General features: G+C 72.0%; 30 protein-coding genes and 2 pseudogenes (1 of these 32 cut by a window edge). 16 read left to right on the top strand and 16 right to left on the bottom strand.

Annotated elements, in window-relative coordinates:
- The 5 genes and pseudogenes from ACZ4Z2_RS16165 to ACZ4Z2_RS16145 form a co-directional block, all read left to right on the top strand.
- Positions 1-663: pseudogene (locus ACZ4Z2_RS16165) on the top strand (alpha-1,4-glucan--maltose-1-phosphate maltosyltransferase); the annotation flags it as partial.
- A complete protein-coding gene (treS, locus tag ACZ4Z2_RS16160; protein WP_468076380.1) occupies positions 660-2,378 on the top strand; it encodes a maltose alpha-D-glucosyltransferase in 1,719 nt (572 codons plus the stop codon). The pseudogene ACZ4Z2_RS16165 and the gene treS, both read left to right, overlap by 4 nt.
- Positions 2,379-2,407: 29 nt before the next feature.
- Complete coding sequence (locus ACZ4Z2_RS16155; protein ID WP_468076378.1) at positions 2,408-3,790, top strand: maltokinase N-terminal cap-like domain-containing protein; 1,383 nt, start codon at positions 2,408-2,410, stop codon at positions 3,788-3,790.
- 4 nt (positions 3,791-3,794) lie between these two features.
- Positions 3,795-6,032 carry a 1,4-alpha-glucan branching enzyme gene (gene glgB, locus ACZ4Z2_RS16150; RefSeq protein WP_468076376.1) on the top strand — a complete coding sequence of 746 codons (2,238 nt, stop codon included), beginning with the start codon at positions 3,795-3,797 and terminating at the stop codon, positions 6,030-6,032.
- Positions 6,033-6,088: 56 nt separating this feature from the next.
- Positions 6,089-6,487 carry a MarR family winged helix-turn-helix transcriptional regulator gene (locus tag ACZ4Z2_RS16145; RefSeq protein WP_468076374.1) on the top strand — a complete coding sequence of 133 codons (399 nt, stop codon included), beginning with the start codon at positions 6,089-6,091 and terminating at the stop codon, positions 6,485-6,487.
- A gap of 107 nt (positions 6,488-6,594) precedes the next feature.
- Here the strand turns inward: ACZ4Z2_RS16145 and ACZ4Z2_RS16140 are convergent, their stop codons facing one another.
- From ACZ4Z2_RS16140 to ACZ4Z2_RS16125, 4 genes are all read right to left on the bottom strand, one after another.
- Positions 6,595-7,014 (bottom strand): SseB family protein, encoded by a 420-nt coding sequence (locus ACZ4Z2_RS16140; protein WP_468076372.1) that lies wholly within the window; start codon positions 7,012-7,014, stop codon positions 6,595-6,597.
- Positions 7,015-7,256: 242 nt separating this feature from the next.
- Positions 7,257-7,862 (bottom strand): cysteine hydrolase family protein, encoded by a 606-nt coding sequence (locus tag ACZ4Z2_RS16135; RefSeq protein WP_468076370.1) that lies wholly within the window; start codon positions 7,860-7,862, stop codon positions 7,257-7,259.
- Positions 7,859-9,325 (bottom strand): purine-cytosine permease family protein, encoded by a 1,467-nt coding sequence (locus ACZ4Z2_RS16130; RefSeq protein WP_468076368.1) that lies wholly within the window; start codon positions 9,323-9,325, stop codon positions 7,859-7,861. The genes ACZ4Z2_RS16135 and ACZ4Z2_RS16130 overlap by 4 nt, the downstream gene beginning before the upstream one ends.
- Before the next feature lie 127 nt (positions 9,326-9,452).
- On the bottom strand, positions 9,453-10,061 hold the full coding sequence (locus tag ACZ4Z2_RS16125; RefSeq protein ID WP_468076366.1) for a TetR/AcrR family transcriptional regulator: 609 nt from the start codon (positions 10,059-10,061) through the stop codon (positions 9,453-9,455).
- A gap of 87 nt (positions 10,062-10,148) precedes the next feature.
- On the opposite strand from ACZ4Z2_RS16125, the gene ACZ4Z2_RS16120 reads away from it, so the two are divergent.
- From ACZ4Z2_RS16120 to ACZ4Z2_RS16085, 8 genes are all read left to right on the top strand, one after another.
- Positions 10,149-10,931, top strand: coding sequence for an SDR family NAD(P)-dependent oxidoreductase (locus tag ACZ4Z2_RS16120; protein ID WP_468076364.1), 783 nt, complete (start codon positions 10,149-10,151; stop codon positions 10,929-10,931).
- 128 nt (positions 10,932-11,059) lie between these two features.
- Complete coding sequence (locus ACZ4Z2_RS16115) at positions 11,060-11,374, top strand: hypothetical protein (RefSeq protein WP_468076362.1); 315 nt, start codon at positions 11,060-11,062, stop codon at positions 11,372-11,374.
- Between the two features lie 50 nt (positions 11,375-11,424).
- Positions 11,425-12,936 (top strand): S8 family serine peptidase, encoded by a 1,512-nt coding sequence (locus tag ACZ4Z2_RS16110; protein WP_468076360.1) that lies wholly within the window; start codon positions 11,425-11,427, stop codon positions 12,934-12,936.
- Between the two features lie 29 nt (positions 12,937-12,965).
- Positions 12,966-14,579 carry a hypothetical protein gene (locus tag ACZ4Z2_RS16105; RefSeq protein WP_468076358.1) on the top strand — a complete coding sequence of 538 codons (1,614 nt, stop codon included), beginning with the start codon at positions 12,966-12,968 and terminating at the stop codon, positions 14,577-14,579.
- Entirely contained in the window at positions 14,576-15,724 is a 1,149-nt protein-coding gene (locus tag ACZ4Z2_RS16100; RefSeq protein ID WP_468076356.1) for a hypothetical protein, read from the top strand. Before ACZ4Z2_RS16105 ends, ACZ4Z2_RS16100 begins: the two co-directional genes overlap by 4 nt.
- 47 nt (positions 15,725-15,771) lie before the next feature.
- On the top strand, positions 15,772-17,970 hold the full coding sequence (locus ACZ4Z2_RS16095; RefSeq protein WP_468076354.1) for an endonuclease: 2,199 nt from the start codon (positions 15,772-15,774) through the stop codon (positions 17,968-17,970).
- A gap of 88 nt (positions 17,971-18,058) precedes the next feature.
- Positions 18,059-19,504, top strand: a complete 1,446-nt coding sequence (locus ACZ4Z2_RS16090; RefSeq protein ID WP_468076352.1) for a glyceraldehyde-3-phosphate dehydrogenase — start codon at positions 18,059-18,061, stop codon at positions 19,502-19,504.
- Positions 19,505-19,593: 89 nt separating this feature from the next.
- A complete protein-coding gene (locus ACZ4Z2_RS16085; protein WP_468076350.1) occupies positions 19,594-20,751 on the top strand; it encodes an FUSC family protein in 1,158 nt (385 codons plus the stop codon).
- Between the two features lie 16 nt (positions 20,752-20,767).
- Here the strand turns inward: ACZ4Z2_RS16085 and ACZ4Z2_RS16080 are convergent, their stop codons facing one another.
- The 10 genes and pseudogenes from ACZ4Z2_RS16080 to ACZ4Z2_RS16035 all read right to left on the bottom strand — a co-directional run bounded on the left by ACZ4Z2_RS16080 (position 20,768) and on the right by ACZ4Z2_RS16035 (position 32,844).
- On the bottom strand, positions 20,768-21,997 hold the full coding sequence (locus ACZ4Z2_RS16080) for a PP2C family protein-serine/threonine phosphatase (RefSeq protein ID WP_468076348.1): 1,230 nt from the start codon (positions 21,995-21,997) through the stop codon (positions 20,768-20,770).
- A gap of 157 nt (positions 21,998-22,154) precedes the next feature.
- On the bottom strand, positions 22,155-22,982 hold the full coding sequence (locus tag ACZ4Z2_RS16075; protein WP_468076346.1) for an endo alpha-1,4 polygalactosaminidase: 828 nt from the start codon (positions 22,980-22,982) through the stop codon (positions 22,155-22,157).
- Entirely contained in the window at positions 22,979-23,644 is a 666-nt protein-coding gene (locus tag ACZ4Z2_RS16070; protein WP_468076344.1) for a spherulation-specific family 4 protein, read from the bottom strand. The genes ACZ4Z2_RS16075 and ACZ4Z2_RS16070 overlap by 4 nt, the downstream gene beginning before the upstream one ends.
- A gap of 506 nt (positions 23,645-24,150) precedes the next feature.
- Positions 24,151-24,954 (bottom strand): annotated as a pseudogene (locus ACZ4Z2_RS16065) (NAD-dependent epimerase/dehydratase family protein); the annotation flags it as partial.
- A gap of 7 nt (positions 24,955-24,961) precedes the next feature.
- Positions 24,962-25,675 (bottom strand): nucleotidyltransferase family protein, encoded by a 714-nt coding sequence (locus ACZ4Z2_RS16060; protein WP_468076342.1) that lies wholly within the window; start codon positions 25,673-25,675, stop codon positions 24,962-24,964.
- Positions 25,676-25,687: 12 nt separating this feature from the next.
- Entirely contained in the window at positions 25,688-26,689 is a 1,002-nt protein-coding gene (locus tag ACZ4Z2_RS16055; protein ID WP_468076340.1) for a GDP-mannose 4,6-dehydratase, read from the bottom strand.
- A gap of 64 nt (positions 26,690-26,753) precedes the next feature.
- A complete protein-coding gene (locus ACZ4Z2_RS16050; protein WP_468076338.1) occupies positions 26,754-28,172 on the bottom strand; it encodes a hypothetical protein in 1,419 nt (472 codons plus the stop codon).
- The gene (gene pelF / locus ACZ4Z2_RS16045) at positions 28,169-29,671 is read right to left on the bottom strand and encodes a GT4 family glycosyltransferase PelF (RefSeq protein WP_468076336.1); all 1,503 of its coding nucleotides are present in this window, start codon (positions 29,669-29,671) and stop codon (positions 28,169-28,171) included. Before pelF ends, ACZ4Z2_RS16050 begins: the two co-directional genes overlap by 4 nt.
- An 87-nt stretch (positions 29,672-29,758) precedes the next feature.
- Complete coding sequence (locus ACZ4Z2_RS16040; protein ID WP_468076334.1) at positions 29,759-31,903, bottom strand: hypothetical protein; 2,145 nt, start codon at positions 31,901-31,903, stop codon at positions 29,759-29,761.
- A gap of 416 nt (positions 31,904-32,319) precedes the next feature.
- On the bottom strand, positions 32,320-32,844 hold the full coding sequence (locus ACZ4Z2_RS16035; RefSeq protein WP_468076332.1) for a hypothetical protein: 525 nt from the start codon (positions 32,842-32,844) through the stop codon (positions 32,320-32,322).
- A 446-nt stretch (positions 32,845-33,290) separates the two neighbouring features.
- Between ACZ4Z2_RS16035 and ACZ4Z2_RS16030 the strand changes: the two genes are divergently transcribed.
- Together ACZ4Z2_RS16030 and ACZ4Z2_RS16025 are read left to right on the top strand one after the other, a co-directional pair.
- Positions 33,291-36,119 (top strand): M4 family metallopeptidase, encoded by a 2,829-nt coding sequence (locus ACZ4Z2_RS16030; protein WP_468076331.1) that lies wholly within the window; start codon positions 33,291-33,293, stop codon positions 36,117-36,119.
- A 101-nt stretch (positions 36,120-36,220) separates the two neighbouring features.
- Positions 36,221-37,105, top strand: a complete 885-nt coding sequence (locus tag ACZ4Z2_RS16025; RefSeq protein ID WP_468076329.1) for an SDR family oxidoreductase — start codon at positions 36,221-36,223, stop codon at positions 37,103-37,105.
- A 401-nt stretch (positions 37,106-37,506) separates the two neighbouring features.
- Here ACZ4Z2_RS16025 and ACZ4Z2_RS16020 read toward each other — a convergent pair whose 3' ends face one another.
- Together ACZ4Z2_RS16020 and ACZ4Z2_RS16015 are read right to left on the bottom strand one after the other, a co-directional pair.
- Positions 37,507-37,668 (bottom strand): hypothetical protein, encoded by a 162-nt coding sequence (locus ACZ4Z2_RS16020; protein ID WP_468076327.1) that lies wholly within the window; start codon positions 37,666-37,668, stop codon positions 37,507-37,509.
- Positions 37,669-37,764: 96 nt separating this feature from the next.
- Positions 37,765-39,159 carry an AbfB domain-containing protein gene (locus ACZ4Z2_RS16015; protein WP_468076325.1) on the bottom strand — a complete coding sequence of 465 codons (1,395 nt, stop codon included), beginning with the start codon at positions 39,157-39,159 and terminating at the stop codon, positions 37,765-37,767.
- Between the two features lie 524 nt (positions 39,160-39,683).
- On the opposite strand from ACZ4Z2_RS16015, the gene ACZ4Z2_RS16010 reads away from it, so the two are divergent.
- Positions 39,684-41,178, top strand: the 5' portion of a protein-coding gene (locus ACZ4Z2_RS16010) for a family 43 glycosylhydrolase (protein WP_468076323.1). Its footprint extends 47 nt past the window's final position; 1,495 of the gene's 1,542 nt are visible here — the first part of the coding sequence; its start codon is at positions 39,684-39,686; its stop codon lies off the right edge, out of view.

Below are 41,178 nucleotides of genomic sequence, written 5' to 3'. Positions count from 1 at the left end.
ACCGAGCTGGCCGGGGACGCCGCGAGCTACATGCGGCCCAACTTCTTCGTCAACACCCCCGACATCCTGCACGCCTTCCTCCAGCACGGCGGCCGCCCCGCCTTCGAACTCCGCGCCGTCCTCGCCGCGACCCTCTCCCCCACCTGGGGCGTCTACTCCGGCTACGAACTGTGCGAGAACACCCCCCTCAAACCCGGCAGCGAGGAGTACCTCGACTCCGAGAAGTACCAACTCCGCCCCCGCGACTGGGAAGCAGCCGAACGCGAAGGACGCACGATCGCGCCCCTCATCACCGCGCTGAACGACATCCGCCGGCGTCATCGGGCACTGCACGGCCTCAGGAACCTGCGCTTCCACCACACCGACAACGACGCGGTGATGGCGTACAGCAAGCGCACGGGCGCGGACACGGTCCTGGTGGTCGTGAACCTCGACCCCCACCGCACGCAAGCCGCCTGGGTCTCGCTCGACATGGCGGAACTCGGCCTGGGTCCGGACGAGAACGCGCCGATGCGCGACGAGCTGACGGGTGAGACCTACCGATGGGGAAGGACGAACTACGTGTGTCTGGAGCCGGGCCGGGCGCCCGCACACATCCTCCACGTCGGGGTCCCCGCCGACGGCACGTCCTCGGCTCGCAAGGGAGGGCCCGGTACCCGATGACGATGAACAAGCCCATCCCGGACACCTTCGAGGACACGCCGCAGAGGGACCGGGACCCGGAGTGGTTCAAACGCGCCGTCTTCTACGAGGTCCTCGTCCGTTCCTTCCAGGACAGCAACGGCGACGGCATCGGCGACCTCAAGGGCCTGACCGCGAAACTCGACTACCTGCAGTGGCTGGGCATCGACTGCATCTGGCTCCCGCCCTTCTTCAAGTCGCCCCTGCGCGACGGCGGCTACGACGTCTCGGACTACACCGCCGTCCTGCCCGAGTTCGGCGACCTCGCCGACTTCGTGGAATTCGTCGACGCCGCCCACCAGCGCGGCATGCGCGTCATCATCGACTTCGTCATGAACCACACCAGCGACCAGCACCCGTGGTTCCAGGAGTCCCGCAAGGACCCCGACGGCCCCTACGGCGACTACTACGTCTGGGCCGACGACGACAAGCAGTACCAGGACGCCCGCATCATCTTCGTCGACACCGAAGTCTCCAACTGGACCTTCGACCCCGTCCGCAAGCAGTACTTCTGGCACCGCTTCTTCGCCCACCAACCGGACCTCAACTACGAGAACCCGGCCGTGCAGGAGGAGATGCTGGCCTCCCTGCGGTTCTGGCTGGACCTCGGGATCGACGGTTTCCGGCTCGACGCGGTGCCCTACCTCTACCAGGAGGAAGGCACCAACTGCGAGAACCTTCCCGCCACCCACGCCTTCCTCAAGCGGGTCCGCAGGGAGATCGACGCGCTGTACCCGGACACGGTCATCCTCGCGGAGGCGAACCAGTGGCCGGAGGACGTGGTCGACTACTTCGGCGACTACACCAGCGGCGGCGACGAATGCCACATGGCGTTCCACTTCCCCGTCATGCCACGGATCTTCATGGCGGTCCGCAGGGAATCGCGCTACCCGGTCTCGGAGATCCTCGCCAAGACCCCCGCGATCCCGTCCAACTGCCAGTGGGGCATCTTCCTGCGCAACCACGACGAGCTGACCCTCGAAATGGTCACCGACGAAGAGCGCGACTACATGTACGCGGAATACGCGAAGGACCCGCGTATGCGCGCCAACATCGGCATCCGCCGCCGCCTCGCCCCGCTGCTGGACAACGACCGCAACCAGATCGAACTGTTCACCGCCCTGCTGCTGTCCCTGCCGGGCTCGCCGATCCTCTACTACGGCGACGAGATCGGCATGGGCGACAACATCTGGCTCGGCGACCGCGACGGTGTCCGCACCCCGATGCAGTGGACCCCGGACCGCAACGCGGGCTTCTCCACGTGCGACCCGGGGAAGCTCTATCTGCCGACGATCATGGATCCGGTCTACGGCTACCAGGTCGCCAACGTCGAGGCGTCGATGTCCTCGCCCTCGTCGCTGCTCCACTGGACCCGCCGCATGATCGAGATCCGCAAGCAGAACCCGGCCTTCGGGCTGGGGTCGTACACGGAGCTCCACTCGTCCAATCCGGCGGTCCTCGCCTATCTGCGTGAGTACAAGGACGATCTCGTGCTGTGCGTGAACAACTTCTCGCGGTTCGCGCAGCCCACCGAACTCGACCTGAGCGCCTACGAAGGACGCCACCCCGTCGAACTCATCGGCCAGGTCCGTTTCCCCGCCATCGGTGAACTCCCTTATCTCCTCACCCTCGCGGGCCACGGCTTCTACTGGTTCCGGCTCTCCCGAGTCCTCTCCCGCGCTGCCCGAGGGCGTTGAGGCGCGGGCCGGTGAAAGGACGCGTCACCATGCCGAAGACCGCATTGCTCCGGCCGAGCAGCGACAGGGGCGCCGCCGACCTGATGACCTCGCTCGCGGGGCTGCTGCGTGAGTGGCTGCCCCGGCAGCGCTGGTTCGCCGGCAAGGACCGGCCGGTCACGGACCTCGCACTGCTGTCGATGACGGAGCTGTATCCGGGCTGTCTGCATCTCCTGGTGCACACGGGGCACGCCAGTCACAGCAGTCATGGTGGCGTGCCGGCGCCCGGCGGCACTCCCCCGGCGGGCGACTGCTATCAGCTGCTGCTCGGGGTGCGGGACCATCCGGCGCCGCGGCTGGGCCGGGCCCTCATCGGACAGGCGCAGGAGGGCCCCCTCGCGGGGCTCACGGTCTATGACGCGCTGTACGACCCCCGGTCGGCGCAGTTGCTGCTGGAGCGGCTGCGGAACCCCGGCGCGGCCGGCCCGCTGCGCTTCGAGGCCGACCCGTCGGCGCACGTACCGGCCGGGCTGGCGCCGCGGCTGCTGGACGCGGAGCAGTCCAACTCCTCGCTGGTGTACGGCGACGCGTTCATCCTGAAGGTGTTCCGGCGCATCCAGCCGGGGGTCAACCCCGATCTGGAGGTACCCGGCGCGCTGGCGGGGCAGGGCTGCGGCCGGGTGCCGGCTCCGGTGGCGTGGTTCCGGACGACGAACCCGTTCGCGGCGACCCTCGGTGTGCTCCAGCCGTTCCTGCCCGACGCGTCCGACGGCTGGACGCTGGCGCTCGGCGCGCTCGCCTCCGGGCACGACTTCACGGCGCAGGCGCGTGAGCTGGGACGGGCCACGGCGGACGTGCACCTCGCGCTGGCCTCGGCCTTCCCCGCCGGGGAGCACGACGAGAACGCGCGGACGGCGGCGGCGATGACCGAGCGGCTCGACGCGGCGGCGCGCTGTGTCCCGGCGCTGCGGCCGTACGTACCGGGGTTGCGGACCGCGTTCCGGGCGCTGCTCACCTGCGACGCGGGGCCGCCCGCGCAGCGCATCCACGGTGATCTGCACCTGGGGCAGGTGCTGCGGGCCGGCCGGGAGTGGTTCGTCATCGACTTCGAGGGCGAGCCGTCCCGTCCGCTCGCCGAGCGGTGCGGCACCCAGTCCCCGGTGCGGGACATCGCCGGGATGCTGCGCTCCTTCGACTACGCCGCCCGGCAGCGGCGGCCCTGGCGGCCTGAGTGGGCGCGCCGCTGCCGCGAGGCGTACTGCGCGGGCTACGCCGCCCGCGCCGGCTGGGACCCGCGCAAGAAGCACGGTCTGCTGCGCGCCTATGAGACCGACCGGGCCGTGTACGAGGTTCTGTACGAGGCACGGCACCGACCCGACTGGCTCCCCGTACCGATGGCGGCGATCGAGCGTCTCGCCGTAAGAGGAGGCTGAAGCAGTGGCCCTGCGCGACAACACTCCCCCCGAGTCGGCCGGTCCGCCGTCGCACCCGCCGGGCACCTTCGCGGGTGCTCCTCCCCTGTCCCCCGAGGACCGCGGCCGGCTGCTGGCCGGCGCGCATCACGACCCGCACTCCCTGCTGGGCGCGCATCCGGTGCCCGGCGGGGTCGTGATCCGGGCGCTGCGGCCGTACGCCCACGCGGTGCGGGTCGTCATCGACGGGGTGCGCACCTATCTCTCCTCGGAGGGCGACGGCCTGTTCGCGGGGGTGGTGCCGCTCGGCACGATCCCCGACTACACGCTGCTGGTGTCGTACGAGGACGCGGACCTGGAGGTCCACGACCCGTACCGTTTCCTTCCGGCGCTCGGCGATCTGGATCTGCATCTGATCCGGGAGGGCCGGCACGAGCAGTTGTGGAAGGCGCTGGGCGCGGAGCCCATGGTCCACCAGGGCGTGGCAGGCACCCGTTTCACGGTGTGGGCGCCGAACGCGCGAGGGGTGCGGGTCGCCGGGGACTTCGGCTGCTGGGACGGTACGGCGTTCCCCATGCGCTCACTGGGGTCGTCCGGGGTGTGGGAGCTGTTCCTGCCGGGCGTCGGTGAGGGCGCCCGGTACAAGTTCGAGATCACCTCCCGGCACGGGCACCGCTTCCTCAAGGCGGACCCGATGGCGCGCCAGGCGGAGGTGCCGCCCGCGACGGCGTCGGTGGTGACGGTCTCGCACCACGAGTGGGGCGACGCGGAATGGATGGCGCGGCGCGGGGACACCCCGGTGCACGAGGCGCCGTTCTCCGTGTACGAGGTCCATCTGCCGTCGTGGAAGCCGGGGTTGACGTATCGTCAGCTGGCCGAGGAGCTTCCGGCGTACGTGAAGGACCTCGGTTTCACGCATGTGGAGTTCATGCCGGTCGCCCAGCATCCGTTCAGCGGGTCCTGGGGCTACCAGGTCACCGGGTTCTACGCGCCCACGGCCCGCCTCGGCGGACCGGACGACCTCAAGTACCTGATCGACTCCCTGCACCGGGCGGGGATCGGCGTGATCATGGACTGGGTTCCGGCGCACTTCCCCAAGGACGACTGGGCGCTGGCCCGCTTCGACGGGGAGCCGTTGTACGAGTCCGGGGACTGGCGGCGGGCGGAGCATCCGGACTGGGGGACGTACGAGTTCGACCTCGGGCGCACGGAGGTCCGCAACTTCCTCGTCGCGAACGCGGTGTACTGGTGCGAGGAGTTCCACGTCGACGGGCTGCGGGTCGACGCCGTCGCGTCGATGCTCTACCTCGACTACTCGCGGGACTCCGGCCAGTGGTCGCCCAATGTGTTCGGCGGGCGTGAGGACCTGGACGCGGTGGCGTTCCTCCAGGAGATGAACGCGACCGTGTACCGGCGGGCGCCGGGCGTGGTGACCATCGCGGAGGAGTCCACGGCGTGGGACGGCGTGACCCGGCCCACCGACAGCGGGGGTCTGGGCTTCGGGCTGAAGTGGAACATGGGCTGGATGCACGACTCCCTCGGCTACATGGCGAAGGAGCCGGTGCACCGCAAGTACCACCACAACGAGATGACGTTCTCGATGGTGTACGCGTACAGCGAGAACTACGTCCTGCCGATCTCCCACGACGAGGTCGTGCACGGCAAGCAGGCGCTGGTGTCGAAGATGCCGGGCGACTGGTGGCAGCAGCGCGCCAACCACCGCGCGTACCTGGGCTTCATGTGGGCCCACCCCGGCAAGCAACTGCTGTTCATGGGGCAGGAGTTCGCGCAGGGCGGCGAATGGTACGAGCCGAACGGCCCGGACTGGTGGCTCCTCGACCCGGCGTACGGCGCCGAGGCCGACCACCGGGGCGTGCGGGACCTGGTCCGCGATCTGAACACGGTCTACCGGGGCACCCCGGCGCTCTGGCAGCGCGACAGCGATCCGGCGGGCTTCCAGTGGGTGAAGGGCGACGCCGCCGAGGACAACGTCTTCGCGTTCCTGCGGCTCGCGGCGGACGGCACCCCGCTGCTGTCCGTCTCCAACCTCAGCCCCGTCGTCCGCCACGACTACTGTCTGGGGGCGCCCGGCGACATCCCCGTCTGGCAGGAGGTCCTCAACACCGACGCCGCGGTCTACGGAGGCGGTGACGTCGTCAACGCCGACCCGGTGAAGGCCGAGCCCGCCCCCTACGACGGCCGTCCGGCCACCCTCCGGCTGACCCTGCCGCCGCTGGCGACGGTCTGGCTCAAGCCCGTGTGAATTCGGGCGTGAACTGCGCGGACGGGCATCCCCGCACCCTCTGTTACCGTGCACATATGGCAGCGAACACGGCCGATGCCCGGCTCGAGGAACGGTGGCGGGACATCCTCGCGGTGCACGCCCGCACGATGTGCGAGATCGACCGCGCGCTGCATCCGCACGGCCTCGGGGCCAGCGATTTCGAGGTGCTCGACATCCTCGCGTCCGAGCTCGGCACCGCGGACGCGGACGATCACTGCCGGGTGCAGAACATCGCGGGGAAGGTCCACCTCAGCCAGAGCGCCCTGTCCCGGCTGATCGCGCGGCTGGAGAAGGACGGCCTGGTCACCCGCTCGGTCTGCACCGAGGACCGGCGCGGGGTGCGGGTCGCCCTCACCGACAAGGGACGCTCGCTGCACTCCGAGGTGCTGCCCCTGCAGCGGGACGTCCTGGCGAGGACGCTGCGGAGCGACTGACGCCGGCCGCGCGGCGGCGCCCGCTCCCCCGGGAAGGGGGCGCCCGCTCCCCCGGAAGGGGGTGAGGCCCGTACGCCCCTCATGCCCCCTCCCTGGCGGGTCGGGGGTCAGAACTCGTGCCCCCCGAGCAGGGTGCCCACGTCGTGGGCGTCGAGGGTCAGGCCGTACGGTGAGCCGGCGTCGATGGTCAGGAACAGGTCGCTGTCGGGCCACTGGGAGGCGAGGGCCCCGAGCGGCACGAGACGGTAGCGGGAGACGAACGGCAGCAGCTCGGCCATCGCCGGTTCCGAGGTGAACACCGGCACGACCTGTTCGCCTCCTGGCTGCTCCAGGACGGGCAGCGCCACGGCCGTGGGGTCGTTCAGCGTCGCGTCGTCGGCGTCGTCCGGCACGGGGACCAGGACGTCGCTTCCGGCCAGAGTGTCCAGCGCGGCCGTGTCGCCGTTGTCGAGGGCGAGGGCGGTCAGCGCCTGCTGAGCCGGTGTGGCCTCCTGGCGCGCGGGGTGGTTGTTGGCGGGTATGTCCATTGGAAGATCCCTGAAGGTGGGGACGGGCCGCCCGGGACAAGATCCGTTCCGGGCACGACGTCCCTCGCGTACCCGATCCGCGGACGCCCATTCCTGTGCCCCCCGCCGGCCCGCGCGGCGGACGGGGCCGGGCCCGGGCGTCGTGGGTGAGCGCGGGGCGGGGATCCGCACGCCCCCGGCGAGGCCGACCTCGACCCGTGCGCGACCGTCCTCCCCGTCGGACTCGACGGGCAGCCGGACCTCTACCGGGGCGCGGGGCGCGGTTGAGCGAGGACCTCGTCGACGGTCACCACCCGCACGAGGGGCCGGTAGAGGCCGAGCAGGTGCAGGGCCTTGGCGTGGGAGTCGTCGTCGGCGCCCGCGCAGGCGTCCGCCACCACCAGCACCTCGACCCCGGCGTCGGCGGCGGCGAGGGCGGTGGACAGCACACAGCAGTCGGTGCTGACCCCGGCCAGGACCAGCCGCCCGTCCGCGCCGAGACGGGCGGCGAGGTCGGGGCCCCATTTGCCGAAGGTGGGGGCGTCCAGGAGCGGGCGGGTACCGCCGGGGAGGCCCTCCGCGAACTCGTCGACCAGGTGCCAGAGCGGGGCGCCGGCCGGGCGCAGGGCGAACGTCCACCGGTCGTAGTAGGCGCGCCAGGCTCCCTCGGGGCGCTCGGGCGCGATGAAGCGGGTGAACACCACGCGGTCGCCGAACGCCGGGAGCAGCCGCCGCACCCCGGCCGCGGCCTCGTCGAAGCGGGGCGTGGCCCAAGGGCTGTCCGGCTCGGCGAACACGCGCTGCATGTCGATGACGGCGAGCAGACCGGGCGGGGCGTCCGGGGCACCGTGGGACGGGTCCGCGGTCATGCGCGCCCCTCCTGCGCCCGCACTCGGCGTCCGGACAGCAGCAGCGTGCCGAGGAAGCCGGTCGCCAGGGCGACGAGGACGCCCAGGTTGGCGAAGGCCCAGTCGCCGGTCCTGCCGCCGAGGCCGAGGGGGCCGAGCAGGTAGCCCTGCCAGTCCAGCCAGCCCGCCGCCGTGTTGGTGACCAGGCCCCAGCCGAGGGCCGTGGCGGCGAGGGTGAGCAGGAGGGGGCCCGGCGGGATGTCGCCGTAGCGGCCGTCCGGGCGGAACAGGTCCTCCTCGGCGTAGTCGCGGCGCCGCAGCAGCAGGTCGGCCAGCATCACCCCGCACCAGGCGGCGATGGGCACGCCGAGCGTGGTGAGGAAGCCGATGAACGGGCCGAGGAAGTCGTCGGCGAAGAAGACGATGTAGACGGCGCCCGCGATCATCAGGACGCCGTCGACGAGCGCGGCCAGCGGGCGCGGCACGCGCAGGCCCGCCGCGAGCAGGGCGAGGCCGGAGGAGTAGATGTCGAGGACCGCGCCGCCGACCAGGCCGAGCACGGCGACGGCGGCGAACGGGATGAGGAACCAGGTGGGCAGGAGCGTGGTGAGCGCGCCGATGGGGTCGAGGGCGATCGCCTCGCCGAGTTCGGCGGAGGAGCCGGCGAGGAGCAGGCCGAAGACCAGCAGGAGGAGCGGGGCGAGGGAGGCGCCGAAGGTGGTCCAGCCGACGACACCCCGGCCGGAGGCGGTGCGCGGCAGGTAACGGGAGTAGTCGGCCGCCGCGTTGACCCAGCCGAGGCCGAAGCCGGTCATCATGAAGACGAGGGCGCCGATGAACTCCTGGGCGGAGCCGCCGGGTACGGCGCTGACGGTGGACCAGTGGATGTGGTCGGCCACCAGGGCCACGTAGACGACGGTCAGCGCTCCGGTGACGACCGTGATCACGGTCTGGAGGCGCATGATGAGGTCGAAGCCCATCACGCCGACGACCACGACGAGCGCGGCGACCAGGATAAGAGCCACCATTTTGGTCTCGTCGCCCCCGCCGGTGCCGAACCTGCGGAAGACGGTCGCGGTGGCCATGGTGGCGAGGGCGCACAGGACGGTCTCCCAGCCGACGGTGAGCAGCCAGGACACGGCCGCGGGAAGCCGGTTGCCGCGCACCCCGTAGGCGGCCCGGCTGAGCACCATCGTGGGGGCCGAGCCGCGCTTGCCCGCGACCGCGACGAACCCGCACAGCAGGAACGAGAAGACGATGCCGAGGATCCCGGCGGCCAGGGCCTGTCCGAAGGAGATGCCGAAGCCGAGAGCGAAGGCGCCGTAACTCATGCCGAGGACGGAGACGTTGGCGCCGAACCACGGCCAGAAGAGGGTGCGGGGGGTGCCCTTGCGGTCGGCGTCGCCGATCACGTCGAGGCCGTGGGTCTCCACCTGGAGCGGGCGGACCGAGGGGGTGCCGTCGGAGGGCGGGGCGTCCGTCATCGTCGACCTGCCTGTCTGATCGCGCTGCTCACGTCCAGGGGACCGTAGGTGGGGCGGTCGGACGCGTCAAGGAGGCACCCGCACGGGACGGCGCCTCCCCCGGGTGCCGGCCCGTGGCGCGGGCGGGTCAGCGCGCGGCGCCGTCCGGCAGCACCGCTTCGGCGAAGGCCCGGGCCGCGCGGGCGGGGCCGTCGACGCCCAGGGCCTGCACGGACGCGTAGGCGCCCTCCAGGATCAGGGTGAGCTGGTCGGCGAGCAGGGCCGGGTCGGGGACGGGTGCGGTGCGGGCCAACTCCTCGGTGAGGTCGCCCATGCGGGCCCGTACCCACGCCTTCAGCTCGACCGCCCGGCGGTGGCCGGCGGAAGCCGGGTCGGGCAGTTCGGACAGCGCCATCAGGAAGGGGCAGCCCCGGCAGCGGTCGGGCGCGGTCTGGGCGCGGAGTGCGTCGAACAGGGCCAGGACGCGCTCCCTCGCTCCGCGGCCGTCGGCCCTGGTGGCGGCCGTGAACCACTCCCGGTAGCCGTCGGCCGCGCGCTCGACGTACGCGGCGATCAGATCGTCCTTGGAGGCGAACAGCCGGTAGAGCGTGGTCGGTGCGACCCCCGCCTCGGCGGCGATCCTGTCCACGCCGACGGCACGGATGCCGTTCCAGTAGAAGAGTTCGTGCGCCACGTCCAGCAGGTGTTCGCGGGTCTGCGCCGCGGTGCGTCTCGGGGCCGTCCTTGCTTTCGCCACGGGGGCAGTCTACGGTGCCAGCACTTGATAGGGAACGATCCCTAACATCTACTGTCGCGCCGTGAACTCGGCTGAGAGGGTGGGGACATGACGAGGTCCAAGGGTCTCGCGGGCAGGACCGCGGTGGTGACGGGCGCCTCGCGCGGCATCGGCCGCTCGATCGCGGAGCGCCTGGCCGCCGAGGGGGCGCTGGTCGCCGTGCACTACGGCAGCGACGAGGCGGCGGCGCGCGCGACCGTGGCGACGATCGAGGAGGCGGGCGGCCAGGCGTTCGCCGTCCGCGCGCTGCTGGGCGCGGACGGGGACGTGGAGTCCCTCTTCGCGGGATTACGGGCGGGGTGGGGCGACCGGCCGCTGGACATCCTGGTGAACAACGCGGCCTTCATCGACTACGACGCCACCATCGACAAGGCCACCCCGGAGGCGTACGAGCGGCTCTTCGCGGTCAATGTGCGGGCCCCCCTGTTCATCACCCAGCGGGCGCTGCCGCTCATGCGCGACGGGGGCCGGATCGTCAACGTCTCCTCCGGCGTCACCTGGTTCGCCACGCCCGAGATCGTGTACGCCATGTCCAAGGGCGCGCTCAACGTCTTCACCCGGTCGCTCGCCAACTCGCAGGGCTCCAGGGGCATCACGGTCAACACGGTCTCGCCGGGCATCACCGACACGGACATGAACATGAACTGGCTGCGCGACAGCGCGGACGCGCAGCGGTCCGTCGCCGCGATGACGGCGCTCGGCCGCCACGGCCGGCCGGCCGATGTCGCCGACGCGGTGGTGTTCTTCGCCTCGGACGACGCGCGCTGGATCACCGGGCAGACCCTGGAGGTCAACGGCGGGCTGCTGCTGGGGCCGCCGGGCGAACGCTGAGGGCCCGCTCCCGGCCGCCGGGGCCCTGTCACCCTCACGACGACTGACGAAAGACCCCTTTTGCGCATGTTTGCCGCAGCTGTCAGCATCGAAAGAGGGGACAGCCCACACAAGAGACCGGAGACACCGTGGCAGCGGATCAGGGCGACGGCTCCGGAGGGCGATTCGTCGAGGCCCTCGTGCGACTGCGCGCCGGCGCTCCGGCGGGCGCACTGGCCGAGTGGGCCGGGGAGCACGGGCTCGATGTGACGCCCATGGCCGCGGGCGCCCTTCTCACGGGCCCCGCCGACCGGTTCACCGAGGCCTTCGGCGAACCTCCGGGCGAACGCGCGGAGCCCCGGCCCCTCCCGGTGCCGAAGGCGCTCGGGGACACGGCGCGGTCCGTCACCGTGCTGCCGCTGCCCGCCCTCGGCACCGACGCGGACACCCCCTTCCCGGACTGAGCGACGACCGTCCCGGTCGCCCTCCCCCACGGCGACCCCTGGAGGACACGATGACGCTCCCCATGACACCCCAGTACGGGCAGCCCGCGCCGGAGCACGTGTACGGCTATGTGTCGGCCCGGTCGAGGGGCGGGGTGCCGATGACCCGGGCATCGCGGTGGGACGCGGCCGAACCCTTCCGGACGGACCCGGAGAGCCAGGAACGCGCCGAGGCGTACCTCCTCGCGGCCGGGCTGACCATCACCGCCGAGAGTCGCCTGGGCTTCGCCGTGAGCGGGCCGCCCGCCGCGTACGAGGAACTGACGGGCGGCCGGGTCGAGACGTACGAGGACCTGCACCAGGTCGAGATGGACCACATCCGGTACGTGACGCAGCTGGACATCGTGGGCGAGCGGCAGCCCGCGGCGCACGGGGTGGGCGATGTGCCGGGCACCGACGCGATCGAGGCGGTGGCGCTGGAGTCGCCTCGGACGCCGGCGCGTCTGGTGCCGTCGGCGCAGCCGCCCAACGTCGACCGGTTCCACCTCCGGCTGCCGGGCGACGTCGCCATGCTGCTGGGCGCCACCCGGGCCCACGCCCGGGGCCAGGTGGGGCTGGGGGTGCAGGTCGCGATGGTGGACACCGGGCAGTTCCCGCACACCTATTTCGCGGCGCACGGCTACCGGATCGCCCCGACGGTCGCGGTCCTGCCGGGCACCAACCCCGCGCAGGATCCCGTCGGGCACGGCACCGGGGAGTCGGCGAACGTCTTCGCCGTGGCGCCCGGGGCGGAGCTGCGGCCCTACCGGGCGAGCGACAACTCGGGGAATCTGACGGGCGCGTTCACGGCGTTCATCCGCGCGAAGGCCGACTGTGTGGCCGCGCGGGCCGCGGGCACTCCGCAGGTGCTCACCAACTCCTGGGGCGGGTCGCGGACGTTCCCTCCCGTGGGTCCGCCCACGGAGACCGACAATGTGTTCGCCCTGGAGATCCGCGACGGGATCGAGCAGGACGTCACGGTCGTGTTCTCCGCGATGAACGGGCAGTTCGCGATGGAGCCGCAGGTGCCGGGCGTGCTCTCGGTCGGCGGGGTGTTCGTGGGGCCGGAACTGGAGCTGCGGGCCTCCGACTACGCGAGCGGGTACGCCAGCCCCTGGTTCGAGGGTGTCGTGGTGCCCGTGGTGTCCGGCCTGGTCGGGATGAGGCCGCGGGCGCAGTACCTGATGCTGCCGGTGCCGCCCGGCTGCGCGCTCGATGTGTCGGAGAGCCGCGTCCAGGGCGACGGGCGGCGGCCCGAGCGGGGCGACGACACAGGGCCGAACGACGGGTGGGCGCTGTTCTCCGGTACGTCGGCGGCGGCGCCGCAGGTCGCGGGAGCGGCGGCGGTACTGCTCGGGGCGCGCCCGGAGCTGACGCCGGCCCAGGTCGTCGAGGCGCTCGCCGAGACGGCGGTCGACGTCACCATCGGCTCGAACCATCCCCGCTTCAACCGTCCGGCGCAGATCGGGCCCGACGAGGCCACCGGCGCGGGCCTGGTGAATGTCGACGCGGCCCTGTCCTTCGCGCTCGACCGGTTTCCCTGACGGCCCGCAACGCGAAGCGCGGAGGAGCCATGTCGCTGTGGGAACGCACCCCTGAGCGCCGTCGGGCGACCGCCTGGCCGCAGGCGGGGACGGCGGCCGGGGCGGCGGCGGTCACGGCGGCCGGCGAGGGCGGCGGGCTGCGGCCGGGGACGCTGCACCGCGGGGTGAGCGGGGTCGACCGTGGGCCGGTGCCCATGTCCGCCGAGCAGTTCGACGGGTTGAAGGACCCGATGGCGAGGGTGTTCTTCCGGCGGGGCCGCTGGCCGATGACGCTGGAGGAGGTGCTCGACGGGCTCACCGAGGCGGGGGAACTCCCGGCGCAGTCCGTGTACCTGATCGGTGAGGCCGGGCAGATGCCGCCGCACGAGGCGCCGGGGCTGCGCCGCGACTTCCGTTTCGCGATCACCCGCGCGGTCCCGGGCAGGGACGCCGACCTGCTGGTCAGCAGCGATCCCGGCTCGGTCTTCCTGCAGGTCGCCGCCTGGGACCCCGGGGCCGGGGTCTTCAACTACTACATGCGGATCTCGCCCGCCTGGGTGTGGACCGGTGACTCGTGGTCGGCGCTGGCTCCGGAGTCACGGGGCAAGGGCTGCTTCGACAGCCATGTCAACGGCAGCGTCGTGATGAAGGAGCTGAAGCAGCCCTGGAGCAACTGGCAGTCCATGTCGGCGACGATCCAGCTCGCCCCCGACGACCCGCTGCGCGCCAACCCCCTGTACCGCCAGGTCATCGGCGCCGAACGCCTGGAACTGACGGTCAAGGGCCTCGTCTCGCGGTGGACCGCCGCCCGTCTGTCGGCGGTCGTCGCCGACGGCCTGGTGACCCACCCCGACCGGCTGCTGCGGCAGTTGTTCACCAGCACCACGGTCAACCTGGCCAGTACGTCCACGCAGAGCGCGACCGTCGCCGCCTCGGGCCAGGACCTGACCCTGCCCCTGGGCTTCTGGCTGAACGCCGACGCCCTGCTGAACGACCTCGGTCTGCCGGTGGGCCTACGGAGCGCGCCGTCCGCGCCGGCCGCCCTCTACGCGGAGAGCCTCGCCGCGTTCGGCTTCCGGATGGAGGAGCGCGTCAGCGGGTTCACACGGCCTGGGGACACGTTCTTCGCCTTCGTGGTCCCCGAGGCCGCGTACGAGGACAACGACGTGGTGCGGCAGGCGGTGGAGCGGGGTCTCGTGCCGGCCAGGTTCGCGGCGTGCGCGCTGATGGTCGACTTCACCGAGCCGGTCTTCAGCCCGGTCCGCGCCCACCTGATGCGCTACGTGCCGACCACCCCGGTGCCGGTGGCGACGTGGTGCGAGGACATCGCCGCGGCCGTGGTCGCCGCCGCGCGCGCCCTGCCCGCCGACAGCCCGGAGGCGGAGTTCGCGCGCAACTGGGCCATCCCCGAGGGGGAGTGGCGCGAGGTGTTCGCCCGGCGGGTGGACGCGTATCTGGAGCAGGTCGCGGCGCGGATCCGTACGGCGTCGGGTTTCGACGACTGTGTGCGGCTCGCGGAGTCGCGTCGCCGCACGTTCAAGGAGATGCGGCTCAACGAGTTCGCGCTCACCCTGCCGACGACCGACATCCCCGCCGACGCCCCCCGGCCGCGCATGCACGAGGACGGCACCGTCGGTATCTCGACCAGCGGAGGTTCTCCATGACCAGCATCAGCGCGTACGGGCCTCCCGGCCGGCTCACCGACCTCGACGACGCGGGCAGCCAGGCGTGGCACGTCTTCATCAGCGACAGCGTCGACCAGGCGATCGCCGGCCCGGACCCCGCCGAGGTGCTCCACAACAGTCCCCGGCCGCAGTTCTACAACCTCACCAGGACGGACACCTCCGACGACGCGGTCCGGGCGGCCGTCACCTGGACGGCGTTCCCGAACCGGCTGAGGTCCGCGATCTCCGACCGGCAGCGCTGGCAGCGCGCCGACGCCAGCCGTGACGTGCAGGACGAGTACTGCGAGTGGAGCGTGTCCCGCGACGACTCGGGGAGGATCACCCGCGTCACGTTCACCTGTGAGGGCCCCGAGTACTGGGACGTGCTCGCGCGGACCGACCCCGCCAGGGTGCTCGACCTCTACCGCGCACACATCGACCCGGCCGTACGCAGGAGCGATCTCTTCGGCCCGGACGGCCGGTACGTGCGGCGCAACAAGTGGAACGACTCCACGACCCAGGGCGCGATGCACCTCATCCAGCCGTCCAACACCCTCGGCGCCGAGATCGAGTTGGCGGCCGCCGCGACCATCCGGCGGGTCGTCGGCGGCCGGGAACTCACCGGCGCGCAGGAACTCATCGCCTGCGCCAAGTACGGCGTGCCGGACCGCAACAGCGATCCGCACATCGGTGAGGTGGTCAACTCGGTGGCCCGGCAGAAGGCGGACATCACGCTCTCCGACCCCGTCGGCATCTACTTGGACGACCTGGCCACCGACGGCTGGAGCACCCCCGACGGCTCCGACCCGAAGAGCTTCTGGAGGTTCGAGCGCGGCGACACGGACGTCCCCGTGCGGGCCGTCTACGAGGTGCCCGGCGACCGGGGCTTCACCGTGGGCGACATCACCATCGGCGGTCGGCCCATCGAGTTCGGCGCCCAGATCACCGACTTCGTCACCGTGAGGCTCACGGCCACCGCCTGCCGTTTCGGGCTGAGCACGGCCCGGCCGCAGACCGCCTGCGTGGAGCTCGCAGCGGGCGACGACGTCGCACCGGATGCCTTCTCCCCCGGCGCGTTCTCGGCGCAGGGCTATCTCGGCACCCGCCCCGACCAGGCGTCGCGCAGCACACGGCTCGTGGCGTAGCGGGACCCACACCCACCCATCCCACCGCCAGACCCGGGAGGCGGATCATGACGACGGCGGAACTCTTCTCCCCCACCGAACCCGACTACCTGTCCCAGCTGACGAGAGCCGCCGCACGCTACGCGGACCGCACCGAGCGACGGGAGCGGAACCAGGAGGTGCTGCGCACCCGCGGTGTGCTGCACGCCGACGAACCGGAGCGGGTCGAGAAGCGGCTGGCGCGGCTCGGCGCGGACTGGTCGCTGGCGACCGCGATCGAGCGGGAGCCCTCGGACCCGGTCGCGGCGGCCGGGAGCACGCTGCGGCTGCCGCCGGAGAGCTTCGGCAGCGACGTGCTGGGGCTGGAGCGGCTGATCGGGCGCAACAACCTCACCCCGGTGGCGTTCCTGGAGGAGGGGGCGCTCGTCTCCCGCTCGGTCGGCAGGGTCACCATCAGCGGTCCCGGCGGCGGTCACGGCACCGGCTTCCTGGTGTCGCCGTCCCTGCTGCTCACCAACAACCATGTGCTGCGCAGCCAGGAGGAGGCCCGGCGAAGTGTGGTCGCGTTCTCGCTCCAGGCCGGGATCGACGGCCGGCCGCTGACACCGGCGGTGTTCCAGCTGGAGCCGCACCGGTTCTTCGTCACCGACCGGGAGCTGGACTTCAGCCTGGTCGCGGTGGCCGACCGCGGGGCGAAGGGCGAGGCCCTGTCCTCGTTCGGCCGGCTGACGCTCAGTGAGGCGCAGGGCACGATCGTCGTCGGGGAGTTCGTCAACATCATCCAGCACCCCCGGGGCGAGCCCAAGCAGTTGGCGCTGCGCGAGAACCAGATCGTGGACATCCTCGACCGGTTCACGCACTACGAGAGCGACACCCGTGAGGGGTCGTCGGGCTCGCCGGTCTTCAACGACCAGTGGGAGGTCGTCGCGCTGCACCACTCGGCCGTTCCGAAGACCGACACCGAGGGACGTCCGCTGAGCGTCGACGGGGTGCCGTGGACGCCGGACATGGGCGACGACCGGCTGGCGTGGAAGGCCAACGAGGGGGTGCGGATCAGCCGGATCCTGCGCGCCCTGCGCGAGATCACGCTGACCGGGGCGGCCGCCCGGCTCCGCGACGAGGTGTTCGCCCCGGGGACCGCCGCGGCCGGGCCCGCCCCGGCACCGGCCGAGAGCACCCCGCCGCCGGCCGAGGCCGCTCCGTCGGGGAACGGTGCGGCGGCACGGCCCGCACCCGACGGGGCGCGGGCGTTCGTCGCCGACGGCGCCGCCCATCTGACGATCCCGCTGCGGATCAGCGTCGGTCTCGACCCGTCGGCGTTCCCGGTGGCGAGCGTGACCGCCCCGCCGCCCGGTCCCGTTCCCCCGGCACCGCCCCCGGCGGGGCGGCCCGACACCGCTTCCGCCGCGGAGCGGGACGTCGACGCCGCCCTCGTCAACCACCGGCTCGCCCGTGAGCGGCCGTACTACGACCGGCCCGCCGACACCGCCGCGCGCGAGACCTACTACGCGGGCGTCGCCACCGACGACGGGGACGCGCTGCGGCGCGCGCTCACCGAACTGCTGACCCGGACCCACAGCCCGCGGCCCCGGTACAAGCCGATGCGGCTCGTCTACCCGTGGGTGGACCTGCACCGGGACGGCCGGCTGCACGGCATCTACTCCGGGAACGACTTCTCCGCCGAGGAGTTCATCCGCGCGGACGCGGCCGTCGAGGCGGCCCGCACGGCCCGTGTCCAGGAGCTGTTCCTGCACGAGGGGACGGCGGGGCCGGCCGAGTTCGAGGCGGAGTTCGACGCGCTGGAGGCGTCGATGCCGTTCAACTGCGAACACGTGGTGCCGCAGTCGTGGTTCCTGAAGAAGGAGCCGATGCGGGGCGACCTGCACCATCTGTTCGCCTGCGAGGTGGGCTGCAACAGCTTCCGCGGCAACTTCCCCTACTTCGACTTCCCCCACTTCGACGAGGCGGTCCGGGACGCCTGCGGACTGCGCGAGAACGTCGGGTTCGAGCCGGCTGAGGGCAAGGGCACGGTCGCCCGGGCCACCCTGTACTTCCTGCTGCGCTATCCGAAGCAGGTCGGCGACACCGCGCGCGAGTTCCCCGAGGACCGGCTGCCCATGCTGCTGGCGTGGCACGCGGGCGAGCCGGTGACCGAGTACGAGCTGCACCGCAACGCCGCCGTAGCGGAGCTCCAGGGCAATCGGAATCCGCTGGTAGACCACCCGGAGTGGGCCGAGAGGATCGACTTTTCGGGGGTCTGGCCCTGATGTGTCGGGGCTTGTGACCACCCCGGTGGCGGGACGGGCCGGGCGGCGGTTTAGCATATGAGCGCCGCCTAGCTCGAAAGATAAATCTGTGACTGTCAACGAGGACTCGTTCACTGTTTGGAAGCACCGCGAGGAGATCGCGGAGTCGATGATCCCGATCATCGGGAAGCTGCACCGCGAGCGGGACGTCACGGTCCTGCTGCACAGCCGCTCCTTGGTGAACAAGTCGGTGGTCAGCATCCTGAAGACCCACCGGTTCGCCCGCCAGATCGCCGGTGTGGAGCTCTCTGTCACCGACACCCTGCCGTTCCTGCAGGCGCTCACCACCCTCGACCTCGGTCCCTCCCAGATCGACATCGGCCTGCTCGCCGAGGCCCACCGGGCCGACGACCGGGGGCTGTCGATCGAGGAGTTCACCGCCGAGGCCGTCGCCGGTGCCACCGGTGCCAACAAGATCGAGGGCGCGGAGGGGCGCGACGTCGTCCTCTACGGCTTCGGCCGCATCGGCCGCCTCGTCGCCCGGCTGCTGATCGAGAAGGCCGGGTCCGGCAACGGTCTGCGGCTGCGCGCCATCGTGGTGCGCGGTGGTGGTGAGCAGGACATCGTGAAGCGGGCCTCGCTGCTGCGCCGGGACTCCATCCACGGCCAGTTCCAGGGCACGATCACCGTCGACGAGGCGAACAGCACGATCGTCGCCAACGGCAACACCATCAAGGTGATCTACGCGAACGACCCGTCCGAGGTGGACTACACCGAGTACGGCATCAAGAACGCCATCCTCATCGACAACACCGGCAAGTGGCGCGACCGCGAGGGTCTGTCGCAGCACCTGCGCCCCGGCATCGACAAGGTCGTGCTGACCGCGCCGGGCAAGGGCGACGTCCCGAACATCGTGCACGGCGTCAACCACGACACGATCAAGCCGGACGAGCAGATCCTGTCCTGCGCGTCGTGCACCACCAACGCGATTGTGCCGCCACTGAAGGCGATGGACGACGAGTTCGGTGTGCTGCGCGGTCACGTGGAGACCGTCCACTCGTTCACCAACGACCAGAACCTGCTGGACAACTACCACAAGGCCGACCGGCGGGGCCGCTCCGCGCCGCTGAACATGGTCATCACCGAGACGGGTGCCGCCTCCGCCGTCGCCAAGGCGCTGCCCGATCTGAAGGCTCCGATCACCGGCAGCTCGATCCGCGTCCCCGTGCCGGACGTCTCCATCGCGATCCTCAGCCTGCGCCTGGGCCGGGAGACCGACCGCGAGGAGGTCCTCGAATACCTGCGGGGCGTCTCGCTGACCTCGCCGCTGAAGCGCCAGATCGACTTCACCAGCGCGCCCGACTCGGTCTCCAGCGACTTCATCGGCTCCCGTCACGCCTCGATCGTCGACGCGGGCGCCACCAAGGTCGACGGCGACAACGCGATCCTCTACCTCTGGTACGACAACGAGTTCGGCTACTCCTGCCAGGTCATCCGGGTCGTCCAGCACGTCTCGGGCGTGGAGTACCCGACGTACCCGTCCCCGGCGGTCTGACCGTCCGGGCAGGACTTCCGCCGGCCGCGTCGGCCGATCGCAGGGGACGACCGTGCATCCGTCGTCCCCTGCGTGGCACTTGCACTGCCATGGAGTGGACGAGGCAAGGAACGGGAGCGGTGCGGCGGCACGGCGCGGCCGCCGTGCGGGCGGTACGGCGCGCATGGTCGGGTCCGGGCCGCGAGCGGGACCTGATGGCGCAGGCCGGGAAGGCGGCGCTGGCCGCGTGTGTGGCGTGGGCGGTGGCGGGCTGGTGGCTGCGGGCGCCGATGGCGTTCGTCGCGCCCTGGTTCGCGATCGTGCTGGTGGAGTCGACGGTGTACCGGTCGGTCGCCCACGGTCTGCAACAGCTGGCCGCCTTCGCGGTGGGCACGGTCACGGCGACGGCCGGTGCCCTGCTGCTGGACGGCACCATGGTGGCGATGGTCCTGGTCCTGCCGGCGGTGCTCCTGCTGGCGCAGTGGCAGCGCCTGGGCGCCCAGGGCATCTACGCCGCGACCGGCGCCCTGTTCGTCCTCACCGGTGGTGTGGTCACCCTCGTCTCCGCGGGCGCGCGGATCGCGGAGGCCGTGTTCGGCGCGCTGGTCGGCATCGCGGTCAACGCGCTGATCCGTCCCCCGGTGTATCTGCGGGACACCCGCGCCGCCCTCTCCGAGGCCGCCCGGGAGGCGCAGGCCATCCTGGAGGCGGTGGCCGACGGGCTGGCCGACGGCACCTGGGACCCGCACGCCGCCGGGAAGTGGCACGAGCGCGCCCTGCGCCTGTCCCGCCTCGTCGACCAGGCCAGGTCGGCGATCGGCTGGAGCCGGGAGAGCATGCGGGTCAACCCACGCGGCCGCCGCACCCGCGCCCTCGCGCCGCCCGGCCAGGTCTACGACGACGCCCTCACGGTGCTCGACCACGTCGCCGTGCACACCGCGGGCGTGACCCGGACCGTGCTGGAGACCGCCGGCCACGACACCCGGCCGGCCCGGCCCGGACCGTCGATCACCGGGCCGTACGCGGACTTCCTGCGGCAGACAGCCCGCGCCGTCGGTCTGTACAGCCGGGCCCGGTTCGCGGCGCCCGGCGCCGGCCGCGACACCGAGAAAGCGCTGCGGGAGGCCGTGGAGGAGCTGACCCGCACCCTCGACGACCTGCACCACCGGCTGCCCGACGCCGTACGCGACGACCCGGACGCCCTCAGTACCCACGGCACCCTGCTGGCGCAGGCCCGCCGACTGGCCGATCAGCTCGTCCAGGGGTGAACCGGGCGCCGACGGGTCACAGGCTGATGATCACGAGGGCGGTGTCGTCGGTGGCGCCGCTCAGGGGCAGCAGGTCGCGCAGGAGGGCGTCGGCGAGGTCCTCGGCACCGGCCCGGCGGTGGCGGGTGAGGGCGTCGGCGAGGCGGGCGAGACCGGCGTCGATGTCCTCGCCCCGGCGTTCGATCAGCCCGTCCGTGTAGAGGACGAGGGTGTCGCCCTCGGTGAAGCCGACGGTGGCCTGCGGGCGGGCGACATGGTCGGGGCGGGCGCCGAGCGGCGGGTCGGTGGCCCGGTCGAGGAAGGTGACCGTGCCGTCCGCGCACAGCAGAGCCGGCGGCAGATGGCCCGCGCTGCTGTACATGATGGTGTGGTCGCTCCAGTCGATGCAGGTCTGGACGACGGTGGTGTTCTCGGCGCCCTCGACGGAGTCGGCGTACAGGCCGAGGGCGTCCAGCGCCTCGGCGGGGCCGTCCGCGACGAGGGACGCGGCGCTCAGCGCGCTGCGCAGCTGGCCCATGGCGCCGGCCGCGGACAGTCCGTGCCCGACGACGTCGCCCACGGCGACACCGATGCGGTCCTCGCCGGGCATGTCGACGAGGTCGTACCAGTCGCCGCACACGTTCAGCGCCCCGGTGGCCGGCCGGTAGCGCACCGCGGCACGGTGGTGGCGGACCGGGCCGGGCGCGGGCAGCATCGCCCTCTGCAGGGCGAGGGCGACCTCGCGTTCCCGGGCGTGTGCCCGGCGGAGGCGTTCGTTGACCTCCTGCAGGTCACGGGCGCGGGTGTACAGCTCGGCCTCCAGGACCTGGTCCCGGTTGCCCAGCGGTCGGGAGCGGGCCCGGATCAGCTCGGTGACCTCCTCCACCTTGTGGATCAGCATCACGACGGTGCCGTCGGGGCCGAGCAGGGGCGCGTTCACCGGGCTCCAGTAGCGCTCCTCCCACTCCCCGGGATGCTCCGCCGACTCCACGTCGTAGCGTTGCAGCGCCATCGCGTCCCGTTCGCCGGTCTCCACCACGCGGGCCAGGGACGCGGCCAGATTGCGCATGCCGGTGGCGCTCGGGTCTGCCGGGTTCTCGGGGAACACGTCGAAGAGGTACCGGCCGACGACCTGCTCGCGGGTGCGGCCGGACTGCCGCAGGAACTCCTCGTTCGCGTCCGCGTAGACCAGGTCGGGTGTCAGCAGTGCCACCATGCCGGGCAGCGCCTGGAACACCGCCGCGTAGTCGGTATCCGTCTCCGCCATGGTGCGCCGCCTCAGCGTGGGTCACGGTCGTGCGATCTCCACCATAGGATCCCCCGGCCCGAACGGCGCGCCTCTTGTCACGACGAAAACGGCAGGTCACGCGCCGTGTCCGGAGGGGGGCGCGCAGCGACCGGGCGGCGCGCTCGGCCGCGGGCCCTCAGCACGGCCGCCGCCACTCGTCCAGCTCCGGTCGTTTCACCATCGAGGACAGCCGCAGCCGCCGGGACTCCGCGCAGAACTCGCTCCTCGGTTCGGTGTACTCGACGTGGAACACGGCCTTCCCGGCGGCGATGAACGGTGCGAGGTCGGCGCACTCGTCGTACTGGGCGCACTCCTCGTTGACCGCGAAGTCGAAGTGGGCGAGGAGCTGGGGGATCTGCGGGAGGTCGTTCTTCAGGCCCACGGACAGGCCGCGCTCGTGGGCGATGTCGGCGATCATGCGGTTGTAGGCGAGCTGGTGGCGGGCGGTGAGGGGGAAGCCGGTGTCGTTGCCGTAGCCCTCGACCAGGTCGGGTTCGACGGCGTCGAAGCCCTTGTCGCGGCACATGTCGAAGCGCCGTTCCATGAGCGGCCTGAGGACGTCCAGCTGTCGGATGTCCAGCCAGCGTTCCCCGGCCCAGCCGTTCCGCTTGCCGAGCAGCGAACGCGGGAAGTCGTCCTTGTCGGGGCGGAAGTCCTCCCAGGCGCCGACATTGACGTAGCAGATGACCCTGCGGCCGTCGCGGTGCAGCCGGGCCACGTCGGCCGCGGAGTTCTCGAAGCCGTCGATGTCGTAGACCGGTACGTCCGCCGAGGGGTCGACCTTCCCGTCGAGCTGCCACTGCCAGGCCAACCCCGGCCGGGGCCGCCACCGTTCCCCGGCCGGTCCGGCGGTCTCCGTGCCACGCCCGTCGGCCGGACGGTCCGGGGTGCCGGTGCAGCCGGCGAGCGCCGACGCCAGCAGGGTGGCCAGGAGGGTCGCCCACACCGGAGCCGCCCGCCTCATCGCTCGGTGCTCCCGGTCAGCGCGGGCGTCAACCCCGCCCACGGGTTGGGGGGTTCGCCGGTGACGGGGCCGCAGACGCCCGCGCCCCGCTCGTGCGCGGTGCGTACGGCGAGCGGCACGAGTGCCTCGGGCACGCCGTAGACGAGGTGGCACAGGCGTTCGGGTGGTTGGCGGGCGGTCCACGCCGGGCGGCTGAACGACGACACGTACGTCGACCAGTGGCCCTCGAAGGTGACGGTCAGGTCGGCGAGGCGGGCGTAGCCCGGCGCCGGGTGGACGCCGGGGTTGAGGACGACGGTCTCCGTGCCGAGCCGGCGCAGGGCGCGGACCAGCCGGCGGCAGGCGGGCAGGCCGTCCGGGGTGGCCGTCACCTGGTCGAGGAAGCAGCCGTCGGCCGCGTACCACTCCCGGTGACGGCGTACGTCGTCGGCGATCTCGGCGCGGTCGCGGACGCCGTAGTCGGTGTCGACGTAGCCGAGGAGCCGGGCCCCGGCCCCGCGCAGCGCGGCGGCGGCCGCGCCGAAGGCGGGGTCGGGCCGGTCGCCCGGTCCGTTCGCCGGGTTGAGGACGACCGCGTAGGTACGGGCCGCGGCCGTGATCAGCCGGTGCCAGGCCCCCGGGTCCTCGGCGGGGTGGACGTAGAGGGGCACGAGCAGGCTCACCGGTGGCCTTCCCAGAGCGCGGTCAGGGCGTCGTCGAGGGAGTACTCCGGCCGCCAGCCGAGCGCCTCCCCGGCGGCCCCGATGTCGGAACACTGCCACGAGACGTCCGCCGACCGAACAGACCCGACCCCGGGCTCCGCCCCGACGCCGCCGCCCGCTCCCGCCGATCCACCCCGACCGCCCCGACCGACCCGACCGGCGTGACCGGCGTGACCGGCGTGACCGGCGTGACCAGCGTGACCAGCGTGACCAGCGTGACCAGCGTGACCAGCGTGACCAGCATGGCCGGCGTCACCAGCACGGCCGCGTGCGTACGCCGGACCGGCGAGGTCGGCCGAGTGGCCCGAGTCCCGGGCGCCCGCGGAACCGGCCGAACCGGACGCTGCCGCCGGACGCGCCTGGTCCGCCGAGCCCGCCGGGCCGAGGTGACCCGCCCGGCCGCCCGCCCCTGCCCCCGGTGCCGCATCCCCCGGGCGAGGAGCCCCGTCCGTGCCCCGTGGATCGGGTGCGCCGACGGGTTCGGACACCCACGTCGTGACCGCCGGGCGCCACGGGCCGGTCGCGTTCTCCTCGATGCGGCCGCGGAATCCCGCCTTGTCGGCCAGGAGGCTCACCAGGTCGCGGACGAGGACGGCCCGGCCGCCGCCGATGTTGAGGACGGGCGGCAGGGGGCCTGGGGCCGTGGCCGCGAGGGCCGCGGCCCGGGCGACGTCGCGGACGTCGACGAAGTCGCGGTACGCGGAGAGGTCGCCCAGGCGGAGCACCCCGTCCGGGTCGGTCGTGCGCAGCAGGCGGGCGATACGGCCGGGCAGGCCGCTCTCCGGTGCCCCCGGCCCCACCGGGTTGCCGACGCGCAGGACCACGGCGTCCAGGCCGGAGCCGGTGACCGCGACCGTGCCGGCCAGCTTGGTCGCGCCGTAGGGGGCGGCCGGGCAGGTGGGCGCCGACTCGGTCGCCCGGGTGCCGGGCACGCCGGGCCCGTACTCGGCGGCCGAGCCCAGGTGCACGAGGCGGGCGCCGGGCGCCGCCTCGCGCAGGGCGGCGCACAGCACCGCCGGGCCGCGGGCGTTGACCTCCGCGAGGGCCACGGCGTCGCCGCCGGTGGCGCCCGCGCAGTTGACCACGGTGTCCGGCGCGACGGACGCAAGGGCCTTCGCCAGCTGTTCGGGTCGGACGGTGGCGAGGTCCACGGGGAACTCGGCGGCCGGCGAGCGCCCGCCACCGAGGACCCGCGCGCCGGGCAGGGTGCGCAGCCGTGCGACGACGTGGCCGCCCAGATAGCCGGTGGAACCGAGGACGAGAATGCGCATGCGGTGCTCAGGCTCCCTTGAGCAGAAGCGATTTGCGGGTGGTGAACTCGGCGTTGGCCCGGTCGTAGTCGTCGGGGCGGCCGATGTCCAGCCAGTAGCCGTCGAAGTCGTAGGCGTGCGGCTGGTTGCGGGCCCTGATCAGGTCGAGGACCAGTTCGTCGAAGCCGAGGGGCAGTCCGGGTGTGTAGCCCTCCAGGGTCGAGCGGGACACCCCGTAGACGCCCATGGAGACCCGGTAGTCCATGCTCGGCTTCTCGGTGAACGCCACGACCTTGCTGTCGTCGGTGGTGAGCACCCCGAAGTCGATGTGGACCTTGCGGGCGTACGTGGCGATGGTGAGCGGCGCGCCGGACGCGCGGTGCCGGCGCAGGACGTCGGCGTAGTCGAGGTCCGTGAGGACGTCGCCGTTCATGACCAGGAACTTTTCGGGGAGCCGGTCGCGCAGGTTGAGCAGCGGGCCCATGGTGCCCAGGGGGCTCTCCTCGGTGGCGTAGTCGACGGTCAGGTCCCACTGGGAGCCGTCACCGACGTAGGCGCGGATGATCTCGCCCAGGTGGCCGATGGCGATGGTGCAGTGGGTGAATCCGGCGGTGGAGAGCTGGCGCAGCACTATCTCCAGGATCGCGTGCTGGTCGCCGATGGGGACCAGCGGCTTCGGCAGCGCGGTCGTGTAGGGCCGCAGCCGTACGCCCTTGCCTCCCGCCAGGATCACTGCGTGCATGGTGCTCCTCCTTCAGATGTTGTAGATGCCGGTCTTGTAGCGGGCGAGGTTGGCCGGGTCGCGGAAGAACTCCACGGTCCGGGCGAGTCCTTCCTCCAGGGAGTGGGCAGGCTGCCAGCCGGTGGCGGCGGTGAGCCTGCTCGCGTCGGCGACGAGCCGCATGACCTCGGAGTTGGCGGGCCGGATCCGGGCCTCGTCCGCGCGGACGTCGAGGTCGGTGTCCATCACCTTGCCGATGAGGGCGACGAGGTCGCCGACGGATATCTCCCCGCCGGTGCCGGCGTTGAAGGTGCGGCCCACGACCTGGTCGGCGGGCGCGGTGCCGACGGCGAGGAAAGCCCGGGCGGTGTCCTTGACGAAGGTGAAGTCGCGGGTGGGGCGCAGATCGCCGAGGGTGATGGTGCGCTCCCCCGCCGCGACCTGGCCGATGACGGTGGGGATCACGGCGCGCATCGACTGGCGGGGGCCGAACGTGTTGAACGGCCGCAGGGTCACCACGGGGGTGTCGAAGCTCGCGTGGTAGCTGTCGGCCAGCCGGTCGCCGCCGGCCTTGGAGGCGGCGTACGGGGACTGGGTGTGGATGGGGTGGTCCTCGGTGATCGGCACGGTCCGCGCGGTGCCGTACGTCTCGCTGGTGGAGGTGTGCACCAGGCGGGGCGTGCCGAGGGCGCGGACGGCCTCCAGGACGTTGAGGGTGCCGGTGACGTTGGTGTCCACGTAGCTGTGCGGGGCCTGGTACGAGTACGGGATCGCGATGAGCGCGGCCAGGTGGTAGGCGGTGTCGGCGCCGTCGAGGAGGCCGCGCACGGAGCCGGGGTCGCGGACGTCGCCGAGGACGATCTCCACGTGGTCGAGGACGTCGGGGTGGAGGGTCTCCAACCAGCCGTAGGAGGAGAACGAGTTGTACTGGGCCATGGCGCGCACGCGGTGTCCGGAGGCGACGAGCGCCTCGGTGAGGTGGGAGCCGATGAAGCCCTCGGCCCCGGTGACGGCGGCGAGCGGTGCGGAGGTCAACGGTGGTGTCCTTCCGGTAGGTCGGATGTGGGGGCTGTGGCGGGGTCATGGGTGAGCGCGGGGCTCAGGCGTGCGGCGCGGGCCGGCCGAGCACGCGCAGCGCGCACGCCGACAGACACAGCGCGGCGGCGGCGCAGCTCAGCGGCAGCGCCGGGTCACCGGGGGGCAGGCGCAGCAGAGTGATCGTTCCTGCGGTGCCGGCCGCGGCGAGGCAGATCAGGGCCGGGGGCCAGGCCGCGCCGAACGCCTGGAGCAGCAGCGCGGTCCACAGCACGGCGGCGAGGAGCAGCAGCGGCGCCGGATCGGCGCCGGTGAGCAGGGCCGCGGGCAGCAGCGGCAGCAGGTAGGCGAGCAGGCAGAGGGCGAGGACGCCGGCCGAGCGGAGCAGGAAACCGGCGGGGGTCGCGACGGCCCTCAGGGCGGCGACGGACAGGCCCCGGTAGCGGTACAGCAGCCATTCCGCCGGTCCCATGCTGACGGTGAGGACGATCATCGCGTACGGCTCCTCGCGTCCCTCCAGCAGGACGAGGACACCGGCGGCCAGTCCGAACAGGCCGTAGGGCAGGGACGCCAGGAGGCGCGGCCGGGTGGCGCCGGGGACGGCGTCGACGGCGAGCGCGGTCCACAGCACCCGGCCGGTGACGGCGAGGGTGGCGGTCAGGGCGAGCGCGGGCAGCCCGGCCCGGAGCAGGGGGCCGGGCTCCCACCAGGGCAGGACGGCGGCGCCGGCGATCAGCGGGCTGAGCGCGGCGAGCAGCAGCCGTTCGCGGGCCAGCACGAGCAGGACGCCGGCCGCCGCGAGGTACGCGGACTGCGCGGCGGCCACCAGGGTCACCGGCCCGCCCCCGGCGGGCAGCGCGGCGGCGGCCGTGGCGACGACCGCTCCGAGGGGCGCGCCGGTCAGGAGGGTACGGCCCGCTTCGTGCCGTCCGGTCGCCATCCGCAGATGGGCGCGGTGACCGAGGGCCTGGCCCCAGGCCCAGGAGACGAGTCCGGCGACGATCAGGGCGGGGGCGTGTCCGCCGGCTTTCCACAGGGGCGCGGTGAGCAGGTAGGCGAGCCCGGGCAGGGCGAAGAGCACGCCGCGCAGCAGGCAGCGCAGGGTGTCGGGGCGCCACACGTCGGGCTGCGCCGGGGGTTCGGGGAACGTCCGCGGCACCCGTTCGTAGAGCGCTGCGGCCAGTGAGAAGAGGTTGGGGTGGCCGTAGCGCTCTTTGATCACGGTGGCGGACAGTCCCTCGGCCTCCAGGAACGCGGCCACTTCGTACGGGTGGACGGCGGGGCCTATGCGGTCGGCGAGTGCGGCGGCGAGTTCGCTGACCGCCGCCTCGTCGGGTCCCTGCCGGGGCAGCCGGATGGTGAGGGTGGTGTCGTCGCCGAGGGCCCAGCTGGGGCGGCGGCGCGGGCGGCGCCGGTCGGCGAGGCGGATGGTGAGCGTCTCGTGTTCGACGCCGCCGGGTTCGAGTGACATCGGGCCGCTCATCCGGCCACCGTGCTGATCGCGGTCAGCTCCTCCGGCGGGACCGGTGCCGTCGCCCGGCGCAGGGCGGGCAGTTCGAGGTAGATGGAGCGGAAGGTGTCGATGGTCTGGCGGAGGGTGAACTGTTCGATGACCCGCAGCCGTGCCGCCTCGCCCATGGCCGCGCGCCGTGCGGGGTCGCCGAGCAGTTCCAGCGCCGCTTCGGCCATCGCGGCCGGGTCGCGGGGCGGTACCACGAGCCCGGTGTCGCCGACGGCCTCGCGGACGCCGCCGACATCGGTGGAGACGGTGGCACGGCCGCACGACATGGCCTCGATCAGGGTGAAGGGGAAGCCCTCGCTGATGCTGGAGAGCATCACGACGTTGCCGGCCGCGTAGGCGTCCTTGATGTCGTCGACGCGGCCCTCGAAGGTGACGGCGTCGGCGTGTCCGAGTTCGGCGGCGAGGGCCTCGCAGCGTTCCCGGTACGCCTCCCCGCCCTTGGGGGTGCCGCCGAACAGCCGCAGTCGGGCCTCGGGGAGCCGGGCCCGGACGAGGGCGAAGGCCCGGATGAGGGTCTCCAGGTCCTTGATCGGGTCGACGCGGCCCGCCCAGCTGAGGGTGAGGGTCTCCGGCTCGGGTCCGGCGGGCGGGAACGCTGCGGGGTCGACGCCGTTGTAGACGGTGCGGATGGACTCGGGGTCGGCGCCGCCCTGTTCCTCCCAGAGCCGGTTGTAGCGGTTGCCGGGGGTGATCAGGGCGGCCCTGCGGTAGGTCTCCTCCGCGAGGAGCCGGAAGAAGCCGAGGACGACCGCCTTCACCGGCCAGCGGTAGGGGGCGGTGCGATAGCCGAGATAGCGTTCGCGCAGGTAGACGCCGTGCTCGGTGAGGAGCAGGGGGACGCCGTGCCGGTCCAGCGCGGCGAGGCCGGGCAGGACGGCGACGCCGCCGCTGACCGCGTGGGCGACCCCCGTCTCGGGCGGGGGCACGGCCAGCGGGCGCAGGGCGTGCTCCAGCAGGGAGGTCGCGGTGAGCGCGTCGTGCAGGGTGGGCCGGGACTCGTGCACGGCGAGGCCGGGGCGGTTCCACACCGAGGTCAGCAGGGTGATCGCCCGGTCCGAGCGCAGGAACGGGCTGAGCGCGCCGTCGGCGGCGGCCCTGGCCATCGCGTACAGGGCGGGGGCGAAGCCCGGCTCGGCGCGGGGGTCGAGCAGGGCGGTGAGGAACTGTTCGTAGGCGGTGGCGAGCCGGTTGCGGGCGCGGCCCCGGGGCGGGTCGCCCGCCGGCGGGGCGCCCCACATGGGGACGGACAGCACGCGGGAGACCTGCGCGGGGAGGTCCCAGACGAGTGGTTCGCGCCCGGTGCCGGTGACGGCGATGACGTCGAAGTCGAGATCGGGCATGCCCTGGACGAGCTGGTCGCACCAGACGCTGACGCCGCCGTGACTATGGGGATAGGTGCCTTCGGTGAGCAGGGTGACGCGCGTTGCGTCAGGGTTTCGCGTTCCGTACGGAACGGGCATCGTTGTGCTCCACGGCCGAGGTGTGGGGTGGTTCGTGCCGCTCCCGGCCGCCGGGCGGGCGGCCGGGACCGTCGGGCGGTGTGCGCCTCAGTCGTCCTCGGTGGACGTGTCCGCGCCGTACGGGACTCTCTCGCTGACACCCGCGGGGACCCGGGTGTCCGGTGCCGGCTTCGTGGCCTTGCCGGGTTCGGCCGGGGAGACGGTCGGCGCGTCGGCGGAGGACGGCAGGGTGAGGGTGAGGGGTGCGGCCGTGGCGGTGGTCCAGCCGGAGGCCGCGCCCGCGTACGCCGTGCCGAAGGCGGCGGTGCCATGGGTGGTTCCGGTGGGGAGGGTGGCGGTGACGGCCGTTCCGTCGGGCGCGTCGACGGTGACGGTGGCGCCGACGCGGTAGGCGGTGACGTCGCCGGCCTGGAGGGCGGCCTGCCAGGCGGCCCTGCGCTCGAGTTCGGCGCCGATGTCCTTCATCCGCAGGTTGACCACGGGGGTGTTGTCGGCGAAGAGGGCCGCGTAGCCGTCGAGGACGCCGTTGAGGACGGGGTAGGCGATGCGGTCCTCGGCGAGGTTCGACTGGTGGATGAAGTGGGGCCTCGGGTCGTTGGCGAGGACGTGGCCGAGGGCGATGCGCTTCTCCAGCGGCACGATGACCTGTGTGTAGCCGGTGGCCGTGTCCAGGGGTGCCGTGAGGCAGGTGGTGGTGGCCGGGTTGTCCTCGCAGATGCCGCTGCCGCCCTGGGCGCGGCTGGTGTAGATCCAGTTGTACTCGTCGACCTGTTCGACGGCGCGGCCCGCGTTGTAGAAGACGTTCATGGGGTGGCGGGGCACGGTGGTGGCGGGGCCGACCTGGCGCTGGGCGGGCTCACGGGAGTTGTCGGAGCCGAGCCAGGCGATGTCGTTGTCGTCGACGGCGAGCGCGAGGTTGGGGTTGTCCTGGGGCTGCTGCGGCAGGACCTTCATGCCGGAGTGCTCGCCGGTGACCAACTCGCCGTTCTCCAGGGGCAGTCCGTGGACCTGGCCCCAGACGCGGTTGGTGGCGATCTCGTCGGAGATCTCGTTGCGGCTGACCCAGCGGGTGGAGCCGTCGGCGTTGGTCGCGCATCTCCAGGGCACGACGGAGGTGTCCTGGACGCAACCGAGGAAGGGGTGCGAGTAGGTGTGGTTGATCCAGCGGAACTTGTTCCGCTGGGCGATCAGCCGGTCGGCGAGGGCGTCGGCGCCGTTGTGGTCCTCGCGGTGGTCGACGCTGCCGGCGCCGTTGTAGGCGAAGTCGAGGGTGAAGTTCTTCTGGTTCTGCCAGGTGACGGCGTGGTCGACATCGCCCGGGGTCATGCGGATGGGGTCGGGCTGGGCGTTGGGGTCGGTGCAGTCGACGTCGCCGGGGGTGCAGTTGAGCTGGGTGTTCCAGCGGTCGTCGGCGGCGAACACGTCGTCGATGTGCACGGCGAAGTAGTTGCGGGAGGCGCCGAGGTGCACGCCGCCGGTCATCCACTCCACGATGCCGCGGGCCAGCAGCCGGAACTGCTGCTGGTACTGGTTGTAGACGAATGTGACGACGAGTTCGCGGCGTCCGTCGTGCCGGTACTCGCCGACGAGGGTGCCCCGCGTGGACTGTCCGGGGATGGCGGCGTCCACGTACGGGGTGAAGTCGGCTCCCGCCACCGGTCTCGACAGGTAGGCGTAGCTCTCGCCGATCGCGGGGTCGTTGTCCTCGAACGGAACCGCCCCGTCGAGATAGCCGAACGGGCCCGCCTTGCCGGCGGCGGTGACCTGGGCCTCGGCGCCGTCGATGCTGCCGGAGTAGCCGCCGTACACCGGGTACTGGAGTCCGGCTTCGGGGCGGGCGTAGGTGTAGGCGTCGACCTGGGGTATCTCGTAGGTCTGCTCGTAGGCGGCGAGTGCGGTCATCTCGGCGGAACCGGCCGGGAACGGGTTGTCGTTGGGCAGGACGACGGCCTGGAATTTGGCGCGTGGGCGGCCGTCGACGCTGTCCGCGAGGAAGCCGGCGTCGATGACGGGCCGGTCCGACCGGGTCAGGTCGACCTCGGTGTACGGCGTTCCGGCGGCGGTCAGTTCGGCGGCGATGGCGTCGGTGGACGGGCCGCCGTCGCTCACCACCAGGACCCGCAGGTCGATACGGGGTGCGATGTCGTCGGCCTGGGCCGGACCGGCCGGCAGGCCGAGGGCGGCGATGAGCGCGCCCACCGTGAGCACGGCGGTGCGTAAGGTCCGCTTCATGCGGTGAAGTCCCCTCCCCGGGCAGGGGTGAGCACGCCTCTCCTGAGCGGACGCACCCCCTTGCGTGACGCCGGCGCCCCCTCAGAAGCCAGTCGTCGACACATCCGTCGCGTCACATAGTGGTGTCTGTGTGGAGCTTTCGTGGTCATGCGGAGAAACATGACGGAAAAGCGAAGGTGTCCAAACGGAATCACATGGAACCGATTGCGGTGTTTTCCCGTCGCCGCCGAGGGTGCGGGGGTCCGTGGCCGGATGACCATGAGGGCCCGGCGTGCTGGTCCGGGCCCTGTGCGGCGCACCGGCGGGCCATGGGGGCCCGCCGGTCGGACTGTCAGTGGTCCATACCGCGACATGTACGTGATCGCAGATCATTTCCGGTCACGCCCACCCCGGATGCCCACATCCTGGACGAACCGTCAGGCGCAGAGGACTCGCGTCTGCGGCGTGTAGACGGGGCCGCCGCTGGTGTTCGTCGAGTCGCTGAACTCGGCGTAGTAGTACGAGTAGAAGCCGATGTTGCCGTTGCAGCCGGAGTCGGCGGCGATCTGGAGCGTCAGCGTGACGGTGCGGCTCTGGCCGGGCGGGATGGTGGCGCCGTAGTTGGTGCCGAGGTTGGCGGGGCCGGTGCCCGAGCAGGGGGTGGCGCCGGAGGCCGTGGCCAGGCTGCATCCGGTGAAGGAGTACTTGAGGTCGGGGCGCTGGGTGGTGAGCCAGGTGGGTTCGATGGTCTGGTACACGAACCAGATGTCGTAGGTCTTGTTGTTCGTGATCGTCATCGACAGGTTCACCGTGCCGCCGGGCGTGGTGGCGGCGCTGTCGGTGGCGAAGGTCAGCTCGGCCGGCGCGGGGTCGGCGCTCGCGGTGGGCGCCATCCCGAAGACGGCGAGGGCGAGGGCGAGGACGGCGCCGAGGCCGAGACGTGTCATCAGTGGTGATCGCATGGGCCGGGAGGCTAGGCACACGACGAGCGGGCCGTCTGCCCCTGCGGGAGCGCCTTGGTGACCCGTCGGCCGAAAGTGTGTGCGGGGTGAAGGTGATGTGGGGAATGTGCGGGGCACCCCTCCGGACGCCATAGACGCTGGGTGATGGCCGGGTTACACAGGGCTCGGAAGCGGCCGCCGGGGCCTGGGCGGGCCGTGGGGGCTCTGTGGCGGCATTGGCGCGTTTCGAACCGTATGGCCGGCCACCGGCGCGCGGGCTGCCGTTACGTGCGCCGGTTTTCACCTCCCGCGAGCCCCCGCCCGCTGCGTGGGCCGGCCTGTTCGCGAAGGGCCGGAAGTCGTCTGTGGGCGCCCCCGCCCCATTGATGGGACGGCGCATCGCCTGTTCCATGACCCCTGGCCGGCGGTCGACCGCCGCCGGACATTCGACTCCTTGGGGGGAGACAGTGCGTCAGCACAGAGCACGTTCCGGGAGATCAGCAGCGTTATCCAGAGCACGGCGGGGCGGTGTGTCGGGTGCGGCGGCGCTGTTGGGCGTCGCCGCACTCGTCGTGTCGGCGGTCCCCGCGCACGCGGCGAGCGGGGACGGCACACCACCGCCGGCCCCCGGCGAGGTGGTGCCGGGGCAGCGGACGGCGACACCCGCGCTCGTCGACGGCATCCGGGAGCGGGCCCCGGCGGCCGGGAGCGCGGCGGACGCGGCGCGCGCCCATCTGGCGGCCCAGCGGGACCGCTACCGCATCGCGAACCCGGTACGGGACCTGGTACCGGCCGGAACCCTGAGGACGGCCGGCGGCGGGGAGACCGTACGGCTGCGGCAGGAGCACCGCGGGGTGCCGGTGTTCGGCGGCCAGTACGTCGTCCGCATGGAGAAGGGCGACGACGGCCGAAGGGTCGTCACCGGCACCTCGGGCAAGTACTTCACGGGGTTGCGGACGGACACCACGGCCGAGGTCGACGACCCGCTCGCCGTCGAACGGGCGGTCGACGCCGTACGGGCCGACCTGGACGCCGAGGACTTCACCGCGTTCGAGGAGGCCGACGCGGACGCCGCACCGCTGACCGGCACCTCCCACGGTCTGGTCGTGCTGCCCTCCGGCCCGGGTGTGCTCACCCGGCACATCACCGTGCGGGGCGCGAGCCCGGCGGGCGGCGAGCCGGTGCTGCGCGAGGTGTACATCGACGCGCACGCCGGGTACCCGGTGCTCCAGTACAGCGGTATCAGGACGTTCGGCGCCCCCCGCACGGCCGTGGCGGGGAAGGCGGCCGGCCGGGCCGCGCGGGCCGCCGATCCGGTGGGCTCCGGCGTGAAACTGGACGGGAAGTCCGTCGAGTTGCCGGTCAGGCAGGACGAGATCCAGGGCACGTACACCCTGCGCGACCACACCCGGATCCAGAACGACTACGGCGACTTCCTCGGCACCTGGGACGCCCGGGGCCTCGGGGTCACGGACGTGGCCGGTGTGTGGCCGCCGGAACTGCCGCTGTTCTCGTCGCCGACGCCGGCCTTCGGCGCCGAGGCCACCGAGGCGGGCGCGGTGGACGCGCACTGGGCCGCGGGCCGGGTGTACGACTACTTCAAGGACCGGCACGGCCGGGACAGCCTCGACGGGCGCGGCATGTCCGTGCACTCGCTGGTCGGGGTCACCGACGGCGGACAGCCGTATGTGAACGCCTTCTGGGACGGCCAGAAGATGGTGTACGGCAACGGCGACGCGGAGTACCTCCCGCTCTCCGCCGGACTGGACGTCGTCGGCCACGAGATGACCCACGGTGTCATCGACCACTCGGCCGACCTCGTCTACGCGGGCCAGTCCGGCGCCATGAACGAGGCGATCGCGGACTACTTCGGCAACGCCATCGAGACGGACGTGTACGGCGTCCCCATGGACGACCCCACCGCGAGTCTGCTCGGTGAGCGGCTGTGCCGCACCAGGCCGGCGGGCGAGTGCGCGTTCCGCGACCTGAACGACGGGCGGACCACCGCCAAGTCGTTCCTGGGCGTCGGCTTCGGCACCGACAACGGGGGCGTCCACCTCAACTCGACCATCTTCTCGGGTGCGTTGTGGGACGTCCGGGAGGATCTCGGCGCCCGGCTCGCCGACCGGATCGTGTACAAGGCGCTGACCCAGTACCTCACCCCGCTCGACGGGTTCACCCAGGGCCGCGACGCGGTGATCGCCGCGGCGAAGGACCTGGGCGTCGCCGGCCAGGACCTCACGGCCGTGCGGCGGGCCTTCAACGCCCATGGCATCGTGCCCGACTGGGAGCTGGCCCTCGGTGTCGACTCCGACACGCTGCTCGAACGGGTCAACACCAGCGACACCCGGCTGGGCGCCGGCGGCGACTGGTGGGCGGCCTCCTCCTCCAACGAGGACGGCACGGAGCCGTACTCGGTGTGGGCCGGGCGCACGGACGGCACCGGGCGGCTGAAGCTGATGAGCCCGAACGACGGCCGCTATCACGTCAATCCGGCCACCGACGGAAAGACGGTGGTGTGGCAGGCCCACGGATCGAACGGCATCGACATCCTCGCGCGGCCCCTCGCGGGCGGGCCGGTGAAGGTCCTCGCCCACCACCGGAGCGTCGGGCGCGCCCTGGACGTCGACGGCGACGTGGTCGCCTACGCGTACAACAACCACGGCGGGCGTGCCGCCGTCGCCTATCTCAGCCTGAAGGACCCGGCGAACAAGGTCTCGCGCGGCGGGGGCACCTACCGCCGGGCGACCTGGCCGTCGGTGGACGACGGCAAGCTGGTCTACCAGGACCGGCGGCGGGTGGCCCATGTGTACGAGTCCAGCACCCGGGTGATCGACCTCGCGACCGGTGAGGAGAGCGTCGTCCGGACCGCCGCGCCCGGCGCGAGTCTGGGCCCGACGGCCGTCGCGGGCGGACGGGTGTACTGGCTGCTCGACGAGATCGACGGGAACGGGACGACGGCGCTGCGCCGCGCCGGACTCGACGGCTCGGACGCCACCGACCTCAGCCCGGAGACCGGTCCGCAGGCGCTCAACGTCTCCCATGTGACGGCCTCCGACCAGGCGGTGACGACGGTCGCCAGGACGCCGGACACCGTGCTGCGCAACGAGTCGCTGTCGAAGCTCTGGCAGTACCCCTCCGACGGCGACGGGTCGCGCCGGGGCCGGGTGTCCTGCAACCGGGGCGAGCAGCTCTCGGCCGCGGCGGCACCCGGCACCCGCGTGGTGTGGCTGGACGCCACCACCGGGGCCGGCGAGGTGGTGACGCGGGCCAGGCCGAGCGGCAGGTGCGACTGATCGGAGGCCACGTATGGACTCCGCGCGTCAGGGCACTCGGGGCGCGCGGGGTCCGTGAGGACGCCGTTCATGAACGACGCGACGACGAAGGGCCTGTGCTCATGAGCGACGAGGAGCGGCGGAACCCGGTCGAACGGCATCCCCAGCCGGAGTTTCCGCAGCAGGACCAGGAGCATCCGGGACGGACCGGCGCCATGGACCCGCCCCCGGACCACGGTGAGGAGTCCTACCGGGGCAGCGGACTCCTCAAGGACCGCGCGGCGGTGCTGACCGGCGGCGACTCCGGGATCGGCAGGGCGGTCGCCCTGGCGTACGCCCGGGAGGGCGCGGACGTGCTGTTCACGCATCTGCCGGAGGAGGCGGACGACGCCCGGGAGACGGCCCGGCTCGTGGAGGACGCCGGGCGGAAGGCGGTCGCCGTGCCGTGCGACGTCCGTGACGAGGAGCAGTGCCGGCAACTGATCGAGCGGGCGGTCGCGGAGTTCGGCCGGATCGACGTGCTGGTGAACAACGCCGCCTACCAGATGGCGCAGTCCGAGGGCATCGAGGGCATCTCGACCGAGCAGTTCGACCGGGTCGTGCGCACCAACCTGTACGGCATGTTCTGGCTGTGCAAGCTGGCGTTGCCGCACATCCCGGCGGGCGGGTCGATCATCAACAGCACCTCGGTGCAGGCGTACAAGCCGAGTCCGCACCTCCTCGACTACGCGATGACCAAGGGCGCCATCGTCACGTTCACCCAGGGGCTGGCGCAGATGCTCGCCCCGCGCGGCGTCCGGGTGAACGCGGTGGCGCCGGGGCCGGTGTGGACGCCGCTGATCCCGGCGACGCTCCCCGACACCGAGGAGTTCGGCAAGCAGGCGCCGCTGGGCCGGCCGGCCCAGCCCGCCGAGATGGCACCGGCCTATGTGTTCCTCGCCTCCGACCGGGCGAGCTACATCACGGCGGAGATCCTCAACGCCACCGGCGGCACCCCCCTGCCGTGACGGACCTCCCCCGGGGTGGCGGGACGCAAGTGGCCGCCGCCCCGGGGTGGGCTTCCTCAACCTCTGGGCTTCCTCAAAGGGAGATTGAAGTCAACCGGGTGGCGGGCATCGTCCGGGCAGCCGGTGCGCAGGGCCCGGCGGAGGGGGGAAGCGATCGTGACTGATTTGATCGTGACGGCGGCCGTGGTGATAGCGGTGACCTCGTCGGTGATGTCGTGGCTCGTGCGCCGGGCCTGGCGGCGCGCATGGGACGACATGGCCGGACAGGCACCCGGGTACGGCCGTGGTGGTGGGCTGGGGAACGGGAGGCGGCGGACGGGCAACGGCGCCGGTGCGGCATCTGCCGCGGGAGGCGTCGGCGCCTCGTCCGGCGATGCGTCCTGGTACGCCGCGGGTGACGCCTACGACGGGTCGTCGCCCGGTTCTTCCTGCGGAGGTTCCTCCTCCTGCTCGAGCAGCAGTTCGTCGTCGTGCGGCAGTTCGTCGTCGTGCGGCAGCAGTTCGTCGTCGTGCGGCAGCAGCTCGTCGTCCTGCGGGAGTTCCTGTTGAGTCGAGTTCCGCACCGCTACGGCCGACCGGTCGTGTCGCGCCGCGGCACCCACCACCGCCGCGCCGCCCGGTGACGGTCGGAAGGCGCGGCGGTCGGTTCGTCCGGTGGGTCAGTGGACGATGTTGAAGGTGGCGTCGGCCCGGCCCGTCGCGGTGGAGATCTCGTCGAGCCGCAGGGCGAACGCGTAGTGCCGCAGATAGCGGGTGGGGAAGCGGGCGGAGCGGAACGACGACCAGTTCCCGTCGGCGAGGCCGGCGACGCGGTGGAACGTGGCGTCGGTGGCGAAGCCCGCCGTGCCGTCGTTGCGGACCAGCTTGATCTCGAAGTTCTCCTGCTTCATGTAGAAGCCGGGGAAGTTGACCGACTCGAACGACACGCCGTTGGGGTCGGACAGGCCGGGCCGCAGCCGCCACTGCGCGTCCTGGTAGGGGTCGAAGGGCAGTTCACTGATACGGCCGGCGTTGTTCTCGTGGCGGGCGTAGTGGCCGGGGAAGTTGTAGGACTTCAGGAGGTTCCAGCTGGTGCCGCCGTACCGGGCGAGGAGGCGGTCGCGGTCGGCGGCGGTGATCGGGTGGACGGTGTTGTGCTTGGCGTTCAGCGGTGCGGTGTACGACTGGCGGCCGACCTTGGTCCACGCCCCCGACACGAGGTCGCCCTGCCACAGGTCGAACTTGGCGTTGGGGCAGAAGGTGTCACCCCACAGCGACCAGGTGGACGAGGTGAGCGACTTCACCAGGGTGGGGGCCTCGGTGCACCGGTTCTCGGCGACACCGTCGGTGTACTTGGTGAAGCTGCCCGGTTCCACCGACGTGGAGCGCGCGCCGACCAGCCGGCCCGTGGCGTTGCTCTTGTAGTAGAGGTAGTTGGATCCGTTGACGTCGGTGACGACGTGGGAGTCGATGATGCCGGAGCCCGTGTCGTGGAAGACCAGGGGGTCGGTGGCGGTGACGAAGTCGGTCGTGTAGGAGACGGCGATCACCGAGTACGACTTGCCCGGCGGGACGGTGGAGAACGTGATGCCGTAGGCGTTTCGGGCCGGGTCCCAGTGGATGGCCGGGGCCCAGCTGTAGGAGTTCGGGTTGGTGGCGTTGACCTTCAGCAGCCGGTCCGCCGACCAGTTCACCAGGTCGGGCGAGGTCCAGACGTGGATGTTCTGGTTGGCCTTGGTGAAGCTGCCGCCCACGGGGATGTCGGTCGCGAGGACGACCCAGCTGCCGTCGCGCAGCCGGTACAGGAACGGGTCGCGGATGCCCTTGGTGCCCGCGGTGGCGGTGAGGATCGGGTTGTTGTCGTTGAGCGGCGTCCACTCCCGGCCGTCGTCGCTCACCGCGAGGTGCACGGCGTTGACGTTGCCCGCGCCGCTGAGCGACTCCTTGAAGTAGCCCATCACATAGGCGGCGTCGGCGTCGGCCGCCGCGGCCGTCTGCGCGGGCATGGCCACTCCCGTGGCCAGTGCCACCAGAGCGACGAGGAACGCCGCTCTCCTGATCAGTCTTGCCAGCAAGGTCTTTCCTCTCGATGCGTGGTTCTCACAGGCGTGCGGAACCGACGCCCTCCCTCGGAACAGGAAGGAGCGGGGGGAGCAGGGGGATGAGCAGGGAAAGGGCAGCGCCTGTGGATCTGCCCCGGCTTGAGCCGATGAGGGGTGCGCAACAACGGGACGATTCCCCGAGCACGCTCGTTCGCAATTTCGAACACCGTACGGAACTTCGGCCAGAAGGTAAACTTCCCGTGAGACCACGTCAAGAGAACCGACACTCCGGCTCGGATCTTTCTCTGACCCGGGATCCCGCGCCGCGCCTCTGGAGCGTTCCACACGCCCGCGCGACAGGGCGGGTCATTCCCGTTCCGCCTTTCCTGTTATGAGCGAGGCGCCCGTGCGTCTCCTGTACGCACGACCCCCACCACTCGGACACCGCAGCCCTCTTGACGCCCCTTCACGTCACCCCCTAACTTTTGGCCGCATTTACGAACACTGTCCTGTATTTCGAACGACCGGACGCGACACGAAACAAGGATGTCTCTGTCATGAGCAGTACTTCCGTATTGGCCGGTGTGACCCAACTACCGTGGCGCGCTTGGGAGTTCGCGCACAGGAGTCCCTCTCTCATCCGCCGGCTCTTCGCCACGGCGACAGCGCTCATCGCACTCGTCACGGTCGGTACCGCGGTGGCCGCCCCCGAGGCGCAGGCGGCCACGACGACGTTCACGAACCCGCTCAACAGCTCCGGCGCCGACCCGTACATGACCTACTACAACGGCAACTACTACCTGATGACGACGCCGTACAGCGGGCCGCTGACCATGCGGAAGGCACCCACGATCGCGGCGCTGAAGTCGGCGTCCCCGGTACCGGTGTTCAGTGCCCACGCCGCCGGGCGCGACCGCCAGGTCTGGGCTCCGGAGATGCACCTGCTCGACGGCCCCAGCGGCAAGCGCTGGTACATCTACTACTCCGCCGGCGGGGGCGACATCGAGGACCAGCGCGTGCACGTGCTGGAGAGCGCCGGCACCGACCCGCTCGGCCCGTACACGTACAAGGGCATGATCTTCGGCGCGAACAACTGGTGGGGCATCGACGGAAGCGTCGTCACCATCGGCGGCCGCCTGTACTTCGTCTGGTCGGGGGTGCCGACGCCGCAGTGGGCGGGGTCCAATCCGAGCATCTACATCGTCGCGCTGAGCAACCCGTGGACCGTCACTGGACCCCGGACACAGATCTCGACCCCCACCTACGCGTGGGAGAGGCAGGGCACTCCGATGAACGAGGGTCCGGTCGCGTTGCAGCACGACGGGAAGACGTTCATCTCCTACTCGGCGAGCGCCTGCCAGGGACCGGACTACAAGCTGGGCCTGCTCACCCTCACCGGCAGTGACCCACTGAGCGCGAGTTCATGGACGAAGAGCACCGAGCCCGCCTTCCAGCGCAGCGACGCGAACGGCGTGTACGGTCCCGGCCACAACGGCTTCTTCAAGTCCCCGGACGGCACCGAGGACTGGATCGTCTACCACGCCAACACCTCGTCCACGCAGGGTTGCGGCGCCACCCGCTCCACCCGGATCCAGAAGATCACCTGGAACGCGGACGGGTCGCCGAACCTCGGCGTGCCGGTGGCGACGAACACGGCGCTCACCGTGCCCTCCGGTGAACCGGCGGTGACCTACTACCGGTTGACCAACCGCAACAGCGGAAAGGTCATGGACGTCCAGGCACCCAACACCGACGACGGTGCGAAGATCGGCCAGTACTCCTCGAACGGCAGGCCCTGGCAGCAGTGGCGCTTCGTCGACGCGGGCAACGGTTACTTCCAGATCGAGAGCCTCAACAGCGGCAAGTGCCTGGACGTGAACGCCGCGTCCACCGCCGACGGCGCCGGCATCATCCAGTTCCGCTGCCACGCCAACGCGAACCAGCAGTTCTCCTGGGTCGCCACCGACGGGTACTTCCAGCTCAGGGCCCGCCACAGCGGCAAGTGCGTCAACGTCGTCGGCGCCTCGACCACGGACGCCGCCCTGCTGGAAC

The sequence above is a fragment of the Streptomyces sp. NPDC030183 genome, from assembly GCF_055573455.1.
This window is presented reverse-complemented; position numbering and strand designations above follow the sequence as displayed.

What these genes read in the sequence shown, in the direction of transcription:
- treS (WP_468076380.1), top strand. Translation starts at nt 660, where the DNA reads ATGACGATGAACAAGCCCATCCCGGACACCTTCGAGGACACGCCGCAG.
- ACZ4Z2_RS16155 (WP_468076378.1), top strand. Translation starts at nt 2,408, where the DNA reads ATGCCGAAGACCGCATTGCTCCGGCCGAGCAGCGACAGGGGCGCCGCC.
- ACZ4Z2_RS16145 (WP_468076374.1), top strand. Translation starts at nt 6,089, where the DNA reads ATGGCAGCGAACACGGCCGATGCCCGGCTCGAGGAACGGTGGCGGGAC.
- ACZ4Z2_RS16140 (WP_468076372.1), bottom strand. Translation starts at nt 7,014, where the DNA reads ATGGACATACCCGCCAACAACCACCCCGCGCGCCAGGAGGCCACACCG.
- ACZ4Z2_RS16135 (WP_468076370.1), bottom strand. Translation starts at nt 7,862, where the DNA reads ATGACCGCGGACCCGTCCCACGGTGCCCCGGACGCCCCGCCCGGTCTG.
- ACZ4Z2_RS16130 (WP_468076368.1), bottom strand. Translation starts at nt 9,325, where the DNA reads ATGACGGACGCCCCGCCCTCCGACGGCACCCCCTCGGTCCGCCCGCTC.
- ACZ4Z2_RS16120 (WP_468076364.1), top strand. Translation starts at nt 10,149, where the DNA reads ATGACGAGGTCCAAGGGTCTCGCGGGCAGGACCGCGGTGGTGACGGGC.
- ACZ4Z2_RS16110 (WP_468076360.1), top strand. Translation starts at nt 11,425, where the DNA reads ATGACGCTCCCCATGACACCCCAGTACGGGCAGCCCGCGCCGGAGCAC.
- ACZ4Z2_RS16105 (WP_468076358.1), top strand. Translation starts at nt 12,966, where the DNA reads ATGTCGCTGTGGGAACGCACCCCTGAGCGCCGTCGGGCGACCGCCTGG.
- ACZ4Z2_RS16100 (WP_468076356.1), top strand. Translation starts at nt 14,576, where the DNA reads ATGACCAGCATCAGCGCGTACGGGCCTCCCGGCCGGCTCACCGACCTC.
- ACZ4Z2_RS16095 (WP_468076354.1), top strand. Translation starts at nt 15,772, where the DNA reads ATGACGACGGCGGAACTCTTCTCCCCCACCGAACCCGACTACCTGTCC.
- ACZ4Z2_RS16085 (WP_468076350.1), top strand. Translation starts at nt 19,594, where the DNA reads ATGGAGTGGACGAGGCAAGGAACGGGAGCGGTGCGGCGGCACGGCGCG.
- ACZ4Z2_RS16080 (WP_468076348.1), bottom strand. Translation starts at nt 21,997, where the DNA reads ATGGCGGAGACGGATACCGACTACGCGGCGGTGTTCCAGGCGCTGCCC.
- ACZ4Z2_RS16075 (WP_468076346.1), bottom strand. Translation starts at nt 22,982, where the DNA reads ATGAGGCGGGCGGCTCCGGTGTGGGCGACCCTCCTGGCCACCCTGCTG.
- ACZ4Z2_RS16060 (WP_468076342.1), bottom strand. Translation starts at nt 25,675, where the DNA reads ATGCACGCAGTGATCCTGGCGGGAGGCAAGGGCGTACGGCTGCGGCCC.
- ACZ4Z2_RS16050 (WP_468076338.1), bottom strand. Translation starts at nt 28,172, where the DNA reads ATGAGCGGCCCGATGTCACTCGAACCCGGCGGCGTCGAACACGAGACG.
- pelF (WP_468076336.1), bottom strand. Translation starts at nt 29,671, where the DNA reads ATGCCCGTTCCGTACGGAACGCGAAACCCTGACGCAACGCGCGTCACC.
- ACZ4Z2_RS16040 (WP_468076334.1), bottom strand. Translation starts at nt 31,903, where the DNA reads ATGAAGCGGACCTTACGCACCGCCGTGCTCACGGTGGGCGCGCTCATC.
- ACZ4Z2_RS16035 (WP_468076332.1), bottom strand. Translation starts at nt 32,844, where the DNA reads ATGCGATCACCACTGATGACACGTCTCGGCCTCGGCGCCGTCCTCGCC.
- ACZ4Z2_RS16025 (WP_468076329.1), top strand. Translation starts at nt 36,221, where the DNA reads ATGAGCGACGAGGAGCGGCGGAACCCGGTCGAACGGCATCCCCAGCCG.